The 42,894-nt window shown below is 70.1% G+C and carries 45 protein-coding genes and 1 pseudogene; 14 read left to right on the forward strand and 32 right to left on the reverse strand.

The annotated features are described in order from the left end of the window. Positions 1-73: 73 nt before the first annotated feature. From A2790_RS05740 to A2790_RS05750, 3 genes are all read right to left on the reverse strand, one after another. Positions 74-2,083 (reverse strand): elongation factor G, encoded by a 2,010-nt coding sequence (locus A2790_RS05740; protein WP_293388599.1) that lies wholly within the window; start codon positions 2,081-2,083, stop codon positions 74-76. Between the two features lie 177 nt (positions 2,084-2,260). Beyond that, positions 2,261-3,856: an EAL domain-containing protein gene (locus tag A2790_RS05745; protein ID WP_293388601.1), complete on the reverse strand. Its 1,596-nt coding sequence runs from the start codon at positions 3,854-3,856 to the stop codon at positions 2,261-2,263. Positions 3,857-3,930: 74 nt separating this feature from the next. Next, a complete protein-coding gene (locus tag A2790_RS05750; RefSeq protein WP_293388603.1) occupies positions 3,931-4,191 on the reverse strand; it encodes a hypothetical protein in 261 nt (86 codons plus the stop codon). A 75-nt stretch (positions 4,192-4,266) separates the two neighbouring features. Here A2790_RS05750 and A2790_RS05755 point away from each other — a divergent pair, with 75 nt between their 5' ends. Beyond that, the gene (locus A2790_RS05755) at positions 4,267-4,767 is read left to right on the forward strand and encodes an NUDIX domain-containing protein (protein ID WP_293388605.1); all 501 of its coding nucleotides are present in this window, start codon (positions 4,267-4,269) and stop codon (positions 4,765-4,767) included. Between the two features lie 41 nt (positions 4,768-4,808). After that, positions 4,809-5,906, forward strand: coding sequence for a phosphatidylinositol-specific phospholipase C1-like protein (locus tag A2790_RS05760; protein ID WP_293388607.1), 1,098 nt, complete (start codon positions 4,809-4,811; stop codon positions 5,904-5,906). Here A2790_RS05760 and A2790_RS05765 read toward each other — a convergent pair. The 3 genes and pseudogenes from A2790_RS05765 to A2790_RS05775 all read right to left on the reverse strand — a co-directional run. Beyond that, positions 5,903-6,451, reverse strand: a complete 549-nt coding sequence (locus A2790_RS05765; RefSeq protein ID WP_293388608.1) for a hypothetical protein — start codon at positions 6,449-6,451, stop codon at positions 5,903-5,905. The genes A2790_RS05760 and A2790_RS05765 overlap by 4 nt on opposite strands. Positions 6,452-6,568: 117 nt before the next feature. Then, complete coding sequence (locus A2790_RS05770; RefSeq protein WP_231733312.1) at positions 6,569-6,790, reverse strand: cold-shock protein; 222 nt, start codon at positions 6,788-6,790, stop codon at positions 6,569-6,571. A gap of 189 nt (positions 6,791-6,979) precedes the next feature. Next, positions 6,980-7,177 (reverse strand): annotated as a pseudogene (locus A2790_RS05775) (cold-shock protein); the annotation flags it as partial. A 180-nt stretch (positions 7,178-7,357) separates the two neighbouring features. Here A2790_RS05775 and A2790_RS05780 point away from each other — a divergent pair. Beyond that, positions 7,358-7,933: a TIGR00730 family Rossman fold protein gene (locus A2790_RS05780; protein ID WP_293388609.1), complete on the forward strand. Its 576-nt coding sequence runs from the start codon at positions 7,358-7,360 to the stop codon at positions 7,931-7,933. A 140-nt stretch (positions 7,934-8,073) separates the two neighbouring features. Here A2790_RS05780 and A2790_RS05785 read toward each other — a convergent pair whose 3' ends face one another. The 5 genes from A2790_RS05785 to A2790_RS05805 form a co-directional block, all read right to left on the reverse strand. Then, positions 8,074-9,102 carry an amidohydrolase family protein gene (locus A2790_RS05785; protein WP_293388611.1) on the reverse strand — a complete coding sequence of 343 codons (1,029 nt, stop codon included), beginning with the start codon at positions 9,100-9,102 and terminating at the stop codon, positions 8,074-8,076. A 77-nt stretch (positions 9,103-9,179) separates the two neighbouring features. Next, complete coding sequence (locus A2790_RS05790) at positions 9,180-10,100, reverse strand: M56 family metallopeptidase (protein WP_293388613.1); 921 nt, start codon at positions 10,098-10,100, stop codon at positions 9,180-9,182. Further along, positions 10,093-10,467 (reverse strand): BlaI/MecI/CopY family transcriptional regulator, encoded by a 375-nt coding sequence (locus tag A2790_RS05795; RefSeq protein ID WP_293388615.1) that lies wholly within the window; start codon positions 10,465-10,467, stop codon positions 10,093-10,095. The genes A2790_RS05790 and A2790_RS05795 overlap by 8 nt, the downstream gene beginning before the upstream one ends. A gap of 117 nt (positions 10,468-10,584) precedes the next feature. Continuing rightward, positions 10,585-11,406, reverse strand: a complete 822-nt coding sequence (locus A2790_RS05800; protein ID WP_293388617.1) for a M56 family metallopeptidase — start codon at positions 11,404-11,406, stop codon at positions 10,585-10,587. Continuing rightward, positions 11,399-11,773 carry a BlaI/MecI/CopY family transcriptional regulator gene (locus A2790_RS05805; RefSeq protein WP_293388619.1) on the reverse strand — a complete coding sequence of 125 codons (375 nt, stop codon included), beginning with the start codon at positions 11,771-11,773 and terminating at the stop codon, positions 11,399-11,401. Before A2790_RS05805 ends, A2790_RS05800 begins: the two co-directional genes overlap by 8 nt. 122 nt (positions 11,774-11,895) lie before the next feature. Between A2790_RS05805 and A2790_RS05810 the strand changes: the two genes are divergently transcribed. The 6 genes from A2790_RS05810 to A2790_RS05835 all read left to right on the forward strand — a co-directional run bounded on the left by A2790_RS05810 (position 11,896) and on the right by A2790_RS05835 (position 17,122). Further along, complete coding sequence (locus A2790_RS05810) at positions 11,896-13,215, forward strand: amino acid permease (RefSeq protein WP_293388621.1); 1,320 nt, start codon at positions 11,896-11,898, stop codon at positions 13,213-13,215. A gap of 44 nt (positions 13,216-13,259) precedes the next feature. Next, positions 13,260-13,478 carry a hypothetical protein gene (locus tag A2790_RS05815; RefSeq protein WP_068875808.1) on the forward strand — a complete coding sequence of 73 codons (219 nt, stop codon included), beginning with the start codon at positions 13,260-13,262 and terminating at the stop codon, positions 13,476-13,478. A gap of 71 nt (positions 13,479-13,549) precedes the next feature. After that, entirely contained in the window at positions 13,550-14,026 is a 477-nt protein-coding gene (locus tag A2790_RS05820; RefSeq protein WP_293388623.1) for a cytochrome P460 family protein, read from the forward strand. 108 nt (positions 14,027-14,134) lie between these two features. Beyond that, a complete protein-coding gene (locus tag A2790_RS05825) occupies positions 14,135-15,370 on the forward strand; it encodes an acyl-CoA dehydrogenase family protein (RefSeq protein ID WP_293388625.1) in 1,236 nt (411 codons plus the stop codon). A 308-nt stretch (positions 15,371-15,678) separates the two neighbouring features. Beyond that, the gene (locus A2790_RS05830; RefSeq protein WP_293388699.1) at positions 15,679-16,341 is read left to right on the forward strand and encodes a response regulator; all 663 of its coding nucleotides are present in this window, start codon (positions 15,679-15,681) and stop codon (positions 16,339-16,341) included. 79 nt (positions 16,342-16,420) lie between these two features. After that, complete coding sequence (locus A2790_RS05835; protein WP_293388627.1) at positions 16,421-17,122, forward strand: response regulator transcription factor; 702 nt, start codon at positions 16,421-16,423, stop codon at positions 17,120-17,122. A gap of 13 nt (positions 17,123-17,135) precedes the next feature. On the opposite strand, the gene A2790_RS05840 is transcribed toward A2790_RS05835, so the two are convergent. The 3 genes from A2790_RS05840 to A2790_RS05850 all read right to left on the reverse strand — a co-directional run bounded on the left by A2790_RS05840 (position 17,136) and on the right by A2790_RS05850 (position 21,418). Beyond that, entirely contained in the window at positions 17,136-18,167 is a 1,032-nt protein-coding gene (locus A2790_RS05840) for an AraC family transcriptional regulator (protein WP_293388629.1), read from the reverse strand. Positions 18,168-18,269: 102 nt separating this feature from the next. Beyond that, on the reverse strand, positions 18,270-20,528 hold the full coding sequence (locus tag A2790_RS05845; RefSeq protein WP_293388631.1) for an ATP-binding protein: 2,259 nt from the start codon (positions 20,526-20,528) through the stop codon (positions 18,270-18,272). A 359-nt stretch (positions 20,529-20,887) separates the two neighbouring features. Beyond that, the gene (locus A2790_RS05850) at positions 20,888-21,418 is read right to left on the reverse strand and encodes a MarR family transcriptional regulator (RefSeq protein ID WP_293388633.1); all 531 of its coding nucleotides are present in this window, start codon (positions 21,416-21,418) and stop codon (positions 20,888-20,890) included. Between the two features lie 151 nt (positions 21,419-21,569). Here A2790_RS05850 and A2790_RS05855 point away from each other — a divergent pair, with 151 nt between their 5' ends. Then, complete coding sequence (locus A2790_RS05855) at positions 21,570-21,908, forward strand: hypothetical protein (protein WP_293388635.1); 339 nt, start codon at positions 21,570-21,572, stop codon at positions 21,906-21,908. 99 nt (positions 21,909-22,007) lie between these two features. Here the strand turns inward: A2790_RS05855 and A2790_RS05860 are convergent, their stop codons facing one another. The 13 genes from A2790_RS05860 to A2790_RS05920 all read right to left on the reverse strand — a co-directional run bounded on the left by A2790_RS05860 (position 22,008) and on the right by A2790_RS05920 (position 32,533). Then, on the reverse strand, positions 22,008-22,481 hold the full coding sequence (locus tag A2790_RS05860; protein WP_293388637.1) for a hypothetical protein: 474 nt from the start codon (positions 22,479-22,481) through the stop codon (positions 22,008-22,010). Continuing rightward, positions 22,478-23,080, reverse strand: a complete 603-nt coding sequence (locus A2790_RS05865; protein ID WP_293388638.1) for a response regulator — start codon at positions 23,078-23,080, stop codon at positions 22,478-22,480. Before A2790_RS05865 ends, A2790_RS05860 begins: the two co-directional genes overlap by 4 nt. A gap of 4 nt (positions 23,081-23,084) precedes the next feature. Then, the gene (locus tag A2790_RS05870) at positions 23,085-23,444 is read right to left on the reverse strand and encodes a hypothetical protein (protein WP_293388639.1); all 360 of its coding nucleotides are present in this window, start codon (positions 23,442-23,444) and stop codon (positions 23,085-23,087) included. Beyond that, on the reverse strand, positions 23,444-23,995 hold the full coding sequence (locus A2790_RS05875; protein ID WP_293388703.1) for a chemotaxis protein CheD: 552 nt from the start codon (positions 23,993-23,995) through the stop codon (positions 23,444-23,446). The genes A2790_RS05870 and A2790_RS05875 overlap by 1 nt, the downstream gene beginning before the upstream one ends. An 8-nt stretch (positions 23,996-24,003) precedes the next feature. Next, entirely contained in the window at positions 24,004-24,393 is a 390-nt protein-coding gene (locus A2790_RS05880; RefSeq protein WP_068877188.1) for a response regulator, read from the reverse strand. Between the two features lies 1 nt (position 24,394). Next, the gene (locus A2790_RS05885; protein WP_293388641.1) at positions 24,395-25,414 is read right to left on the reverse strand and encodes a chemotaxis response regulator protein-glutamate methylesterase; all 1,020 of its coding nucleotides are present in this window, start codon (positions 25,412-25,414) and stop codon (positions 24,395-24,397) included. Then, the gene (locus A2790_RS05890; protein WP_293388642.1) at positions 25,411-26,295 is read right to left on the reverse strand and encodes a protein-glutamate O-methyltransferase; all 885 of its coding nucleotides are present in this window, start codon (positions 26,293-26,295) and stop codon (positions 25,411-25,413) included. The genes A2790_RS05885 and A2790_RS05890 overlap by 4 nt, the downstream gene beginning before the upstream one ends. After that, positions 26,295-26,729, reverse strand: a complete 435-nt coding sequence (locus A2790_RS05895) for a chemotaxis protein CheW (protein WP_197422620.1) — start codon at positions 26,727-26,729, stop codon at positions 26,295-26,297. The genes A2790_RS05890 and A2790_RS05895 overlap by 1 nt, the downstream gene beginning before the upstream one ends. Positions 26,730-26,776: 47 nt before the next feature. Beyond that, positions 26,777-28,966 (reverse strand): chemotaxis protein CheA, encoded by a 2,190-nt coding sequence (locus A2790_RS05900; RefSeq protein WP_293388643.1) that lies wholly within the window; start codon positions 28,964-28,966, stop codon positions 26,777-26,779. Between the two features lie 32 nt (positions 28,967-28,998). Then, positions 28,999-29,370, reverse strand: a complete 372-nt coding sequence (locus tag A2790_RS05905; protein ID WP_068876735.1) for a response regulator — start codon at positions 29,368-29,370, stop codon at positions 28,999-29,001. Positions 29,371-29,374: 4 nt separating this feature from the next. Then, the gene (locus A2790_RS05910) at positions 29,375-29,668 is read right to left on the reverse strand and encodes an STAS domain-containing protein (RefSeq protein ID WP_293388646.1); all 294 of its coding nucleotides are present in this window, start codon (positions 29,666-29,668) and stop codon (positions 29,375-29,377) included. A 2-nt stretch (positions 29,669-29,670) separates the two neighbouring features. Further along, complete coding sequence (locus A2790_RS05915) at positions 29,671-31,590, reverse strand: methyl-accepting chemotaxis protein (protein ID WP_293388647.1); 1,920 nt, start codon at positions 31,588-31,590, stop codon at positions 29,671-29,673. 328 nt (positions 31,591-31,918) lie between these two features. Next, positions 31,919-32,533: an XRE family transcriptional regulator gene (locus A2790_RS05920; protein ID WP_293388649.1), complete on the reverse strand. Its 615-nt coding sequence runs from the start codon at positions 32,531-32,533 to the stop codon at positions 31,919-31,921. A gap of 274 nt (positions 32,534-32,807) precedes the next feature. On the opposite strand from A2790_RS05920, the gene A2790_RS05925 reads away from it, so the two are divergent. Next, on the forward strand, positions 32,808-33,902 hold the full coding sequence (locus A2790_RS05925; RefSeq protein WP_293388651.1) for a PEPxxWA-CTERM sorting domain-containing protein: 1,095 nt from the start codon (positions 32,808-32,810) through the stop codon (positions 33,900-33,902). A 3-nt stretch (positions 33,903-33,905) separates the two neighbouring features. Then, positions 33,906-35,867: a toll/interleukin-1 receptor domain-containing protein gene (locus tag A2790_RS05930; protein WP_293388653.1), complete on the forward strand. Its 1,962-nt coding sequence runs from the start codon at positions 33,906-33,908 to the stop codon at positions 35,865-35,867. Positions 35,868-35,873: 6 nt separating this feature from the next. Here A2790_RS05930 and A2790_RS05935 read toward each other — a convergent pair whose 3' ends face one another. From A2790_RS05935 to A2790_RS05950, 4 genes are all read right to left on the reverse strand, one after another. Further along, on the reverse strand, positions 35,874-37,631 hold the full coding sequence (locus A2790_RS05935) for a TRAFs-binding domain-containing protein (protein WP_293388655.1): 1,758 nt from the start codon (positions 37,629-37,631) through the stop codon (positions 35,874-35,876). A gap of 218 nt (positions 37,632-37,849) precedes the next feature. Beyond that, entirely contained in the window at positions 37,850-39,181 is a 1,332-nt protein-coding gene (locus A2790_RS05940) for a dicarboxylate/amino acid:cation symporter (protein WP_293388685.1), read from the reverse strand. Positions 39,182-39,325: 144 nt separating this feature from the next. After that, positions 39,326-40,315, reverse strand: a complete 990-nt coding sequence (locus A2790_RS05945; protein WP_293388687.1) for a TerC family protein — start codon at positions 40,313-40,315, stop codon at positions 39,326-39,328. A 52-nt stretch (positions 40,316-40,367) separates the two neighbouring features. Further along, entirely contained in the window at positions 40,368-40,565 is a 198-nt protein-coding gene (locus A2790_RS05950) for a YdcH family protein (RefSeq protein ID WP_293388689.1), read from the reverse strand. Positions 40,566-40,905: 340 nt separating this feature from the next. Here A2790_RS05950 and A2790_RS05955 point away from each other — a divergent pair, with 340 nt between their 5' ends. Both A2790_RS05955 and A2790_RS05960 read left to right on the forward strand, forming a co-directional pair. Beyond that, entirely contained in the window at positions 40,906-41,244 is a 339-nt protein-coding gene (locus A2790_RS05955) for a GIY-YIG nuclease family protein (protein WP_293388691.1), read from the forward strand. Between the two features lie 226 nt (positions 41,245-41,470). Then, positions 41,471-42,025 carry a GNAT family protein gene (locus A2790_RS05960; RefSeq protein WP_293388694.1) on the forward strand — a complete coding sequence of 185 codons (555 nt, stop codon included), beginning with the start codon at positions 41,471-41,473 and terminating at the stop codon, positions 42,023-42,025. A 127-nt stretch (positions 42,026-42,152) separates the two neighbouring features. Here A2790_RS05960 and A2790_RS05965 read toward each other — a convergent pair whose 3' ends face one another. Beyond that, the gene (locus tag A2790_RS05965) at positions 42,153-42,437 is read right to left on the reverse strand and encodes a hypothetical protein (RefSeq protein WP_293388696.1); all 285 of its coding nucleotides are present in this window, start codon (positions 42,435-42,437) and stop codon (positions 42,153-42,155) included. Positions 42,438-42,894: the final 457 nt, after the last annotated feature.

Here is a 42,894-nt window from a genome sequence, read left to right on the forward strand (position 1 = left end):
CGATCGGTTTGAGCGGAAGCCCCCTCAGTCAGCTTCGCTGACAGCTCCCCAACGGGGGAGCAACGACGCGCGCCTAAGCCCTGGCCCCCTGCGCGGCCTCCTCGGCCAGGCGGCCGTGCAGTTCGCTCATGTGGTCGAAGTCGGCCTCGAAGGCGCCCAGGCCCTGGGTGAGGCCCCGCAATTCGGCGATCAGGTCCTGCCGCTCGCTCTGCGGCAGGTAGGCCTCGATCCGCTCCCAGCCTCGCCAGTCCTCGCGGGGGCTGAGGCCCAGGATCTGGCCGCGCCGGGCCGTGAGCGCAGAGGTGACGTGGCTGGCGCTGGGCGAGGGCGAATAGACCGTCAGCTTCTCGATCGGCTCCAGCAGGATGGAGCCCACGGCCTTCAGGGCGTCCTCGATGGCCAGCCGTCCGGCCGTGCGGAAGGCCATTTCCGAGGAATCGACGCTGTGGGTCATGCCGTCTGTGAGGGTCACTTCCAGGTCGGTGACCGGGAAGCCCAGGGGCCCCTTGGCCAGGCCGTCGCGCACGCCGGTCTCCACCGCGGGGATCCATTGCCGGGGCACGGCGCCGCCGACGACCTTGGACTGGAAGACGAAGCCGGAGCCGCGGGGCAGGGGCTTCACCTCGATGGTCACGTCGGCGAACTGGCCGTGGCCGCCGGACTGCTTCTTGTGCCGCGCCCGCTGAGTCGCCGCCCGGGCGATGGTCTCGCGGTAGGGCGTCTTGGGCTGCAGGGTGTCGATCTCGACGCCATAGCGGCGCTTCAGCCGCTCCAGCGCCAGGCGCACGTGGCCCTCGCCCTGGCCGGACAGCAGGATCTGGCGCTGTTCGGGGTCGTGGGTGAGGGACAGGCCCGGATCCTCCTCGACCAGCTTGCCCAGGGAGCCCGACAGCCGGACGTCGTCGTTGCGGTTCTTGGCCATGAGGGCGACCGAGAACAGGGGCCGCCGCGGCCGGGCCTCGGCCTTGGGGACCTGGGGCTGGCCGGTGGTGGACAGGATCTGTCCGGCGGCCGCCTGCTCCACCTTGCCGATGGCGCAGATGTCGCCCAGCGGCGCCTCGGCGATCTTCTTCAGCGCCGAGCCCTGGACCTGGGAGAGGCCGCCGGCGCGGCTCTTGGAGCCGTCCGCCATGACGAACTCGGCCCCGTCGGCCAGCTTGCCGCCGAACACCCGCGCATAGGCCAGCTTGCCGGACTGCCCGGCATAGGCCGCCTTCAGGACGTAGGCGCCCTCCGTGATCCCCAGCCGCTGGGCGGCCTTGCCGACGGGCGGGGTCTCGTGGCGGAGCGCCTTCAGCAGCCGGCGGATGCCGAAGCCGTTCTGGGCCGAGCCGAAGAAGACCGGAACGATCAGCCCGTCGTTCATCTCCCGCACCAGGTCGGTGAAGACCGCGTCGCGGCTGGGCTGGACGTCGGTCAGGAGCTGTTCCAGCAGCTCGTCGTCGAAGTCGGCGATCTGTTCCAGCATGTGGAACCGGGCGTCCGTCTCCTCCTGGCGGAGGTCGGCGGGGATTTCGGCGAGTTCGCTGGGCTTGCCCGGCCGGTAGACGAAGCAGCGCTCCAGAGCCAGGTCGATGTAGCCGCTGACCTTGTCGCCGTTCCAGGTCGGGATCTGGCGGGCCACCAGCGGCGCCGACGAGACGGGCGCCAGGGCCTCCAGCAGCTCGTTCAGGGTCCCGTGGGCCTGGTCCATCTTGTTGATGAAAAGGGCGTGGGGGATGCCCAGGCGCTCCAGCTCGCGCAGGGTGGGCTGCAGCAGGATCGCCTTGGCCGGATCGGGCTCGGCGACCACGATGGCGAGGTCGACGGCCGGCAGGGCCTTGTCGATCTCGCAGCAGAATTCCAGGGATCCGGGGCAGTCGACAACCACATAGCGGTCGCCCATGAAATCGAAGCCGGCGAGGTTCAGTTCGACGGAATGGCCGCGGGCCTTGGCCTCGGGGCTCGAGTCGCCCACCTCGCCGGGGCGGACGGCCTGGCCGGTCGCGGCTTCCAGCAGGGCCTCCATCAGGGCGGTCTTGCCGGCGCTCGTGGGGCCGACGAGCGCAAGCGCCCGAACCGACCCCGTATCTCGGATTGCCATGGTCGCGTTCTCCCATCACCGAAGGCGCCGAGGGCGCCCGCCATGCGGGAGGTCGTGGCGCCCTTGCGCGCGGTTATGAGCGGTCGCGGACCGGTACAGGCCAGCCGACGCCGCCCTTACGGGAAGACCCTACGCCCGGAGTTTTGCGGGGCGCGCCTCAAGAAGTCGTGAGGCCGCCTAGCGGTCCAGCGCCGAGCGGATCGCGAGCGCCCCGGCCCGGGCGCGTCCCCGGGCGCCGATGGAGACGTCGTTGGCCGGCGCCTCGCGCGCGCGACCGTAGAGCCAGCCCTGGGCATAGTGGACCCCAGCCCGTCGGACGGCGTCCTCCGCCTCGGGGGTCTCGACCATTTCCGCCAGGGTGCGGACCTTGAGCTCGGCGCACATGTTGACGAGGTGCTTGACGAAGGTGGCTTCTCGGCCGCCATGCGCCAGATCGCGGATGTAGCGCCCGTCGATCTTCACCAGGTCCAGGGTAAGTTGCTGCAGATAGGCCAGGGAGGCGGCGCCGGCGCCGAAGTCGTCGAGGCACACCTCGCACCCGGCCGCGCGCAGGTCCTGCAGGCGCCGGTCCGCCGCGGCGAGGTCCTCCACCGCGGCGCTCTCGGTGAGCTCGAACATGAGCCGGCCGTGGGCCCAGGGTCGGCTCTTCAGCAGGTCGAGCGCGGCCTCTACGTAGCTGTCGCGCATCAGGCTGCGGCCGGAGACGTTGACGGCGAGGACCAGCGCCGGGTCACGCTGCAGCGCCTGCAGCGTCTCCTCCAGTATCGCCATGTCGAGCGGCTCGATCAGGTCCATCTCCTCGGCCATGCGGATGGTCGGGAAGGGGCTGCCATTCGAGCCGAACCGGACCAGCACCTCGTGGTGGTGCAGATCGCCGCTCTCCAGCGACACCACCGGCTGGTAGGCGAGGGTGAAACGACGGTGCTTGATCGCCGCGCCCAAGGCGCCGGCGTTGCTGAGCGTCGTGCGCATCGCCGCGTCCAGGGCTTGCGAAAGGTCGCCAGGCAGGGCGTGGGCCAGGCCGTCCTTAAGCACGAGGTTCAGGGCGTAGCGCAGGGCCTGGACCGTGGATTTCCGGGTCTCGACACCCGTCATGGGCACGGCGGCGGCCGTGGCCTGCAGCCCGCCCGCGCCGGCCTCAGTCAGGACCCGCGCGATCCGCTGGGCGACGGCGTCGGCCGGCTCGTCGCGACCGCGCACCAGGGCGAAGCGGTCGGGCCCCACCTGGGTGGCCGCCTCGCCGCGATAGGCCTGGGCGCGCAAGGCCCCCGCCACCAGCGACTGGAACCGGTTGGGATCCTGGGCGGCCGCGGCGGCGCCCGAGAGGCCCGCCAGCTCCACGAAGGCGAGCTCCAGCTCCTGCGATGCGCCCGCCATCAGCTCGGCGGCGCGCGCCTCGAACGTCTCACGGCCTTGCAGGCCCGAGGCGCCGCGGCTGCCGGCGCGGGCGAGGGCGCAGGAGATCGCGCCGTTGTTCTGCGGCAAGCGGATGGCGGTGAGGCTGGCGTGGCCGGCGGCCTTGCCCGCGACCTTCAGCACCACCGGACCGGCCCGGGTTCCGTCCCCAAGGCCGGCGAACAGGGCCTCGACCATGGAATGATCCTCGGGATCGAACAGGCTCTGCCAAGGGCGGCCCGCAAGGGCGCGGTCCTGGACGCCCAGCACCGCCTCGCCGGCGCCCAGGGCGAAACTCACCTGCCCGTCCGCGCGGACCTCAAGCAGGAGATCGGCGGCGGCGAAGCCGAAACCCAGAAACCGATGTGCGGATGGCAAGGCTGATTCTTCTCCCTGCCAAAGGCTAGGAGCCAGCGCCTTAAGATCCCGTATGCGCTGATCTTTTCCGAGCCTCAGGCGTCGGCCTTGTTCCGGCGGAGCATCCGCCTGCGGGTCTCCAGCACGGAATAGAGCCGCTCCCGCTCCTGCGGCCCGACCGGAAGGGCGGGACGGGCCTGCTGTGCGTCGACGTCCCGGCCGGCCTCCTCGGCCAGACGGTCCATGCCCCGCGGATCGACCTGCCACAGGGCGTCGATCAGGTCCGTTACAAGCAACTCCAGCGTGGCGACACGGGCGATCAAATCCCGCCTGCTGGTGGAGTCATCGTCCGACATGCGATGGTTCCAGTGGTTTCGACGCCGCCGACGATTGGGGAAAGTGCTTAAGTCTTCGACAGCGGCGCCATGAGCATGACGGAAAAGTTGAGTCGCACACAACCGGAACGTCCGACGGCGCGCGTGCTTCTGTTCGACGCCCAGGACCGGATCCTTTTGATGAAGGGCCGCCTGCCCAGCGCGCCGGACCGGCCTGGCGCCTGGTTCACCGTCGGCGGCGGGGTGGAGCCCGGCGAGACCTTCATCGAGGCCGCGGCGCGGGAGATCCGCGAGGAGACGGGGATCGCAGACTTCGTCCTGGGGCCGGTGGTCTGGGTGCGGGAAGGCGTGATGCGCCTGCCCGAGCCGACGCTCCTGAAGGAATGCTACATCGTGGCGCGCTGCGACGGCGGCGACCCCGTCCGCGACGGCTGGAACGCCATCGAGCGGGAGCTCATCGACGACATCCGCTGGTGGACCCTGGGCGAGCTGCACATGACGCCGGACAGGGTCTTCCCGCCGGGCCTTCCGCACCGGCTGCCGCCGATAATCGCGGGCAGCTTTCCCGCCGAACCGGAGGTCATCCCGTGGATCTGAGCGTCATCCGGCTGTCGCGCTTTCGAGGCTAGGACGAGGTCATGATCGCCGCCCTGCTCGCCGCCGCCGCCGCCGCCGTCTCCGCCGCCTGCGACCTGGAGACGCCCTCGGGCGCGCCCGGCTGCACGCAGGCCGCCGTCGACGCCCTGCCGATGAACGCCCTGCAGGCGATCGGCACCCACAACAGCTACAAGATGGCGATCGCGCCGAACGAGCTCGCCACGATCCGCGCCGCGAACCCGCGCGAGGCGGACGGCATCGACTACAGCCACCCGCCGCTCAAGGCCCAGCTCGACGCCGGGGCGCGCCAGCTCGAGATCGACCTCGCCTACGACCCCGCGCCGGGCCTCTACGCCGCGCCCCTGGGCTTCCGGATGGCCGGCAAGGCGGCGGTCCCCTACGACTTCGCGCCGCTGAAGCAGCCGGGGCTGAAGGTGCTGCACGAGGCGTCGGTGGACTATCGCTCGGTCTGCCCCCTGTTCGCCCAGTGCCTGAAGGACATCCGCGACTGGTCGAAGGCCCACCCGGACCACGTGCCGCTGCTGATCCTGCTGAACCTGAAGGAAGGCGGTCTCTCGCTGCCCGGCGCGACCGTGGCGCCGCCCTTCGACGCCCAGGCGATGGACCGGATCGACGCCGAGATCCGTGCGGTCTTCCCAGAAGCGGCGCTGATCACGCCGGACCAGGTCCAGGGCCGGCGGGCGAGCCTGCGCGAGGCGGCGGCGGCGGGCGGCTGGCCCACGCTGAAGGCGGCGCGCGGCCGGGTCATGTTCGCCCTCGACTGTCCTCCGGAGCAGGTCGCCCTCTACCGTGGCGCGCGCAAGGTGCTGGAGGGACGGGTCGCCTTCGTGAACACCGACGAGACCTCGCCCGCCGCCGGCTACATCACCCTGAACGAGCCTCAGGCGCAGTCCGCCCGGATCGCGGCGGCGGTGAAGGCCGGGATCATCGTCCGCACCCGCGCCGATGCGGACACCCGGGAGGCGCGGGCCAACGACACTGAGCGGCAGGCGGCGGCCTTCGCCTCGGGCGCGCAGTACGTCTCGACGGACTACATGGTCCCCGACGTCCGCTTCGGCCCCTATGTGGCGAAGCTGCCCGGCGGCGGGGTGGCGCGGCGCTCGCCCGTCCAGCCCTAGGACGGGGCTGCGGCCGACGCGGTCTCCGTCAGCGGCGGGGCGGTGGCCGGCTCGGCCACGGCGGCCTTGGCGGCGGTCTCGGCGGAGGGCGGGACCTCGACCACGGTGATCTCGGGGACCTTGTCCTTGTCGTCGCCGAACAGGCCCTTCACCAGCTTCTTGCCGAGGAAGCCGCCGGCGAACTTGCCGACAGGTCCGGCGACGGCGGCCCCCGCCGCGCCGCCGGCCACGCCCCCGGCGATCGTTCCGAGCTTGTCGCCGAGGCCGTCCTTCTCCTCCTTCGCCACGATCACCGGCGCGACCTTGGTAGGCTCGGTCGGCGGGGTGGGCTCGACGGCGTCCTGCACCGGCGGCGGCGGCGGGGCGGCGGCGGCCGGGGGTGGCGCGGCCCGCGTCGGCGCGACCGTGGGCAGGGGCGCCAGGGCCGGCGCGGCGGATGCCGGGCTGGCCGATGGGATCGTGGTGGGTTGGGGAACGTCCTGCGCACGCGCGGCGCCCGGGAGGGCGACCGCGCTACAGATGGCGAGGCTCAATAGGTCACGCATTTCGCAACGCTCCACGAGGACTTCCTCGACGTGAGCGTTTTCAACGCGTTGCGGGCCCGCAGGTTCAGCGCGGCCCGGAATGGGGGCCCATCGCAAGGATGGGCCCGCCGGAGTGTCTTAGCCGCTGACCTTCAGGTTGGTCGCGGAGGTCTTGCCGCTGCGACGGTCCTGTTCGAGGTCGAAATTGACCCGCTGGCCCTCGTTCAGGCCGGAGAGGCCCGCCTGCTCGACCGCGGAGATGTGGACGAAGATGTCCTGGCCGCCGCCTTCCGGCTTGATGAAGCCGAAGCCCTTGGTGGGGTTGAACCACTTCACCTCGCCGGTGCCGGAGCCCGACACGACGCCGCGCGGACGATCGCCGCCGCCGCCGCCGCCACCGCCGCCGAAGCCGCGGTCACGACCGCCGCCGTAGCCGCCGCCGCCGCCGCCGTAGCCGCCACGGTCGCCGTAGCCGCCGCGGTCACCGCCGCCGAAGCCGCCGCCGCCGCCCGCACGACGGGGTTGGGGCGCGCCCTTTTCCGTCACGACGATCTGGGTCGCCGCCAGCTTGCCGGACCGGCGGTCCTGCTCGAGTTCGTACTCGACCTTGTCGCCTTCATCGAGGCTGTCGAGCCCGGCCTGATTCAGGGCCGAGATGTGGATGAAAACGTCCGAACCGCCGTCGTCGGGTTGGACGAAACCAAAACCCTTCGCCGTGTTGAACCACTTTACCGTGCCGCTCGCCATATCGTCGCAACCTACAGAGATAAGTCCTACGCCGCCCATGAAGCGGCGCCCGGCTAATCGCCCTGATGAGCCGTGCTACAAGTTGTAGCGGCGGATTTTCCCCAAGACCAGCCGTCGTGACACACGCCGGTATTCGGACTAAGCAGCGCCCCCTTCGCCACACCGCTGCCGAGGCCCCTCTTGAAGAGCATCTGCGTCTATTGCGGCTCGTCCGCCGGAACCAATCCGCGGTTCCTGGAGGAGGCCATCCGGGGCGGGACGGAGATCGCGAAGGCCGGGCTAACCCTCGTATATGGCGGAGGAAAAGTCGGCCTGATGGGCGCGGTGGCCGACGCGGCCCTGGCCGCCGGCGGCCGGGTCGTCGGGGTGATGCCCGAGGACCTCGTCAACCAGGAAATCGCCCACAAGGGCCTCACGGAACTGCACGTCGTGCGGTCGATGCATGAGCGCAAATTGGCCATGTCGGAGCTGGCCGACGGGTTCCTCTGCCTGCCCGGCGGCCCCGGCACGTTCGAGGAAATCTTCGAACAATGGACCTGGGCGCTGCTCGGCATCCACGCCAAGCCGTGCGGGTTCGTGAACGTCGCCGGCTACTACGACCTCATGCGCCAGACGATCCAGCAGATGGCCGACAACGGCTTCATCGGCCAGGCCTATGTCGACATGCTGGTCTATGCGGAGACGACCCCACAGGTGCTGGACGCCTTCGGAGCCTACGTCGCCCCGCCGCCCAAGTGGAGCACGAACAAGCCTTAGCTTTCCCTCCCTTAATGGGGCGGGACAGACGACGACGTCGTCAGGGTGGGGTGGCCAGGATCAAGCTCCGGGCTTGAACGTGAGATCCCCACCCGTCTCCTCGTTTCACTCGCATCCACCCTCCCCATGAAGGGGAGGGACTAGAGCTCCAGCCGGTAGACCTTCTTCGCCGTGCCGGAGAACAGGGCCGTCTTTTCGGCCGCTGAGGCGCCTTTGGCGATGTGCTTGAAGGCGTTCCACAGGGTGGCGTAGCTGCAGCTGCCCATGTCCACCGGGAAGTTGCTCTCGAACATGCAGCGGTCGGGCCCGAAGGCTTCGATGCAGGTCTCGATATAGGGGCCCCATTCGCGGGCCAGCTGTTCCGACGGCGCCCGCGGCTCGGCCAGGAACGAGGGGAAGTTGCAGAAGGCCATGGCCAGGCCCCCCAGCTTCACCACCACGTTCGGCGACTTGGCCAGTTCCTGGATGTTGGCTTTCCAGCCGGGAAAGCGCTCGGGCAGCTTGCCGGCGTAGCTGGCCCGGCCCAGCGGCGTGCCGACGTGGTCCAGCACGATGGTGGTGTCCGGGAACGCCCGCGCCAGGTCGATCACGTCGGGAAGCTGCGGCTCCAGGAGCCAGGCGTCGAACGAAAGGCCCAGCGGGGCCAGCCGCTTGAAACCCTCGCGGAACGTGGCGTCGCGGTAGAGGCCCGCCTCGACCCGGTTCAGCGGGCCCAGCACGTCCTTGTCGGCGTCGAACGAGGCGCTGTTGCGGATTCCGCGGAAACGGCCGCCGCCTGACTTGATGTGGGTCTCCAGAACCGGCGCCACCGCATCGCCCAGCAGAAGGTCCGCGCGGCCCACGATCCCGGCGCAGGCGCGGAAATCGCCGTAGAGGCCGCTGGCGCTCATCGCCGCAACGCCGTTGACGAACTCGGTCTCGCCGATGGGGCGCAGCTCCACGGGGCCGTCGGCCTTGTAGAAGGCGCCGCACTCCACGAAGACCGTGGCGATCACGTTGTGGCCGCTCTTTGTGTCGGCCATCAGTTCGTCCAGCAGGTAGACCGCAGCCGGCCGGATCGCCTCGACGAAGGGATGCTCGTTCGCCTCCGCCACGTAGGCGCGCCGATCCCAGAGGTGATGGTGCGGGTCGACGATCGGCAGCTCGGGTTCGAGTATGGCTTCCGGCATGACGTGCGCTCCCGCTTGATGGTTCGGTGTCAGGCTAGAGGCGCGGGCGCTCGCCCTCAACCGCTGTGCGGCGGGATTCAGGAGCCGGGCGCTGCCGCGGGCGGCTTGGGCGGCAGGCTGACCAGGATCACCGAGGTCACCGGCTGGCGCTGGTGACGCTCCCACAGTTCGACCAGCTCGCCCGGGCGCGGGGCCGGCGGCTGCAGGCGCCAGGCCGCGATCACCGCGCTCAGCACCGCAAGGCCGACCAGGGCGGCGCCGATCAGGGCGTCGTGGCGACGCGTGACGCGCAGCTGACCGACGCGCACCTCCAGCGGATGCAGGCCGGTGGCGGGCCAGTAGCAGCCGAAGGGCAGGGGCTGGGCGGCGAGCTGGGTCTTCAGCAGGGTCCTGGCGTAGAGGGCGCGGTCCTCGGGCCGCCGGCGCAGGACGGCCGCGTCGCAGGCCAGTTCCTGGTCCAGCCGCATCAGGTGGGCGGCGAGATGGACCAGGGGGTTGAACCAGCAGAGCGCCTGCAAGGCCGCGCTCGCCGCGCTGGCCCTCGGGTCGCAGCGGGCGACGTGCTCGCGCTCGTGGGCGCGGATCAGGGCGCGCTCCTCGGCGGTATAGGTTCCGTCGTCGGCCGGCATCACCAGGCGGGGGGCGATGACGCCCACCACAGACGGGCCACCCCGGCCGCGTCGCACCTCGTCCATGAAGCGCGCCTGCGCCCGGGCCATGCCCGCCAGCACAAGCAGGCCGCCCAGGCCCCACGCCATAAGGGCGGGCGCGGACCAGTCGGCCACCGCGGCGGCCAGGGCGTGAACCTCCGGAGCCCCGTCCTCGACCCGGGCCGGCAGCAGCGAAGCGAGGGCGGCCAGCGGCGGCGCCGCCCAGAGCCCGTAGGCGACCTCGGGGCCGAACGCGCGGCGGGCCGGAAGGCGCAGGGCGAGCACCGCCAGCACCCCGATGGCGAGCACCAGGTTCGCGCGCAGCAGGGCGGCCAGGACCTCACTCATCATCGGCTTCCAGCTCCGCGATCAGGGACTTGAGGCGCGCGACCTCGGCGGCGGAAAGGTCGCGGTGGCGGGCGTAGTGGGCGACGAGCGGCGCCACCTGGCCGCCGAACAGCCGGTCGAGCAGGCCCTGGCTTTCGCCGGTGACGTAGTCCTCGCGGGTGACGATGGGTTTGTAGAGCGCCCGCCCGCCCGCGCGCTCGGACTTCAGGGCCTTCTTTTTCAGGAGCCGGTTGATCAGCGTCTTCACCGTCGCCTCGCCCCAGTCCTGGGCCGGGCCCACGGCCTGGAAGATCTCCTCGGCCGTCAGCGGTCCACGGGCCCAGAGGGCTTCCATCACCTGGCTTTCGGCGCCGGAAATCTTCGACATCTTACACTCGTAGCCTTCTCGCGAGATTACGCACGTAAACCTGACTGTCAACCGGGTTCGGCCCGAGTAGCGAGCGCGGCGGCGAGGGCGGATTTATGGCGAAGGTCCGCGCGCCCGTCAGGGGCGGATGGCGTGCACCGACGCGGCGACGACGCCGTGGCCGTCACCCCGGGTCCGGCCCCGAACGCCGCGGCGCTTGAGCTGCTGGATCCGCACCTCCAGCGGGTGCGTCCCGCGCGGCGACCAGCGGCAGCCGAAGGGCAGGGGCGTGACGGCGAGCTGGGTCTTGAGCAGGGTGCGCGCATAGAGCGCCCGCGCCGCCGGCCGGCTGCGGACGACCGCCGCATCGCAGGCCAGCTCCTGATCCAGGCGGATGAGGCGGGCGGCCAGGTGGACCAGCGGGTTGAACCAGCACAGGCTCTGGAACAGGGCCGCCAGGACCGCGGCGCGCGGATCCTTGCGGGCCACATGCTCGCGCTCGTGGGCGCGGATCAGTTCGCGCTCTTCGGCGGTGTAGCGGCCGTCGTCGGCCGGCATGACGATTAGCGGCGAGATGAAGCCGACCACCGCGGGACCCGCGCGACCGGCCCGCACCTCGGCCTGGAACCGCGCCTGCGCCACGGCGAACACGGCGGCTATGCCGAGGGCGCCCAGCGCCCAGACGGTCGCGAGGGCGGCGAGGACTGCGCCGCTGATTCCGAAGACCCACGGGTCGCCGTGCGGCCGGGCGGTCTCGACCAGCAGGGCCAGAAGCGCCGCCACGAGGGGTGCGCCCCACAGGTGATAGGCGGCGGCCGGACCGAACGCCCGGCGGGCCGCGACGCGCGCCACGCTCACCACCGCGATCGCCACGGCGGCGACCAGGTTCGCCTTCAGGAACGCCAGGGCCAGGGTCGCCGCCGGATAGCCGCCCAGCACCACATACAGCGGATCACTCATCGTCCGCCTCGAGCTTGGCGATCAGGGTCTTCAGGCGCGCCACTTCGTCGGCCGACAGCGCGCGGTGGCGGGCGTAGTGGGCCACCAGCGGCGCGATCTGGCCGCCGAACAGCCGGTCCAGCAGGCCCTGGCTCTCGCCGGTCACATACTCTTCGCGCGTGACCAGCGGGTGGTAGAGCGCACGGCCGCCGGCGCGTTCGGATTTCAGCGCCTTCTTTTTCAGGAGCCGGTTGATCAGGGTCTTCACCGTCGCCTCGCCCCAGTCCTGGGCCGGGCCGACCGTCTGCACGATCTCCTCGGCGGTCAGCGGCCCCCGGGTCCAGAGGGCTTCCATGATGTGGCTCTCAGCGCCCGAGATCTTCGACATCTTACACCCGTAGCTTGAGTCGGACGCTACGCGACCCGCCCGAGGTGTCAAGCCAGTGTCGCAAAGGCTAGGCGCGTCCCCTGGCGGGTTCCATAGTCGCTCCCGAGTCCCGGGGGAACGCGATGGCGGACGCGACGGCAGGCCAGGCGGCGCGTCCCGAGGACGCCAAGATCGGCGTGCCGGGCGCGGCGGCCCTGGTCGCCGGCTCGATGATCGGGTCGGGCGTCTACCTGCTGCCGGCCACCATGGGCGCCATCGGCTCCATCTCGATCCTGGGCTGGATCGTCGCGACGCTGGCGGCCCTGGCGATCGCGGGCGTGTTCGTCTGGCTGTCGGCCGAGGTCGCCGGCGCCGAGGGCCTGCCGGGATATGTCCAGGCGGGGCTGGGCCGGTTCTTCGCGACCCAGACGGCGGTGCTGTTCTGGACGTCCTGCTGGGCCGGGACCGTGGCTATCGCCCTGGCCGCCGCCGGGGCCGCGGGCTTCCTGGTCCCGGCGCTGGCCGAGCCGACGGCGCGCCTGGCGACGACCGTCGGCATCCTCTGGGCCGCCGTCGGCCTCTGCTGGCTGGGCCCGCGGACGGTCGCCCGCACGGAAGGCTTCACCCTGGGCGTCGGCCTGTTGCCGGTGATCCTGGCCGCTACGGTGGGCTGGGTCTTCTTCCGGTCGGACGTGTTCCTGGCCTCCTGGAACCCGACAGGCCTGTCGCTGGACAAGGCCGTCGGCACCTCGGCGCTAAACGCCTTCTGGGCCTTCCTCGGCATGGAGTGCGCCGCCGCCGCCGCAGGGGTCGTGCGCAACCCCACCCGCAACGTGCCCCGCGCGACGATCCTGGGCGTCCTCGGGGCCGCGGCGCTGTACATCGCCGCGACCTCGGCGATCATGGGCATCCTGCCCGCCGAAGTGCTGGCGACGTCGGATGCGCCGTTCGGGGATGCGGCGCGCGCGGCCCTGGGCGCGGCCCTCGGCGCGGCGATCGCGGCCTGCACCTTCCTGCGCACCGGCGGCTGCGTGACGGGCTGGACGCTGGTTGTGGCCGAGACCTCGCGCGGCGCGGCCGACCAGGGGGTTTTCCCGCGGGTGTTCCGGACCCGGCCGGGCGAGCGGGCGTCGGCCGCCAACCTGCTCACTGCGGGAGGCCTGACGACCGCCTTCGCCCTGGCCACCGCCAGCCCGAACCTAGCCGAGCAGTTCTCGACGATCATCAACGCGGTGTCGCTGCTGTCGATCTACACCTACGTCCTGGCCGCGCTGTCGCTAGTGAGGCTCGCCGCCCGGTTCACGCCCGGCCGCCGCGCCGCCGCCCTGGCAAATGCGGCCGCCGCCGTCGCCTTCTCCGCCCTGCTGATCTCGGGCGCCAAGCCGATCGAGCTGGCGCTATCCCTGGCGCCGCTGCCGCTGGCGGCGCTGCTCTATCTTCGACTTCGCCAACGTGATCCCTAACGCCCGTCGCGTGTTATGCTTCAGCATATCAACGGAGCCCGCAGATGAAGCTCTCCGACGAAGACCGTGACCGCCTGGCGCTGCACACCGCCTTTGCGGTGCACCAGATCTCCCGCTGGATCGCCACGCGCGACGACGTGCCGAAGGACATCCGCGACCGTCTGCGCGGGCACATCAGCGCCCTGGAGGGCGTGATGGTGACCAGCGGCCACGACTGGATCCGCGACGAGATGGAAGCCACCGAAGCGGCGCTGCACGCCTGACGCCGTCATCCGTTCGGGCGCGACGCCGGGGCGCGCAGGCCGGACCTTCCAGCGGTCCGCTGGGAGTCCACATGCGCCGCCTGTTCGTCGCCACCTGCGCCATCGGTCTCGCGGCCGCCGGCGAGGCCCCGATCGCCTATCCCGAGGACTTCCGCGCCTGGACCCACGTGACGAGCGGCACGTTCGGTCCGGGCCACCCGGCCGCGCCGAAATACGAGGGCCTGCACGCGATCTACGCCAACCCGGCAGCGGTGGAAGGCTATCGGACCGGAAAATGGCCTGACGGCGCGGTGATCGTGTTCGACCAGTGGACCGCCGCGAAAGCCGGTCCACATGCCGAGGGGCCCGGCGAGCGCAAGTTCATCGACGTGATGGTCCGCGACAGCCGCCGCTACGCCGCCACCGGTGGCTGGGGGTACACGGAGTTCGTCTGGCCGAACCGCGACCGTGCGGTGGAAATCGAGCGAAACATGGCCAAGGCCTGTGGAGCCTGCCACGCGAAGTCCGCGCCCGGCGGCGACCACGTGTTCAGCACATTGAAGGACTGAGCGGCGGCCCGAGCCCCGGACGCCACGTCAAAGGCCGGCGCTTTCCACTTGCCTGCCCTGGAGGAGGCTCGCAAGGTTCGCTCAAACAAATGTTTGGGAGACGCCGCCGTGGCCATCGACTTCGAAATTCCCGCCGACGCCAAGGCCGTGCGCGAGCGCGTCCGCCAGTGGGTGCAGGACGAATGCATCCCGGCCGAGAAGCGGCTGGTGGACAAGGAGAGCTACAAGACCGTCCTGGCCGAACTGCGCGCCAAGGCCCGCGCCCAGGGCCTGTGGCTGCCGTTCGTGCCCAAGGAGTACGGCGGCATGGGCCTGGGCCCGCTGGCCAACGCCCTGGTGCAGATGGAACTGGGCCAGAGTCACCTCGGCGCGCTGTCGATGAACAGCCAGGGGCCCGACGACGCCACCATCCTGACGCTGCTGGCCCACGGCACGGAGTTCCAGAAGGAGAAGTACCTCAAGCCGCTGCTGAACGGCGAGAAGCGCGTCTGCTATTCCATGACCGAGAAAGCCGCCGGCGCCGACGCCACCGGCATGCGCACCACCGCGGTCAAGGACGGCAACGAGAACTATGTGCTGAACGGCGAGAAGTGGTTCTCGTCGGCCGCCAGCGCGGCGGACCTGGCCGTGGTCATGGCCCGGACCGATCCCGACGCGCCGCGCCACCAGCAGTTCTCGACCTTCATCGTCGAGCTGCCCAACCCCGGCTACCGCATCAAGCGCGACATCCCGACCATGGCCGCGGAGAGCGAGCTGTCGCACATCATGGGCGGCGGTCACTCCGAGATCGAGATCAAGGACCTGGTGGTGCCCGCCGAGAACCTTCTGGGCGGGGAGGGGCGCGGCTTCGACATGGGCCAGCACCGCCTGGCCTACGGCCGCCTGCGCCACGGCATGCACAACATCGCCATGGCCCAGCGGGCCCTGGACCTGGCCGCCGCCCACATCACCAACCGCGAGACCTTCGGCCGGAAGCTGGACGAGCGCCAGGCGGTCCAGTTCATGATGGCCGAGTGCGCCAGCCAGCTCTACATCGCCCGGCTCATGCTGCTGCACATCGCCTACAAGGCCGAACACGGCCTGGACATGCGGCAGGAGAACTCCATCGCCAAGGTCTACCTGGCCCACATGGTGCACCATGTGGTGGACACGGCGATCCAGTTGCACGGCGCCCTGGGCTACAGCCGCGATACGCCCCTGGCGGCCTGGTACACCCACATCCGTTCGCAGCGGCTGGTGGACGGGCCCGACGAGGTCCACCGCTGGACAGTCGGCCGCAACGTGATCAAAGCCTTCAAGGCTACGGGTACGACCGCCGGCGCCTGTGGTGGTGATCTGATATAGACGTGCAAGGTGACGCCAACGTCACCTTCGCTAGTCTAGGGTTCGACTGTTCCAGCGCGGCGAGTGAGCGGTCCATTGCTCGCCGCGACTGTCGGGTTGACCCCCGATGACATGATGTCGCAGTGCAGCATTCTGTCCCGAGAATTCAAGAAACTGTCCCGCAGGATCAAACTGGCCGGCGGTTAACCATATAGGGCCTTGCCTCACGAATCAGCCCGGGGGGGGTGCGAGGGAAGGGGCAGGCCTAGCTCCACCACGCTCAGAGCCCCGCGGGCGCCGCCTGCGTCGCCTGAGGTCGCGTGCCGTCCATGCTCTTGCCCAAGCCCGTCGAAGGCCGCCCGCCGGGGCACGATCCGGCTCTCGATCCCGGTCACGAACTCAAGGGCCTCCTGGCCGTCCTGACCGGCGTTTGCGAGCAGCTGGTGGAGGGCCTGGACGGGCAGGGCGAGCCTCGCGAACTGGCGCGGGTCGGTCTGCGCGCCGCCCGCAAGGCCTCGGCGCTGGCCGCCGGGCTGGCCATCCCGACCCCGTCCCGCCGGGACCCCGCGGCGGCCGAACCCGCCGGGCCGGTCGTCCTGATCGCCGACGACGATCCCGACCTGCTCAAGCTGATCACCGCGGCCTTCGAACGGGCCGGCTATCGGGCCTATCCCGCCCGCAACGGCCGCCTGGCCGCGCAACTGGTCAGGGCTCTTAAGCCGGACCTGCTGGTGACCGACATCGTGATGCCGGAGAAGGAAGGCATCGCCACCATCATCGAGACCAAGGCCGTGGCGCCCGACACGGCGGTGATCGCCATCTCCGGGGGCGGGGCGTTCGGCCGGACCGGCGCGTTCCTGCAGTGGGCGACCGAGCTGGGCGCGGACGAGGTGGTGGCCAAGCCCTTCGCCATGTCCCGCCTGCTTGCCGCCGCCGAGGCCGCCCTGGCGCGCCGCGGCGTGCGCGTGACCGGGCGCCGGCCCGACGGATGACACGGCGCGGAGGCGGGGCCTCCGCTCGCGACCAGCAACATCAGACAGAGGCCGCGGCGCCGCGGCGAGGAGGACCTAGGTGCGTGTGCTTTTGATCGAGGACGATCGGATGATGGCCCGCAGCATCGAGATGATGCTGAACGCCAGCGGCTTCATCGTCGACAAGACCGACGCCGGCGAGGACGGCATCGATCTGTCGGGGGTCTACGACTACGACCTCATCCTGCTGGACCTGAGCCTGCCGGACATGTCGGGCCTCGACGTGCTGCGCACCCTGCGCCGGGGCCGGAACGAGACCCCGATCATGATCCTCTCGGGCACGGCCCAGATCGACTCGAAGGTGAAGGCGCTGAGCCTCGGCGCCGACGACTACATGACCAAGCCGTTCCACAAGGACGAGCTGGTCGCCCGCCTGCGGGCGGTGATCCGCAGGTCCAAGGGCCATGCCCAGTCGCTGATCACGGTGGGCGACATGGTCATCGACCTGGACGCCAAGGTGGTCCACGTGAACGACCAGCGGATCCATCTCACCGGCCGCGAATACCAGACGCTGGAACTGATGGCCCTGCGCAAGGGCAAGGCGATCACCAAGGACATCTTCCTGTCCAGCCTCTACGGCGGCATGGACGAGCCGGGCGCCAAGATCGTCGACGTGTTCATCTGCAAGCTGCGCAAGAAGCTGGCCCCCGTCACCGACGGCCGCCACGTCATCGAGACCGTCTGGGGCGGCGGCTATGTGCTGCGCGAGGCCGGCGCGATCCCGGAGTCGACCGCGGCCTGAGGCGGCGGCCGGGTCACTCCGCCGGGACGAGGGCTTCGGCGGGGCGGTGCGGCGCGCCGGCATGCCGGTTGCGATAGGCGCTGGCCGACTGGGCGAACTTGCGCCGGAACCAGTGCGCGAAGGCCGACAGGCTGGAGAAGCCCAGGATGTCGGCCACCCCCTGCAGCGGGCGGTCACTGTTGACCAGCAGCGAGGCGGCCATCTCGCGGCGCGTGGCGTCCAGGATGTCGGAGAAGGTCGTCCCCTCTGCCGAGAGCCGCCGGTGGAGCGTGCGGCGGTCCATGCCCAGCTGCTGGGCCACGCGCTCGACCGAACAGACGCCGTCGGGCAGCAGCGCCACGATCAGGTCCGCCACCTTGTCGCGCAACTGGGTCCGGCGGTCCGCCGTCATCCTGTCGAGGTATCGGGCCAGGTCGCGCGCCATCTCGGGATCGGCCGCGGGGAGGGCCACGTCCAGGTCGGCGCGGCGCATGACGATCGCCATGCCGTCCTGGTCGAACAGGGGCGTCACGCCCAGCAGCCGGCGATAGGACTCCATCCGCGCCGGAGCGGCGTGCGTGAACCGCACCTCCAGGGGCTTCCAGGCCTCCCCCATCACGGACTTGAGCAGCCGGACCGCCGTGGTCACGGCCAGGTCCGCAGCCTGCCGCTGCTGCCAGGGCGGGCCATGGATCCGCAGGATTGCCTGGTCGCCGAACTCCTCGAGCGTCAGGGAATAGGCGTCGTTCTGCAGCCACTGATAGCGGGCATAGGCGGCCAGGGCGCTGCGCAGGTTGGGCTGCTCGCGGATCACCAGCCCGACGGCGCCCATGTGGGAGATGCGGCGCCGCTCGGCCAGCCGCAGCGCGAAATCCTCGGCGCCGGACTGCTCGGCGGCCATTTCCAGCATCCGGCACATGAGCTCGACCGACACCCTCAGGTCGGGTTGGCTCAGCACCTCGCCCGGAAGGCCGACGGCGGCCGCCAGCGCATGGGCGTCGAGGCCCAGTTCGCGCGTGAACTCCAGGAACCCGGTCAGGCCGGCGGACCGGCCGAGCTGTGACATGACCACTCCCCCCGAATGGACCCTGTCATGAACAACTCGTTGTCCCGGCAAATCAAGCGGAACGTGAAGGCGGCGCCCTGACCGCCTCTGCGGCGCGAGGGGCTAGCCGGTGGCCTGGCGGCCTTCGCCCCTGGCATCGAGGCCGACCGCGCCGGGCGCGACGGCGGCGGCGATCGCCGTGAACAGTTCGGTGACGTTGAGCGGCTTGGGCACCACGTCGTCCATCCCGGCGGCGCGATAGCTTGCGAGCTGGTGGGCCATGGTGTTCGCCGTCACGGCCAGGATCGGCGTGCGCGCGCGGCCCAGCACGGCCTCACGCGCGCGGATGGTCATGGTCGCCGTGGGGCCATCCATCATCGGCATCTGCACGTCCATCAGGATGATGTCCCAGTGCGCGGACTCCCATGCGCGCACCGCCTCGGCCCCGTTCTCGACGATGGTCGGCTCAAGCCCGAACTGCGCCAGGATCGCTTTAAGGACCATCTGGTTCACCGGATTGTCTTCGGCCGCCAGAACCCGCATCGTGCCGTCCGAGAGCGCCCGCGGCAGGTCCAGGGGTATCGGCTCGGGCGCCGGACGCTCCACCTGGCGCAGCGGGAGCTCCACGGCGAAGGTGCTGCCGTGGCCCGGCGCGCTGCCGACTGTGACGGCGCCGCCCATGGCCCGGCACAGCTCCTGGCAGATCGCCAGGCCCAGGCCCGCGCCGCCGTAGGCGCGGGTGGCGGAGCCGTCGGCCTGCACGAACTTCTCGAACAGCCGGGCGACCCGGTCGGGCGCGATCCCGATGCCGGTGTCCGCCACCTCGAACCGCAGGCCGGTCGCGCTGCGGAGGATCTGGACCGTCACCGCGCCCGCATGGGTGAACTTCACGGCGTTGGAGATGAGGTTGGACAGGATCTGGCGCACGCGCGCCGCGTCGCCCCGCCAGAGGCCCTCGGCGGCGGCGTCGATCTCGAGCGTGAAGCTGAGGGACTTGGCGCGGGCCTCCGCCACGAAGGCGGTATGCGCCGCCTCGGCGACGGCGCGCATGTCGAAGTCCTGGTTTTCGAGCAGCAGCCGTCCGGCCTCGATGCGGGAGATGTCCAGCAGGTCGTCCAGCAGGTCCATGAGCGCCGAGCCGCTTTCGCGGATGACCCGCAAGCGGTCGCGCTGCAGGGCGGGCAGGGGGTCCAGGTCCATGGCCTGGGCCATGCCCAGCACGCCGTTCAGCGGCGTGCGGATCTCGTGGCTCATCACGGTCAGGAAGTCGCTCTTGGCGCGGTTAGCGTCCTCGGCGGCCTGCCGCGCCTCGTCCTGGGCGCAGGCCACGCGATGGGCCTCGGTGACGTCCACATAGGTGGCCAGGCAGAGGCTCCAGGGGGCGCCCAGGCCCGAGGTGAACCGGAAGTGCGCCCGCACCATCCGGGACTCCCCCTCGCTCACAAGCAGCTCGGCGTCGAAGGCCGGGAGCGCGCCGCTCGCGTCGATCCGGTCGAGGCCCTCGCACAGCTTGTCCAGGAAGCCGGGGCCGAAGTGACCCATGCCACCGTGACGGCTGAGCAGGGCGCGGGCCGCCTCGTTGGCCTCGATCACCGTGGAATCATCGGCGACGTCGTCCATGCTCGCGTAGAGGCTCCGGGCGATCGTCCCCAGCCCCGCGTCCGGCCGGGCGTGCGCCTGCAGCCGCGCATGGAAGGCCGTGGCGTCGAAACACACCAGGGCGGTCGGGCTGTTGTCGAAGACCATGCGCCAGCGGTGGTTGCCGGCCTCGGCCTCGGAGCCGAGCTGTTGCAGGACATCCCGCTCGCGGGACATGGCGCTGGACATCCGCAGGACGAACACGGTGAAGGCGAACCCGCCCAGGGCCAGCAACAGGGTGTCGCCCAGGTGGACCCCGCCCCCGCCGAACGCGGCGTGGGCGGGCGCCAGTACCAGCAAGGCCGCCGGCGGCGTCACCAGGCTGGCGACCGCCAGCGGGGAGCCGGACGAGCGGATCGCGTTGTTGAGGGCGACAGCGCAAAGCAGCACCGCCGCGCCCGCCAGCGCCACGGCGTCGGCGCCTGAGGCCACGAGGATGGCGGCGATCGAGGAGTAGGTCGCCGAGCTGAATGCCATGGCCAGGGCCGCCCGCGCGCGCGGGCCGGCCGCCGAGGGCGCCGCCAAGGCGCGGCGCGCGAAGACGCCCTCGATCGCGCCGGCAACGACGGTGATCGCGAACCAGGGCGCGACGAAGGGGTTCTGCGTGCCCAGCCACACGAGGACGGCGATGACGGCCGCTTCGAAAACCCTGGCCCGGCGCGCCTTCGCACGGCCCCGCAGGACCCACGAGAAGCGTGCGCCGTCGTCGTCCTGCGCCTCGCGCATGGGCGGGTCTGCGATCATGCGGTGGCGGCCGCTGCGTGGCGTCCGACCGCTGGAAGAGGGCGCATTCTGCAATCCCGTTACCGGCTCGATGTGGGAACTTGCCGGCACGCCACTAATTCACGGTTAAAAGTGGGAATTTTTGGTCGTCACAAAATCAAGGCGTACCTTAACCGCGAAGAAACCATAGATGCCCGCGAATATTCGGAGGGTTTCGACGGGTTTTGTCTTGGGAACTCGGCTTACGTGCGGGAAGGCGCGGCCGATCGGCCCTGTCGCGAGTATATTGATCGCACAGATGCTCTGGAATTCTACCCGTCAGGTCGTCGAAGTGGCGGACTTGGCGGATGCGAACGCGGGATGCATCCAGATTGCTGCGGTCACGACGGGCGCGAGGGCCGGCCGTAGGCCAGGAGCCGCTCTGCGGCCAGCGGATCGTCCATCATGTTGCGGATGACCTGCTGCAGCACGCGCGCCGCCACGCGGGCGGAAGCCTCGTCGACGCCCGACAGCACCGCACGGTTGTTGCGCAGCAGGCGGGCGACCGCGCCGTCGAAGGCGGCCTCGCCCGCCGCGCTGAGCGTCACCTGCACTTGCCGCCGGTCTCGCGCCCGCGACCACCGCTCCACCAGTCCCTGCGCGACGAGGTGATCGACGACGCGGGTCAGCGTCGTCCGATCGATGGCCGCATAGAGGGCCAGATCCTTCATCGAACAGTTTTCGATGCGGCGAATGACCGCAAGGGTGCGCCAGTGCTGCAGGGTGAGGCCGGACGCGCCGGCCGTCCGCGTGAAGTACAGGTCGCGCTGCCGCGCCGCCTGGAACAGCAGATAGAAGATGTACTCCGCCGGTGCGAGCGGAAATTCCCCTGTGGAATCAACAGATAGGTCGGTCGGGCGGGACGTGCGCATGGGGGCGGCTCCAGACGCCGGCGGGCGGTCGTGCGGCGCTATCCGTCCCTGATTTGTGTGCAAATGCAATAGGTGCAAATGCACAGTGTTATTGCGGCATTAACTGTCGTCGCCTTAGGCTTCACCTTACCAGAGCTGAGGACCTCCCCCCTTGAGCCACATCACCGCTTTCGTCGACGAGGATGCCGGCCGCGAGCTCGAGCCCGCGAGCGCGGAGGTTCAGGCGTGCCTGGCCCTCAACCGCGCGATCCTGCAGACCCTGGCGTCGTTGTCCCCGACCCTGGCCGGCGTGGCCGAGCGCGCCCTGTCCGACGAACTGGACCTCGCCCGCCGCGGGAGGGCCCCGTCGCGGACCATCGAACTCATCGAGGACGCGCGCGACCAACTGCAGGACGACGCCGGCGCCCTCGAGATGATGGGCGCGCTGGAAATGGCCCTGGTCGCCGCCGCGGACGCGCTGCCCGACATCGCGGGCCTGCCGAAGGCCTGAGCCCGGCTCACGGGCTTCCGACAATCCCTCGCCGTCCCGGTCGCCGCACGGCTGGGCCTCACGGAAGACCCTGTGCGCTGTTGTCCGCGCGCCGGCGTGTCAGGCGGCGGGCGCGACGCGGGCCCGTACCCGGCGCAGACCATCGAGGATCGAGTCGGCGCCCGCCGCGCCGGCCTTGTCGCCCAGGTTGGCCAGCAGGCGGATGCCGTCCACGTGCACGTCGATAGCCGGCCAGTTCACGGGCTCGCCATTGCGGAACCAGTCGGCCAGGTCGCAGAGGCTGAACGCCGCTTCGGCCAGGGCGCCGAGGCCGAACGTGCCCGCGATCCCGAAGGTCGCGTTGCTGGTGTCGTAGATCGCGTCGAGGACCGAGGTGTCGCCCCCGCGGCCCTTGGCGGCCAGGGCGGTCAGTTGCTCGGCCTTTTCGACAAGGACCTTGGCCGACGAGCCGCGCACGGACTCGACCCGGCCTTCTGCGGCGCGGATGGCGTCCTCTGGGCGGCGGCCGCCAGGCTCGCGGGCGATCTGGCCCAGCTTGTTCTCGACGGCGAAGATGCGGGAGGGACCGGTCATAACGCGACTGCTTTCGGGTTGAACAGGGCGTCAATCTCGTCCTGCTCGAGGTTGGGAGTCTTGGCGATGCCGACCTCCGCCGACAGGTCGTCGTGGCGGCGGCCTTTCATGCCGACGGGCGGGCCCAGGGCCTTGACCCGGCGGTCGGGCCCGCAATAGCCGGGAGAATTCACGAACTTGCGCTGATCGTGCATCAGCCAGACGATGCGCTGCATCATGACGGTCGGGACGGCGGGCTTGGCGACCACGAAGCTTGCGCCCGCGTCCCGGCCGCGGAAGACCTGCGAGGGGCGGGTGTGGCCGGTCACCAGGATCACCGGCGCGAAGCTGTTGGGATCCAGCTCGGCGCGGCGCAGCCAGCTGATGAACTCGTACCCTTCGGCGTCGTTCAGGGCGCTGTCGACGACCATCAGGTTGATGATCCGCTCCTTCACCACGGCCTTGCAGTCGGCCATGGTCTGGCACTTCCGGGGCGAGTGGACGCCGAAGCCTGCGAACATCTCGGCCATGATGGTCAGGCCCTGCAGGTCCCCGCACGCCAGCAACACCTCAGCGGTGGAGAGGTTGACGCGTTCGGTCTTGCCGTAGGCCTGGCTCATGCCCTCAGTCCCAGAAGGTCATCGGATCTCCGGTTTCCGCCGGAGCGTGGGAGGGATCGGACAGGCGGCGCGCCTGTTCGGTGAGGGTCAGGACGCGCAGGGCGTCGTCGATGTCGGCGGCCACGTCGGCCGGCGCGGCGTCGGCCAGCGCGCGGACGAACGAGGCCAGGCCGGACAGGCGCTGGCTGAGGAGGTCGGCGGCCTGGGCCTCGATCATCGCCGACGGATCGGACTGCCCCGCGGTCTGGACGAGGCGCGAGATCAGGTCCTGGAGCTGATCGCCGACGGCGACCAGGTCCGTGACCTCCCGGGCGACCAGGTCCAGGGATTCCGAAAGGGACCGCGCAGCGGCCGGTTGGTTCATCAGAACAGCTCCAGCGCGCCGGCGTCCTGCACGGGCGCCACGGGCTGGCGGCGCTCGGCGACGAAGACCTTGGCCTCGGTCGGCGCCAGCAGGATCTGCCGCGCGCGGCCGGTGCCGGGCCAGTACTGGATGCGACGGGCGCGGTCGCCCCGGAGCGATCCGCCCACGTGGCGCAGACCTTCGTCGCGCACGAACCGCTCGGCGAACTCCGAGTTCTGCCCGCCAACGTCCGACAGGCCGTCGAACAGGTGGGCGCCGCCGAACAGCTTCACTTCCAGGCGGTCGCGCCGGCATCCCTTGCGGAGCAGGTCGTTCAGCAGCAGTTCCATCGACTGGACCCCGTAGCGGAGGCCCTCGTCCCCGGCCTCGCCGGGCAGCAGGAAGTGGTTCATCCCGCCGATCCCGGTCACGGGATCGCGGATGCAGGCCGCCACGCACGATCCGAGGATCGTGGTGAGCACCACGTCATCGCCTTCGGCGACGTGGAATTGGCCCTGGATCACGTGGATCTTGCGGGGTTCCGCGTCGTAGGCGTGGCTTTGTCCGGCCAGGCCCACGGTCACGCGAGGACGCCGAAGATCGCTTCGATCTTTTCCTTCAGGGTGCCGACGGTGAACGGCTTGACGAGGTAGTTGTTGACCCCGAACTGCACCGCCCGCTGCACCAGCTCCTTGTCGGCCCGGCCGGTGAGCATGATGAAAGCCGTCTTCTGGATCGGCGGGTGAGACCGGATCGCCCGCAACAGGCCGAGGCCGTCAAGCTTCGGCATGTTGTAGTCGGAGATCACCAGCTGCACCGGCCGCGACAGCATGTGGCGCAGGCCGTCCTCGCCATCCGCGGCTTCGTGGATGGTCCGGAAGCCGAGCTGTTGCAGGCCCGTGCGCACCAGGGAGCGCATGGTCTGCTGGTCGTCGACGACGAGGCAGGGAATTGAGGAGGGCGCCGGCATCTCAGCGTTCCACTTCTTTGTTCGTGAGGTTGCGGATGGCGGGGCCGAGCTTCTCCAGGGGGAGTTGGCGCTCGACCGCGCCCAGTTCGTAGGCTGCGCGGGGCATGCCGTAGACGACGCAGGTCGCCTCGTCCTGGCCCAGCGTCTTGGCGCCGGCCTCCCGCATGGCGAGGAGACCGCGGGCGCCGTCCCGGCCCATGCCGGTCAGGATCACGCCGACGGCATGCTCCTTGGCGGCCCGGGCCACGGATGAGAACAGAACGTCCACCGACGGGCAGTGGCCGCTCACGGGGTCGCCGTGGGCGACGCGGCAGCGCAGGTGCCGGGCGCCCTCGACCTCCAGGTGGAAATCGCCGCCCGGCGCCACATAGACGCGGCCGGGAACCAGCGGATCGCCGTCGCGGGCCTCCGTCACCGTGGCCGCGGAGGCCCGGTTCAGGCGCTCGGCGAAGCTCCTGGTGAAGCTCGCAGGCATGTGCTGGGCGATGACCGTCGGGGCGCAGTTGGCCGGCAGGCGCTCGATGATGTTGAGCAGGGCTTCGACCCCGCCGGTGGATGAGCCGATGGCCACCACCTTCTCGGACGGCGTGAAGACGTCGACGGGCGTCGGCTCGGTGCGCGCGACCCGCGAGCGGACCCGCGCCCGGGCGGCGATCTTCACCTTCTCGGCCAGGCGGCTGAAGCCGATCGGGTCGGCCCCGCCCGGCTTCTCCACGCAGTCCACCGCGCCCAGTTCCAGCGCCGCCAGGGTCGCCTCGGCGCCGCGGCTGGTGAGGGTGGAGACCATCACCACCGGCATGGGGCGCAGGCGCATGATCCGTTCCAGGAAGTCGATGCCGTTCATGTTCGGCATCTCGACGTCCAGGGTGATCACGTCGGGGTTCAGCGCCTTGATCGCCTCGCGGGCCTGCAAGGGGTCGCCGGCTTCGCCCACGACCTCCAGCTCCGGATCGGCCGACAGCGCGGCCGAGATCAGGCGGCGCATGGTGCTCGAGTCGTCGACGACGAGGACGCGGGTCATCGGGCCGACTCCTGGATGCGGCGGTAGGTGGTCACGCCGTCGGGCTTGTAGGCGGCGACCGCCGGGCCCTGGATGCGCTCGGAGTGGCCGATGTAGAGGGCGCCGCCCACCTTGTTCAGGGGCGCGAAGCGGCTCCACAGGCGGGCCTGGGTGTCGTCCTCGAAGTAGATCGCCACGTTGCGGCAGAAGATGGCGTCGAACTGGCCCTTCATCGGCCAGTCGCCGATCAGGTTCAGTTCGTTGAAGGTGATCAGCTCGCGCAGGTCGTCGGACATCTTCACCCGGCCGTCGGCCGTGGGCGAGGTCCAGCGCTTGCGATAGCCGTCGGGGATGCCCTCCAGCAGGTGGGGCGCATAGGCCCCGCCGCGGCCTTCGGCGACCATGTTGGGGTCGATGTCGGTGGCCAGGATCTTCACGTCGCGGCCGGCCGCCTCGGGCATCAGCGACAGGATCGTCATGGCGATCGAGAACGGCTCCTGGCCGCTCGAGCAGGCGGCCGACCAGATGCGCACCTTGCCGCCGCTACGCGCCGCGTCCAGCAGGGGCGGGAGCACGCGCTCCTTCAGGTGGTCGAAGTGGTGCGGCTCGCGGAAGAAGCGCGTGACGTTGGTGGTCAGGGCGGCCAGCATCTTCTGGCGCTCGTCCACGCCGTCGGCGCCGGCCACCAGGGCGCAGTAGTCCTTGAAGCTCGTCAGGCCCAGGGCGCGCAGGCGCTTCGCCAGCCGCGAATAGACCAGCGTCGCCTTGGCGTCGGGCAGGTGGATGCCGGCGTCGCCATGCACCATCGCCGAGATCTTGCGGAAATCGGCGTCGGTGAAGGCGAACTCGCCATCGACCATATTGGCGCCCGGGCGCGTGGATGTCGGCGCACTCGCACTCATCAGGCGGCTTCCAGCTCCATGTCGGGCAGGACGCGGTCGAGGCCGATCAGGCTGATCATGCGGCCGTCCATGGCGATCAGGCCGCGGATGAACGACTTGGCCGTCTCGGACGCGACGTCCGGGGTCGGCTGGATGACGTCATCGGTGACGGTCAGGATGTCGCTCACCGCGTCGACCAGCAGGCCCACGACCTGCTCGCCGATCTGGGCGACGATGATGACGTTCCGGTCGCTGGCCTCGGTGCTCTCGAAGCCCAGGCGCGAGGCCAGGTCCACGATCGGCAGCACCGCGCCGCGCAGGTTGATGACGCCCTTCACGAAGGACGGCGATTGGGGAAGGGCCGTGGCCGCGGTCCAGCCGCGGATCTCGCGGATGGCCATGATGTCGACGCAGAACTCCTGGGCGCCGATGCGGAAGGAGATGAGTTCCTTCATGCCGCCGGCCTGGTTCTGGCCGTTCTGACTGATGATCTGGTTCATGTTCAGCCTGCCTTGCGCATGTCGCCGCGGGAAACGGTGACGATCGTGTCGATGTCGAGGATGAGGGCCACGCGGCCGTCGCCGAGGATGGTGGCCGCGGCGACGCCGGGCACCTGGCGGTAGTTGGCCTCGAGGGACTTGATGACCACCTGGCGCTGGCCCTGGATGGCGTCGCACAGCAGGGCCGCGCGCGCGCCGCCTTCGCCTTCGATCAGCAGGGCCACGCCCTGGGTCGCCGGTAGCGGCTCGTTGCGATAGCCCAGGGCCATGCCCACGTCGATCAGCGGCACGAAGCCGCCGCGGATCGAGATCACCCGGGCGTGGCCGCCCAGGCTGTGGACGTCCTCGGCCTTGGGCTGGAGCGTCTCGACGATCGCGGTGATCGGCGCCACGAGCGTCTGGTTGTTCACCGACACCACCATGCCGTCCAGCACCGCCAGGGTGAGGGGCAGGCTCATGGTGAAGGTCGAGCCCTTGCCGGGGCGCGAGGAGATGGTGATGCGGCCGCCCAACGCCTGGATGGACCGGCGGACCACGTCCATGCCGACGCCGCGGCCCGAGATGTCGCTCACCTCGGCGGCCGTGGAGAAGCCGGGCATGAAGATCAGGTTGTCGATCTCCTCGTCCGACAGCGTGGCCTCGGCCGAGATCAGGCCCTTCTCGATGGCGATGCCTTTGACGCGTTCGCGGTTGATGCCGCCGCCGTCGTCCGAGACCTCGATCACGATCCGGCCGGAGCGGTGGGCCGCCGAAAGCTTCACGACGCCCTCGGCCGGCTTGCCCGCCGCGGCGCGCTTCTCGGGATTCTCCAGGCCATGGTCGATGGCGTTGCGGATCATGTGCGTCAGCGGATCGGCCAGGCGCTCGATGACGGTCTTGTCGACTTCGGTGCCTTCGCCCTCGGTGACCAGGCGCACCGGCTTGCCGGTCATGGCGGCGACTTCGCGCACCAGGCGCGGCATCCGCTGGAAGACCGACTTCACGGGCTGGGCCCGGATGGCCATGACGCTGTCCTGGATCTCGCGGGTCAGCTGCTCCAGCTCGTCCAGGCCCATGGCGACGGCGCTGGCGCGGGCCAGGCCCGCCTCCATCACCCGCTGGGCCAGCACGGCCTGATTGATCACCAGCTCGCCGACCAGGTCGATGAGCCGGTCCACGCGGTCCAGGTCGACGCGGATCGTGGCGCCGGCCTCGGTCTTGCGCGGGCCGCCTGCGGCCTGGCCCTCGGCGGCCGTCTCGTTGGCGGCGGCCGGCGGCGCGGCGGGGGGCGGAGCGGCCGCCACCACGGGCGCGACCACGGGGGCGGGGGGCGGCGGGGCGACGGGCTCGAAGGCCTCCACGGGGGCTTCCGGCGCGGCCTCGGCGGGCGCATCGCCCTGCACGCGCGCCAGCAGCGACGACAGGTCGAAGGCGGGCTCGCCGCCTTCGCTCTCGGCCGAACCGCCCAGCGGGGTCACCTCCAGCTCGCAGTCGCCGTCGACGAATTCGAAGACTTCCCGGATCGAGGTCTCGTCGGCGTCGCCGGTCAGCGTCACCGTCCACGACAGGTAGGCCGCTTCCGGATCTATTTCGTTCAGCGGCGGCACGTCGTGCGCGTCCAGCTCGACCTCGGCGTGGCCCAGGCGCGTCAGCTCGCGCAGCAGCAGGGCGGCCTCGTTGGCCTTGGCGTAGAGGTCGGCGCGCGGCTTGAACGCCACCTTGAAGCCGGCAGGCGCGGCGGCGGGCGCCTCGGCGCCTTCGACCGCAACGGCCATCGGCTGGAACTCGAAGTCGCCCCAGTCTTCCTCGGACTCATCTTCGGCGCCCGCGGCGCCGCTCATGGTCCGCAGCTCTTCCGCCAGCGTCGCAGCGCCCGGATGCTCGGCCTCGTCGCCGGCATGGGCCGCGCGCACCAGGTCGGCCAGCACGTCGGCCGCCCGCAGCATGCTCTTCAGCACGTCGTTCGACGGGGCCAGGCGGCCCGAGCGCATCTCGTCCAGCGCCGTCTCGAAGACGTGCGCAAAGCGGATCAGCGCCTCCAGGCTGAAAGCCCCAGCGCCGCCCTTGATCGAGTGCACCGCCCGGAAGACGGCGTTGATGGTCTCGGGATCCTGGTCTCCGCCTTCCATGGCGAGGAGGCCGGATTCGAGCTCTGCGAGCTGTTCCTCGCACTCCTGGAAGAACGTCTCCCGGATGGCGGCTAGCGGGTCCACGGGCGTGGTTTCCTACTCTTGGTTCGGGTGGGTCAGGCGGCGACGCGGCGGATAGCGTCCACCAGCTTGACCGGGTTGAACGGCTTCACGATCCAGCCGGTCGCCCCGGCCATCCGGGCGCGGTTCTTCTTCTCCGCGTCGCTTTCGGTGGTCAGCACGAGGATCGGGATGGCGCGGTAGCGCTGGTCGCCGCGGACTTCCTCGATGAAGCCGAAGCCGTCCATGCGCGGCATGTTGATGTCCGTGACGATGACCTGCGGCATCTCCGGCTCGGCCTGGAGGACTTCCAGCCCATGGATGCCGTCTTCGGCCTGGACGACGCGGAAGCCGGCGTCCGCGAGGGCGAGGCGCAGCATTTCGCGCATCGTCCGGGAGTCGTCGACGGTAAGGACAGTCATGCTCATGGGTTCAATCCTGAACAGGGGAAAGGGCGGCGGCGGCCGAGGCCAGATGGGCGGCGCCCATCAGAACCAGGCCGTCAGCGAACTCGGGCGAGGGGTCCACGATCTGGAATTCGGCGCCGTCGGCGGCCCAGGTCGACTGGGCCGAGAGCAGCACCTGCAGGCATTGGCCGCCGACCCGGCGAACCTGGGAGGCGTCGATGCTGAGCGGCTGGCCGCGCCGGTCCAGCAGCGCCTTGTGGAGCGGCCCGGCGGCGGTCATGTCCAGGCTGTCGGCCAGGATGAGAGGCTGTGCGGTCATGTTCAGAATTCGTCCCAGGCGTCTTCAGCAGCTTCGAACGCCGGCTTCGGGGCGGCGCCGCCGCGGCCGGTGGTCTTCATGGCGGCGACGGCCGGGGCCGGGGTCGGAGCCGGGGCCGGCGCGCGGACCGGGGCCGGGGCGGCCTGGGCCGGGCTTCCGCCCAGGTCGAAGCGGGCGATCAGGCGGGCCAGGGCCTCGCTTTCCGCCGACAGCGCATGGCTGGCCGCGGTGGCCTGCTCGACCATGGCCGCGTTCTGCTGGGTCACCTGGTCCATCTGGTTGATGGCGGTGTTCACCTGCTGAAGGCCGGTGGCCTGTTCCTGGGCCGAGGCGGCGATCTCGGTGACCGCGCCGTTGATGTGGGTGACCTGGGTCAGGATGCGCTCCAGCACCTTGCCGGTCTCGCCGACCAGGCCGACGCCGCGCTCGACCTGCTGCGAGGAGGCCGAGATCAGGGCCTTGATCTCCTTGGCCGCTTCGGCCGAGCGCTGGGCCAGAGCCCGCACTTCCGAGGCGACGACGGCGAAGCCCTTGCCCGCATCGCCGGCCCGGGCCGCTTCCACGCCCGCGTTCAGGGCCAGAAGGTTGGTCTGGAAGGCGATCTCGTCGATCACGCCGATGATCTGGCTGATCTGGCTGGACGAGTTCTCGATCTCGCTCATGGCGGCGACCGCGTCGCGGACGACGACGCCCGAGCGTTCGGCGTCGCCCTTGGCGGCGCCCACGGCCTCGCGGGACTGGGCCGCGCCCTCGGCGGTCTTGCGCACCGTGGCGGTGATCTGGTCGAGCGCCGCGGCGGTCTCTTCCAGGCTGGCCGCCTGCTGCTCGGTGCGGCGCGACAGGTCGTCGGAGGCCTGGGTGATCTCACCCGCGCCCGACCGCACGGCGGTGGCGTTGGTGGCCACCTCGCGCATGGTGTCCTGCAGGGTGTCCATGGCGCGGTTGAAGTCGGCGCGAAGCTGTTCGTAGTGCGACGGGAAGGCGTCGGTCAGGCGGAAGGTCAGGGCCCCGGCGGCCAGGCGCTCCAGGCCCTTGGCCAGGCCTTCCACGACCTTCGACTGCTCGGCGGCGGTGGCGGCGCGTTCGGCTTCGCTGGCGGCGCGGGTGGCGTCGGCGGCGCGGCGCTGCTCGCCGGCCTCGCCCTCCAGGCGCACCTTCTCGATGGCGGCTTCCTTGAAGTGCTGGACGGCGGCGGCCATGCGGCCCACCTCGTCCTTGCGGCCCTGGGCCGGCACCTCGACGTTGTTGTCGCCCGAGGCAAGCTTGCCCATGGCGGCGGTCATGGCGCTGACCGGCTTGGCGATCGCGGCCGACAGCAGGGCGCCCATCACCACCGCCAGGGCGATGGCCAGCAGGCTGCCCACGGCGAGCAGGGTGATGGCGAAGGCCTGCGCGGCCGACTGGCCGGCGGCGCGTTGCTTACCCAGGGCGGTTTCCTGGTCGATGAGGGTCTGCACGGCGGCGCGGACGTCCGTCAGGCCGCCGGTGGTGCCCAGCTGCATCATCGCCGTGGCCTGCTGGGTGGGATCCTGGCCCGCCGCGATCAGGGGCGCTTCCTCGGCGGCCACCTTGGCGCCGGCCTGTTTGATCTTGGCGATCAGTGCGGCGTCCTCGGGGGCGGACGTCTCGAGCTCGGCGAGGGTCGTCTTGTAGCGCTCTTCGGCTTTGTTGATCGCGTTGAGGAATTCCGGGTCGCCGCTGGCCACCAGGCCGCGGATGGCGTTCTGGCGTTCCACCCGCGCCATGATCACCTCTTCGGCCAGCCGCAGTTGCTGGACGCTCGAGTTGTTCGCCTCGGTCGCCTGCTTGATGCTCATCAGGCTGACGAACACCGCCGCGCACATGGCGGCCACGACGGTCACCACGACCGCGAAGCCCACCACGAGCTTCTTGGAGATGTTCAGGTTGTTCAGGAGGTTCATCGGGGTCTCGGCGTTCTGGCGGATCGGGGGCGAGGAGGCGGCGACGCGGGGTCAGCCCTCACGGCGTCCAGGGGTGCAATGGACGTACGGCGCGGTGCGGCTGCAGACAGTAGGGGGACTGAAACGACCGCATGGGAATCTCGCCGTTGCCGTGAGGGCTTGACGACGCCAGTCAGGCCCCGCCAATCCGGACAATCCCAAGGGCGGTTTGATTATTGGTAAATTGTGGGAACCGCCTTGGCCCATAGGCGATCGAAGTTCGCCGAATGCCTGCGGCACGACGTCGCAATAGCTTGCGAATGCTCGGTAGGCTGGTCTTTGGCCCGGACTAAACTTGGGGGCCGAAGGTTGTTTCGCCCGAGGCCACCAACAGCACTTTCGCCGGGGCGCGCGGAGCGACCAGCGCATAGCCGGCGGCGGCGTCGAAATAGACCGCGTCTCCCGCGCCCAGGTCCAGGGGCGCGTAGAGATGGCTGTGGAACTCCACCTCGCCGTCCAGCACCAGGGCGTAGGCCTCGCCACCATGCGTCGCCAGCGGACCGTGAACGTCCAGCGTGCGCGCGGTCACGTCGACGACGATCGGCGACAGGCTCTTCGACAGAAGGTCCGCGGCGGCCCGGCGGCCGGTGTTCCCGGCGACCCGCGTGGGCGGTCCATCGCCGGCGCGCATCACCGACCGGCGGCCGGAGGATGCGGGGTGCGCTTCCGCCTCACGGGTGACCAGCCCCTCGAGGTCCACCTCTAGCGCGCGGCAGAGGCGCATCAGCTTTTCGTAGTTGAGGGCGTTCTGCCCCAGTTCGACCCGGGACAACGTGGAGATGGGTACGCCGCTCTCCTCGCTGAGGGCGGCGAGGCTCCAGCCGCGCGAGAGCCGCAGCTTGCGGATCGCTGCGCCGGTCCGATCCGACATGCGGGCGCGCATGACGTCGAGTCCCCTTTGCATGTGCGAAGCGGACCCTAGGCTGATTCACATAACCCGGCACGCGAGCCGAAGCCCGCCCCTGCCCATTATGGGTTGCGCCGTCGGCGGCCTGTGAAAAGACCTGATCGAAGCGGACGCGGCAAGTGTATCGGCGCGCTGGGCGAGCAACGCCCATTCCGGTTTTCAACTCACACAAGAACCCAGTCGCCCTCCAGAGCGCGTGTGGTAGGGTAAAAATTGACTTAAGGCGGCTCTGCCTCCGCAGGACTGTCGTTGATCTTTCAAGGGGGGGCTGATGCGAAGCCTTGCGTATGCGATCGCCTGTGGCGCCCTGCTGGCTGGGACGTCCGCACAGGCCGTTAGTCTCGACATCACCGGCGTGAAGTCGGGCGGCATCACGCTTGGCGCGGCGGGGGCGCCTACGCTGGCGAACGGCATCTACGCCGATTTCGACAACGATCTGGGCGCGGCCTACGGCGGAAGCACCGAGACCAAGGTCAAGGTGACGCCGGCCTACGCCAGCTTCGAGAGCGGGGTTGCGGTTTCGGGCCCGAACGCTGCGGCCCAGTCCCACTCCGGACTGGACGTCGACATCATCAACAACTCGCCGAACAACCTCGTCTCCATCGACTCCGTGGGCTCGACCATCATTCCGGCGGGTCTCGGCTTCTACATGCAGGACCGGACCGGGGACCCCACCGGCGGCAACGCTTTCACGGGCTACGGCCAGGCCGGCTACTCCTCCTTCGGTTCGCTGTTCACCGAAGACCTCGCGGGCACGACGTTCGCCACCGCCGGCTTCACCTTCGACATCTACGGCGACGACTACCTCGAGAATCCCTATGCCGAGGCGCTCTACACGCTCAACGGCAACCTGACGCTCAGCTTCGACGACGTCGGCAACGTCGTCCGGGGCGGGAACATCGAGGCGGCGGGCCTCAGCCTGAACGGCTTCACCACGGCCTACGACAACCCGTTCGCGCTCGCCTACGCCTGGGGCGAGACCGACATCGAGATCATCCTGAACCAGATCCTCGAGGCCGGGCAGTCGACCAGCCTCTACTACCGCACCACCGCCTATGCCTCGACCAACACGACCTGCCTCGACGACGCGGTGACCTGCCTCGTGGCCTATTCGGGCTTCGGCGATCCCATCGGCCGGGGCGGCGGCGTCTCGCTCGCGGCGGCCCGCGGCGTGCGCGACCAGCTGGCGTACAATCCGATCACCGGCATCGTGTTCGATCCGCAGCTGATCGATCCGTTCCGGGTGAAGTCAACCGTCATCGGGGGCGGCGCGGTCCCCGAACCGGCGACCTGGATGACCATGATCCTGGGCTTCGGCCTGCTCGGAGCGGCGTTGCGGCGCCGGCGGGTGCTGGCGTACAGCTAAGGTATGACGCCAGACGACGCGGACTCTCACGACCGACAGGACGGAGCCTACGCGTACCGGGCGTTCATCAGCTACAGCCACAAGGACAAGGACCTGGCGCAGCGGCTCCATCGCGAGGTGGAGTCCTATCGCATCCCGTCCAAGCTCATCGGGCGGCAGACCGGCGTCGGCAAGGTGCCGCGGCGTCTGCGGCCCATCTTCCGCGACCGCGAGGAGCTGCCGGCCTCGGGTGACCTGACGGCAGAGCTCAGCGGGGCGCTGCGCCAGTCGATGTTCCTAGTGGTGATCTGCTCGCCCGCCGCCGCCCGCTCGCGGTGGGTGAACGAGGAGATCCTGCAGTTCAAGCGCGTCCACGGCGATGCGCGCGTGCTGGCCATCGTTGCCGACGGCGAGCCGAACGCCACCGACATTCCAGGCCGCGACCATCTGGAATGCTTCCCGCGGGCCCTGCGCTATAGGATCGGCGCCGACGGCGTGCTGTCCGACATCCCGGCCGAGCCCATCGCCGCCGACGTCCGGCGCGAGGCCGACGGTCCGCGGCTCGCGGTCCAGAAGCTGATCGCCGGCCTGACGGGCCTCAAGCTCGACGAACTGGTCCAGCGCGACACCCAGCGGCGGATCGCCCAGATGACCACCATCGCCGCGGGCGCGGTGGTGGGCATGGTGGTCACCGGCGGCCTGGCGTTCTACGCCAACTCGCTGCGGATCGAGGCCAACGCCCAGCGCACGATCGCCCAGCACGAAGCCGCCGCCGCGCGGGCGGCCTCGGACTATCTGGTCGGCACCTTCGAGCTGTCGAACCCCGCCACCGAAAACCCCCGGACCATCACCGCCCTGACCATCCTGGGCCGCAGCGCCGAACGCGCGCGGCGGGAGCTGGCGGGCCAGCCGGCGATCCAGGCCCGGCTGCTGGCCACCCTGGGCCGGGCCTACAACAACCTGGGCCTCCTGAACGAGGCGCGCACGGCGTTCGAACAGGCGATGCCGGTGATCAACCGGTCCGGTCCGGACGGGGCGGAGGCCATGCTGGTCCTGGCCACCACCTACGAGAAGCAGGGCCTGCTGGAGAAGGGCCTGGGGGCCGTGCGCCACGCCGAAGCCTTGCTCGGCCCCGACCCGAAGGCCAACGCCAGCCTCCGCGCCCAGGCCGCGCTCACCGAGGGCCGCATTCTGACCTCGGCCTCGAAGGTGAAGGAAGGCGTCGCCGCCTTCGACCGGGCGCTCGCCTACTACCGCGCCGCCGACGATGCGCCCGAGGGGGCCCTGGCCACCGTGCTGAACAACCGCGGCCTTCTGCTATCGGACGACGGCCAGTTCGCGGCGGCGGAGGCGTCCCTCAAGGAATCCCTGGACCTGTTCAGCAAGGAGCTGGGTCCAAACCACCTCTACACCGGCAAGGCCTGGTTCGCCCTGGCGCAGAATGCGTTCAACGCCGGCGACCTGCGCACCGCCCGCGGGCACATCGCCAACGCCCTGCGGATCGAGCGCGGCGTGCTGGACGCCGACAACCCGATCCTGGCGGACACCCTCTCGATGCAGGGCCAGATCTACCAGGGCCTGGGCCAGATGGCCGAGGCCGAACGGTCGCTGCGCGAGGCGGTCTCGATCTATCGCGAGGCCTTCGACGGCCCGCACTACCTGATCGGCATCGCCGAGGTGTACCTGGCGCTGATCGAGTCCCAGCGCGGCGCCACGGCCCAGGCCCTCGCCACCCTGGACGACGCCAAGCGCAACTACGACGCCAGCTACGGCAAGCTCCACCCCAACCACGGCGACCTGCTGGTCAACCGCGCCAAGGTCCTGGCCCGCGCCGGTCGCATCGAGCAGGCCCGCGCCGACTGCGCGGCGGGGATGACGATCCTGCGCGACACGCTCGGCGCCGACGCCAGCTTCACCAAGCAGATGGCCGGGGAATGCCGCGGCCTGGCGCCTGCCGGCCAGACCCGCGTCGCGACCGGCGGCTGACGCGGCTCAGTCCGCCGCAGGGTTCCGGGTCAGGCGATACAGCGGATAGACGCCGTAGCCCTTGGGCAGGGCGATCTTGCCCACGTAGTTGCAGTCGAACGGATGGTCCGTCTGCATCTCCAGCACCGCCGCGAAGGGCTCGGTGACATAGACCGCGCCCGACGGCGTCACCGGCTCGATCCGCGCCGCCCGGGAGACCTCGCTGCCGTAGTAGGTCGTCCGCCGGGTGACGGGATCGTAGCCGGAGTAGGTGGGGCCGTAGTGCAGGGCGATCCGCATGGCCGTGCCCTCGCGCACGCCCAACGCCTTGCAGTCCACCTTCTTCAGCTCCTCGCACAGGTCCAGCGCGGCCGCCGCGGCGGTGGGCGCGTCCTGGAACACCGCGAAGATCGCATCGCCCCAGGTGTTGCCCTGCCGGATCACGTCGCCGTGGCCCTCAAGCGTGCGGGCCGCCCGCACCATCACGTCTTCCCAGAAGAGGGGCAGGGCCCGCTCGTCCAGCTTCGAGAAGCCCGGGTAGTCGGTGAACATCAGCCCATAGACGCCGCGCTCCACGTCCGACTTCGGCGGCGGCGGGGGCATGACCGGGCGGACGAGGGTCGGGGCGATGACCACCTCGGCCCGGCCGCCGGTGGCGCGCCAGGCGCTGATGTCCGAGCCGCTGAGCGTGCGGTCGCCCCGCTCCTCCACGATCACCAGCTGGATCGCCTCGGCCTGCAGCTGGCGGGCCCGCAGCCGCGCCATGCCCATGGTCACCTTGGAGCCGTAGGCGAACTGCTCCATCTCGCCCATGTAGCTCATGTTGCTGGCGAAGGTCAGCGAGGCGGCCCGGTCCTTGATGGCGTGATAGCGCGCCACCCAGGTCTCGCCGGCTGGCGCCACCGACTGCTCCAGGAAGTCGGGCTCGGCGAAGGGCAGCACCACATGCACCTCGGCCCCGCGCTCCAGCAGCAGTTCGGCGATCAGGATGTCGCTGCCGGCGGCCAGGGCGCCGTAGCCGAAGCCCACGTCCTCCCGCGCGATCACCTCGCGCATGCGGGCGGCCAGGTCGGCCTCCAGCTCGGGAGAGCCGACGAAGATGTTGCCGCAGAACATGGCCACCTTGGGCGGCTCGATCAGCTCCAGCAGGCTGTCCATTCCATGTCCGTCGCCCTCGGCGGCGAGCAGGCGGCGCAGCTGCAGCACGGTGGTGGAGCGCGCGCCCACGTCGGCGTCCGGCGACTGCATGGCCCGCGTGAGGGCCTCGCGCGCGCCGTCCACGTCGCCAAGCACCGCCAAGGCCTCGGCCAGGGTCGCCAGCGAGAAATAGCCCGACCGGCGTTCCGGCGCCGTCTCGGCCGCCACGCGCCGCGCCAGCATCCGCGCCAGCCGCGGGCGCCCGGCGATCTTGGCCAGGGTGGCGGCGTTGATCGCCGGGTAGCTGGACTTCGACATCCGGAACACCTGGGCGTACAGCAGGCACGCCTCCAGCAGGCGGTTGCGATCGGGCGCCCCGGCGTCGAACGCCTGGTCCTTCAGCAGCCGCGCCTTCAGCGACAGCGGATCGACCCCGCCGATCTCCGCCAGCCGGTAGTCGTCATAGAGCTTCAGACCCCGTTCGGTGTCACCCAGGCGGGCCAGCGTCAGCACCTCCAGGTAATTGAGCTCGGGGTGCAGGGTGTCGCCGCGGCGCACGACCTCGTCGTAGGCGCCCAGGAGGTCGCCGCGCGCCAGGGCGGCGCGGACCGAGGCTGCCCGTCGTTCGGGGGTGGGCGGCGAGCTCACGCGGCCCAGCCCGTCCCACGGCCGGCGGGGGCAGGGGGCGAGGACGGCCTCTCAAGCGTCAAACCCCGCACGCGTACGCCGTCCCCTTGCTGCGACGAGCGGAGCGGCCTTCGAGGTCGCCCGGCATCGTCCCCCAGGTGGTAACGCTATAGTGACAAGGCGGCCTCGTCCATGGACCCCGCTCGCGGCGGGGTGGCGCCGCCGCGCTCCTGGGTTGGCTAGGCGACGGCGGGCTCAGGCGCCTCGGCCCGGCCATCGTAGACGGCCTGGTCCAGAATGCCCTGCTGCTTGGCCACGAGCGTCGGCACCAGCGCCTGACCGGCGACGTTCACCGCCGTGCGGCCCATGTCCAGGATCGGGTCGATGGCCAGCAGCAGCCCCACGCCCTCCAGCGGCAGGCCCAGGGTCGACAGGGTCAGCGTCAGCATCACCGTGGCGCCGGTCAGGCCCGCGGTCGCCGCCGAGCCGATGACCGAGACGAAGACGATCAGCAGATAGTCCTGCAACTGCAGCGGCACGCCGTAGAACTGAGCCACGAAGATCGCCGAGATCGCCGGATAGATCGCCGCGCAGCCGTCCATCTTGGTGGTCGCGCCCAGGGGCACGGCGAAGGCGGCATAGGCCCGTGGCACGCCCAGTCCGGTCTCGGTCACCGCCTCGGTGACCGGCAGGGTGCCGATCGACGAGCGCGAGACGAACCCCAGCTGCATCGCCGGCCAGGCCGCCCGGAAGAACCTGAGCGGGTTCAGGCCATGGGCCGCCAGAAGGGCCGGATAGACCACCAGCAGCACCAGGAAGAGGCCGACGTAGACCGCTACGGCGAACTGGCTGAGCTGGCCCAGGGCGTCCCAGCCGTACTTGGCCACCGCCGTGCCCAGCAGGCCGATCGTGCCGATGGGCGTCAGACGGATCACCCACCACAGCACCTTGCGCACCACCACCAGGGCCGAGGCGTTGAACGCCAGGAACGGCTTGCCGGCCTCGCCGGCCTTCAGCGCCGCCGTTCCCACCACCAGCGAGATCACCAGGATCTGCAGCACGTTGAACGACACGCTGGTCGCCGCCGCGCCGTCCGCAAGCTTGGTCGAGGCCGTGAGCCCCAGGAAGTTGGCCGGGATCAGGCCCGTGAGGAAGTCGAGCCATGTCCCTGTGGTGGCGGGCGCCTTCGCGGCCTCGGCGGCGACGCCGGCGTGCGCGCCCGGCTGCAGAACCACGCCCAGGGCGATGCCGATGCCCACGGCGATCAGGGCGGTGATCGCGAACCACAGCAGGGTCCGCCAGACGAGGCCCGCGGCGTTCTGGAGCTGGGCCAGGTTGGCGATGCTGGCCACGATGGCCGTGAACACCAGCGGCGGCACCAGCGCCTTGAGGAGCTGGACGAACGAGGCGCCCAGGATCCGCAAGGTCTCGGCCAGGCCGTGGCCCTGCTCGCCGGGCTCCACGCCCAACTGGCGCGCCAGGAAGCCCAGCGCCAGGCCGACGACCATCGCCGCCAGCACCTGAACGCCGAAGCCGCTGACGAAACGGGAACTCTTCGCGGACGTCGCCATCCCGCCAATGTAGGGGCCGCCCCGCCCCGCCGCCCGCGGAAAAGTCTGATCGAGCCTTCAGGGAATCTCTTTGCTCAAACCCTGGGCGCTCTTGCAGACGCGTTCAGGAATCCTGGGAGGCGGGGCAGGGCGGTCCGGCGCGCGTCAGCCGGCGCGCGCGTCCGCCGTGGCGATCCCCCGCGTCTTCCACAGCGACCAGCCAACGCCCGCGGCCAGCAGCGCCGCCGTGATCGCCAGGGAGTAGGCCGCCGGGAACTTCTCCCAACCCATGGCTTCGGCGAAGAAGACCTTGCCGCCGATGAACACCAGCAGCGCGGCCAGCGCCTGCTTCAGGTAGGCGAAGCGCGCCACCACCGCGGCCAGGGCGAAGTAGAGCGCCCGCAATCCCAGGATGGCGAAGATGTTGGACGTGTAGACGATGTACGGGTCGGTGGTGATGGAGAAGATCGCCGGCACCGAGTCCACCGCGAAGACCACGTCGGCGATCTCCACCATGACCAGCGCCATGAACAGGGGCGTGGCGAACCAGACCAGCTTCCCGCTGCGGTCGGCCTGCTTCACGAAGAAGAAGTGGCCGTGGAAGCCCTGGGTCAGCCGGATGCGGCGCGCGAGCCACCGATAGACGGGGCTGTCGTGCGGATCCTTGGGGGCGCTGTCCGCGAAGAACATCTTCACCCCCATCACGATCAGGAACGCCGCGAAGATCCAAAGCACCCAGGAGAAGCTGGACACGAGGGTGGCCCCGAAGCCGATCATGATCCCGCGCAGGACGATCACGCCCAGCACGCCCCAGAACAGCACCCGGTGCTGATAGGCGCGCGGGACGGCGAAGGCCGCGAAGATCGTGGCGATCACGAAGACATTGTCGAGCGCCAGGCTCTTTTCGATCAGGAAGCCGGTGACGTACTCCAGCCCGGACTGCCGTCCGAGCTCGGCCCACACCCAGGCGCCGAAGCCGAGGCCCAGAGCGATATAGCCGGCGGACAGCAGCAGGCTCTCGCGCACCCCGATTTCGTGCTGATCGCGGTGCAGTACGCCCAGGTCGAGCGTGAGCAGGAACGCGACCAGCCCGGCGAAGGCCAGCCACATCCAGAGCGGCTGGCCGAGTACGGCCGCCGTCAGAAGATCGGTCATTTCAAGATTTCCAGGAAGAGGGGGAGGCGCGGCTCCGCGCCTCCCCAAGGCGTCAGGCGTGGCTCATGCGGACGGTGACGGGCGCGAGCCCGGCCTCGGCCAGGAACAGCTCGTCCTTCACCTGCAGCTTGCGTCGCTTCAGGTCCTGGATCGCGAGCTGGTCGGGGGCCGGCTTGGCCTGCTCCCTGCGGATCAGCTGTTCGAGCTGCCGATGCCGGTGGCGCAGACGCCAGATGCGATGGTGGTTCATGTTGCTCCTCCGTTTGGAGGCGCGCCCGGAGCCCAGATGGGGGGCAAGCTGGGGGAGAGCAACCGATCCGGACCCCAGGCGCACCTGTGCGGTCCGACATCACGATCGCAGTCGATCGTCAGAGGGGCCCGGTCCCGCAAGACCGAGATTGGAGCGCCGGTAAAGCTCCGCAAGCCCCGCCCCCGCAATTTTTTCGGGCGCGAGCAGTCATCCGCTCCCCCTGGTCGTCATCCCGGGCGGAGCGCTCGCCAGAGCGCGGAGACCCGGGACCCAGCAGACGGGACCCTGAAGCTGCGTCACGATGGATGACGCAAGCCGCGTCACGGCCTAGCTTTCACCGATGGTTGGGCAGGACGCCTTCATCGCTGTCTACATCCTGGCGAGCACTCGCAACGGAACGCTCTACACCGGTGTGACGAGCACGCTTATGGCGCGTATCCGTCAGCACAAGCTCGGGACCTTTGAAGGCTTCACCAAGACCTACGGCTGCAAGACCCTGGTCTGGTACGAGGCCCATGCCGTGATGGCAGAGGCGATCCGGCGCGAGAAGCAGATCAAGCGCTGGCGGCGCGACTGGAAGCTGCAGCTGATCGAGGCTGAGAACCCCGAATGGCGCGATCTATCCGACCACTGGTTCGAGGAGCCGGAAGGACCGCTGTCGTGGCTGCAGCGCCCTTAGCGAAGCGTCGGCGGCGTGTGCGGCTGGGTCCCGGGTCTGCGCGCTCTGGCGAGCGCTACGCCCGGGATGACGAGGGTGGGCGGCGAGGGGCCGGCGCCCGCAGTGGATCGGTTTCTCCCGTAGGCCCTCCGCCTGATAGCTGACGTTTGCGCTTTCGGCCTCGGAGCGGCCATTGGCACCGTCCGCTGAGGGTGGCTTGCGGACACACACGCCCATAGTCTGGGCTATGCCCTCGGCTTCCCCATGCTGGTTCCCGATCGAGACCGAACGCCTGCGGCTGCGAGAGTTTGGGGTCAACGACCTCGATGACGTCCACGCCTATGCGTCGGACGTGGACACGGTCCGCTTCATGGAATGGGGTCCGAATACAGCAGAGATCAGCCGCGAGCGGCTCCGCCTAACCCTCGACGAGCAGGCCGTGTGGCCGCGTCGCGAGGTCAATCTGGCCGTAGAGCTGATTGAGGCCAACCGCGTGATCGGGTCAGTGAGGCTAGGCGTCGACCAGAACGGCGGCGGCGATATGGGCTATGTCTTCGGCAGCGCTTGGTGGGGCAATGGGTACGGCTATGAGGCGGGGTCAGCCCTTCTGCGCACGGCCTTCTCGACTCTCGGCCTGCACCGCATCTGGGCAAGCTGCGATGCGCGAAACACTGCCTCGGTCGCCCTGCTGGAAAAGCTCGGCATGCGCCGTGAGGGCACGTTGCTCAGGGACCGAAGGGTACGCGACGGTTGGCGCGACACTCACCTCTACGCTCTGCTCAGCGAGGAATGGAAAGGCTGACGGCGTCGTTGCAGGCGCTACAAGCAATGTCCGCGTTGGGTCGCGAACCGCCTTTGCGACGCTGCTGCATTGCGGACCTTGGCCGAGGCGCCCCGTAGCGGACCTCGCCAGCGTCACGACCGGGTGGTTAGCGGACTTTGGGCTCCACGGTGGGCGCGCTCGAAACCGGCTTGGTCTCGGACAGGGCTTCAGCATCGAGCTGCTCAGCGTGTTTCGCAAGGGAGGCTGGCGCGAGGTGGGCTTGCGTTAGGGCGGTCGACCAAGGGTTCATGCCAATGCAATGGCCGCTCAGATTGCCACATTGGCGAAGCTCGCCCGTCCGGCTGTCGATAGCAACGATCACGTAACTGTCGTCTGCGATCCGCGCCGCGCCCGCTTCTTTCGGTGCGGGCCCCACCAGTTGCTTCCACATTCGATCAGCTTGGTAGAGCCCTACTCCGGCGTAGCGACCAGCACCGTGACCTGGTCCGCTTCCGGTCAGTTCGGATCGGCTGCATCCAGTGAGAACTAGGCCTGCGGTCGCCACGAATACGAGCGAGTGCTTCACGGTGGCTCCTCCAGTCGCGGGGAAGTTGGCACTTCACGAACGCGTGATCAAGGTGGGGCCATCTGTTAGGGTCTGCAACGGGTCGGCTCCCGTCAGCGACTCGGCGCCGTGAAGCCGACGTTCGCCAATCTGCTCGTCAACTGACGCTCTGGCTGCGCAGGGCGGAAAGGGGCTTCACCTCCCCTGCGAAGCGGGGGAGGGGGACCGGACGCCGACCCCGGCCTTGAGCCGGGGGAAGAGCGGCTGGTGGAGCAACCATGTTTCAGGTGGTGGGCGTTGCGGACCATGGGTTGCCCCGTGCGAGCACCAGGTTGGCGGCTTC

This window comes from Phenylobacterium sp. RIFCSPHIGHO2_01_FULL_69_31, from assembly GCF_001824475.1.
Taxonomy (GTDB): domain Bacteria; phylum Pseudomonadota; class Alphaproteobacteria; order Caulobacterales; family Caulobacteraceae; genus Phenylobacterium.

What these genes read in the sequence shown, in the direction of transcription:
- A2790_RS05740 (WP_293388599.1), bottom strand. Translation starts at nt 2,083, where the DNA reads ATGGCAATCCGAGATACGGGGTCGGTTCGGGCGCTTGCGCTCGTCGGC.
- A2790_RS05750 (WP_293388603.1), bottom strand. Translation starts at nt 4,191, where the DNA reads ATGTCGGACGATGACTCCACCAGCAGGCGGGATTTGATCGCCCGTGTC.
- A2790_RS05755 (WP_293388605.1), top strand. Translation starts at nt 4,267, where the DNA reads ATGACGGAAAAGTTGAGTCGCACACAACCGGAACGTCCGACGGCGCGC.
- A2790_RS05760 (WP_293388607.1), top strand. Translation starts at nt 4,809, where the DNA reads ATGATCGCCGCCCTGCTCGCCGCCGCCGCCGCCGCCGTCTCCGCCGCC.
- A2790_RS05765 (WP_293388608.1), bottom strand. Translation starts at nt 6,451, where the DNA reads ATGCGTGACCTATTGAGCCTCGCCATCTGTAGCGCGGTCGCCCTCCCG.
- A2790_RS05785 (WP_293388611.1), bottom strand. Translation starts at nt 9,102, where the DNA reads ATGCCGGAAGCCATACTCGAACCCGAGCTGCCGATCGTCGACCCGCAC.
- A2790_RS05790 (WP_293388613.1), bottom strand. Translation starts at nt 10,100, where the DNA reads ATGAGTGAGGTCCTGGCCGCCCTGCTGCGCGCGAACCTGGTGCTCGCC.
- A2790_RS05795 (WP_293388615.1), bottom strand. Translation starts at nt 10,467, where the DNA reads ATGTCGAAGATTTCCGGCGCCGAAAGCCAGGTGATGGAAGCCCTCTGG.
- A2790_RS05800 (WP_293388617.1), bottom strand. Translation starts at nt 11,406, where the DNA reads ATGAGTGATCCGCTGTATGTGGTGCTGGGCGGCTATCCGGCGGCGACC.
- A2790_RS05805 (WP_293388619.1), bottom strand. Translation starts at nt 11,773, where the DNA reads ATGTCGAAGATCTCGGGCGCTGAGAGCCACATCATGGAAGCCCTCTGG.
- A2790_RS05810 (WP_293388621.1), top strand. Translation starts at nt 11,896, where the DNA reads ATGGCGGACGCGACGGCAGGCCAGGCGGCGCGTCCCGAGGACGCCAAG.
- A2790_RS05815 (WP_068875808.1), top strand. Translation starts at nt 13,260, where the DNA reads ATGAAGCTCTCCGACGAAGACCGTGACCGCCTGGCGCTGCACACCGCC.
- A2790_RS05820 (WP_293388623.1), top strand. Translation starts at nt 13,550, where the DNA reads ATGCGCCGCCTGTTCGTCGCCACCTGCGCCATCGGTCTCGCGGCCGCC.
- A2790_RS05830 (WP_293388699.1), top strand. Translation starts at nt 15,679, where the DNA reads ATGCTCTTGCCCAAGCCCGTCGAAGGCCGCCCGCCGGGGCACGATCCG.
- A2790_RS05840 (WP_293388629.1), bottom strand. Translation starts at nt 18,167, where the DNA reads ATGTCACAGCTCGGCCGGTCCGCCGGCCTGACCGGGTTCCTGGAGTTC.
- A2790_RS05845 (WP_293388631.1), bottom strand. Translation starts at nt 20,528, where the DNA reads ATGATCGCAGACCCGCCCATGCGCGAGGCGCAGGACGACGACGGCGCA.
- A2790_RS05850 (WP_293388633.1), bottom strand. Translation starts at nt 21,418, where the DNA reads ATGCGCACGTCCCGCCCGACCGACCTATCTGTTGATTCCACAGGGGAA.
- A2790_RS05860 (WP_293388637.1), bottom strand. Translation starts at nt 22,481, where the DNA reads ATGACCGGTCCCTCCCGCATCTTCGCCGTCGAGAACAAGCTGGGCCAG.
- A2790_RS05865 (WP_293388638.1), bottom strand. Translation starts at nt 23,080, where the DNA reads ATGAGCCAGGCCTACGGCAAGACCGAACGCGTCAACCTCTCCACCGCT.
- A2790_RS05870 (WP_293388639.1), bottom strand. Translation starts at nt 23,444, where the DNA reads ATGAACCAACCGGCCGCTGCGCGGTCCCTTTCGGAATCCCTGGACCTG.
- A2790_RS05880 (WP_068877188.1), bottom strand. Translation starts at nt 24,393, where the DNA reads ATGCCGGCGCCCTCCTCAATTCCCTGCCTCGTCGTCGACGACCAGCAG.
- A2790_RS05885 (WP_293388641.1), bottom strand. Translation starts at nt 25,414, where the DNA reads ATGACCCGCGTCCTCGTCGTCGACGACTCGAGCACCATGCGCCGCCTG.
- A2790_RS05890 (WP_293388642.1), bottom strand. Translation starts at nt 26,295, where the DNA reads ATGAGTGCGAGTGCGCCGACATCCACGCGCCCGGGCGCCAATATGGTC.
- A2790_RS05895 (WP_197422620.1), bottom strand. Translation starts at nt 26,729, where the DNA reads ATGAAGGAACTCATCTCCTTCCGCATCGGCGCCCAGGAGTTCTGCGTC.
- A2790_RS05905 (WP_068876735.1), bottom strand. Translation starts at nt 29,370, where the DNA reads ATGAGCATGACTGTCCTTACCGTCGACGACTCCCGGACGATGCGCGAA.
- A2790_RS05910 (WP_293388646.1), bottom strand. Translation starts at nt 29,668, where the DNA reads ATGACCGCACAGCCTCTCATCCTGGCCGACAGCCTGGACATGACCGCC.
- A2790_RS05915 (WP_293388647.1), bottom strand. Translation starts at nt 31,590, where the DNA reads ATGAACCTCCTGAACAACCTGAACATCTCCAAGAAGCTCGTGGTGGGC.
- A2790_RS05920 (WP_293388649.1), bottom strand. Translation starts at nt 32,533, where the DNA reads ATGCAAAGGGGACTCGACGTCATGCGCGCCCGCATGTCGGATCGGACC.
- A2790_RS05925 (WP_293388651.1), top strand. Translation starts at nt 32,808, where the DNA reads ATGCGAAGCCTTGCGTATGCGATCGCCTGTGGCGCCCTGCTGGCTGGG.
- A2790_RS05930 (WP_293388653.1), top strand. Translation starts at nt 33,906, where the DNA reads ATGACGCCAGACGACGCGGACTCTCACGACCGACAGGACGGAGCCTAC.
- A2790_RS05940 (WP_293388685.1), bottom strand. Translation starts at nt 39,181, where the DNA reads ATGGCGACGTCCGCGAAGAGTTCCCGTTTCGTCAGCGGCTTCGGCGTT.
- A2790_RS05945 (WP_293388687.1), bottom strand. Translation starts at nt 40,315, where the DNA reads ATGACCGATCTTCTGACGGCGGCCGTACTCGGCCAGCCGCTCTGGATG.
- A2790_RS05950 (WP_293388689.1), bottom strand. Translation starts at nt 40,565, where the DNA reads ATGAACCACCATCGCATCTGGCGTCTGCGCCACCGGCATCGGCAGCTC.
- A2790_RS05955 (WP_293388691.1), top strand. Translation starts at nt 40,906, where the DNA reads ATGGTTGGGCAGGACGCCTTCATCGCTGTCTACATCCTGGCGAGCACT.
- A2790_RS05960 (WP_293388694.1), top strand. Translation starts at nt 41,471, where the DNA reads ATGCCCTCGGCTTCCCCATGCTGGTTCCCGATCGAGACCGAACGCCTG.
- A2790_RS05965 (WP_293388696.1), bottom strand. Translation starts at nt 42,437, where the DNA reads ATGTGGAAGCAACTGGTGGGGCCCGCACCGAAAGAAGCGGGCGCGGCG.